Source organism: Amphritea japonica ATCC BAA-1530, assembly GCF_016592435.1.
Taxonomy (GTDB): Bacteria; Pseudomonadota; Gammaproteobacteria; order Pseudomonadales; family Balneatricaceae; genus Amphritea; species Amphritea japonica.
This window is the reverse complement of the sequence record NZ_AP014545.1, coordinates 1,613,354-1,670,506: the sequence shown is the minus strand read 5'-3', so window position 1 is coordinate 1,670,506 and position 57,153 is coordinate 1,613,354. Positions and strand designations below refer to the sequence as shown.

General features: G+C 48.6%; 58 protein-coding genes and 1 tRNA gene (2 of these 59 only partly in view). 28 read left to right on the top strand and 31 right to left on the bottom strand.

Annotation, left to right across the window (positions count from 1 at the left end):
• The 7 genes from gloB to AMJAP_RS07625 form a co-directional block, all read left to right on the top strand.
• Window positions 1–381: the 3' end of a hydroxyacylglutathione hydrolase gene (gloB, locus tag AMJAP_RS07655; protein ID WP_019621672.1), read on the top strand. Its footprint begins 393 nt before the window's first position; 381 of the gene's 774 nt are visible here — the last part of the coding sequence; its start codon lies off the left edge, out of view; the stop codon is at window positions 379–381.
• Window positions 382–491: 110 nt separating this feature from the next.
• Entirely contained in the window at window positions 492–2,075 is a 1,584-nt protein-coding gene (locus AMJAP_RS07650; protein ID WP_019621671.1) for a lytic transglycosylase, read from the top strand.
• A gap of 25 nt (window positions 2,076–2,100) precedes the next feature.
• Entirely contained in the window at window positions 2,101–2,349 is a 249-nt protein-coding gene (locus AMJAP_RS07645; protein WP_019621670.1) for a hypothetical protein, read from the top strand.
• Window positions 2,350–2,428: 79 nt separating this feature from the next.
• Complete coding sequence (locus AMJAP_RS07640; protein ID WP_019621669.1) at window positions 2,429–4,249, top strand: extracellular solute-binding protein; 1,821 nt, start codon at window positions 2,429–2,431, stop codon at window positions 4,247–4,249.
• Window positions 4,250–4,254: 5 nt separating this feature from the next.
• Complete coding sequence (locus AMJAP_RS07635; protein ID WP_019621668.1) at window positions 4,255–5,355, top strand: microcin C ABC transporter permease YejB; 1,101 nt, start codon at window positions 4,255–4,257, stop codon at window positions 5,353–5,355.
• A 5-nt stretch (window positions 5,356–5,360) separates the two neighbouring features.
• On the top strand, window positions 5,361–6,413 hold the full coding sequence (locus tag AMJAP_RS07630) for an ABC transporter permease (protein WP_019621667.1): 1,053 nt from the start codon (window positions 5,361–5,363) through the stop codon (window positions 6,411–6,413).
• Complete coding sequence (locus AMJAP_RS07625; RefSeq protein ID WP_019621666.1) at window positions 6,406–8,019, top strand: ABC transporter ATP-binding protein; 1,614 nt, start codon at window positions 6,406–6,408, stop codon at window positions 8,017–8,019. Before AMJAP_RS07630 ends, AMJAP_RS07625 begins: the two co-directional genes overlap by 8 nt.
• 83 nt (window positions 8,020–8,102) lie before the next feature.
• On the opposite strand, the gene AMJAP_RS07620 is transcribed toward AMJAP_RS07625, so the two are convergent.
• Together AMJAP_RS07620 and AMJAP_RS07615 are read right to left on the bottom strand one after the other, a co-directional pair.
• Complete coding sequence (locus AMJAP_RS07620) at window positions 8,103–8,483, bottom strand: hypothetical protein (protein WP_156815182.1); 381 nt, start codon at window positions 8,481–8,483, stop codon at window positions 8,103–8,105.
• A gap of 213 nt (window positions 8,484–8,696) precedes the next feature.
• Window positions 8,697–9,278: a MarR family winged helix-turn-helix transcriptional regulator gene (locus tag AMJAP_RS07615; protein ID WP_019621663.1), complete on the bottom strand. Its 582-nt coding sequence runs from the start codon at window positions 9,276–9,278 to the stop codon at window positions 8,697–8,699.
• Window positions 9,279–9,372: 94 nt separating this feature from the next.
• On the opposite strand from AMJAP_RS07615, the gene AMJAP_RS07610 reads away from it, so the two are divergent.
• A complete protein-coding gene (locus AMJAP_RS07610) occupies window positions 9,373–10,140 on the top strand; it encodes a hypothetical protein (protein ID WP_019621662.1) in 768 nt (255 codons plus the stop codon).
• A 51-nt stretch (window positions 10,141–10,191) separates the two neighbouring features.
• The gene (locus AMJAP_RS07605; protein ID WP_019621661.1) at window positions 10,192–10,686 is read left to right on the top strand and encodes a peroxiredoxin family protein; all 495 of its coding nucleotides are present in this window, start codon (window positions 10,192–10,194) and stop codon (window positions 10,684–10,686) included.
• A gap of 104 nt (window positions 10,687–10,790) precedes the next feature.
• On the opposite strand, the gene AMJAP_RS07600 is transcribed toward AMJAP_RS07605, so the two are convergent.
• The 6 genes from AMJAP_RS07600 to nfuA form a co-directional block, all read right to left on the bottom strand.
• Window positions 10,791–11,312 (bottom strand): OsmC family protein, encoded by a 522-nt coding sequence (locus tag AMJAP_RS07600; RefSeq protein ID WP_019621660.1) that lies wholly within the window; start codon window positions 11,310–11,312, stop codon window positions 10,791–10,793.
• A 259-nt stretch (window positions 11,313–11,571) separates the two neighbouring features.
• The gene (locus AMJAP_RS07595) at window positions 11,572–13,452 is read right to left on the bottom strand and encodes a SurA N-terminal domain-containing protein (protein WP_019621659.1); all 1,881 of its coding nucleotides are present in this window, start codon (window positions 13,450–13,452) and stop codon (window positions 11,572–11,574) included.
• 148 nt (window positions 13,453–13,600) lie between these two features.
• A tRNA-Asp gene (locus AMJAP_RS07590) sits at window positions 13,601–13,677 on the bottom strand.
• Window positions 13,678–13,716: 39 nt separating this feature from the next.
• The gene (locus tag AMJAP_RS07585; protein ID WP_026340111.1) at window positions 13,717–13,992 is read right to left on the bottom strand and encodes an HU family DNA-binding protein; all 276 of its coding nucleotides are present in this window, start codon (window positions 13,990–13,992) and stop codon (window positions 13,717–13,719) included.
• 133 nt (window positions 13,993–14,125) lie between these two features.
• Window positions 14,126–16,555, bottom strand: a complete 2,430-nt coding sequence (gene lon / locus AMJAP_RS07580) for an endopeptidase La (RefSeq protein ID WP_019621657.1) — start codon at window positions 16,553–16,555, stop codon at window positions 14,126–14,128.
• 350 nt (window positions 16,556–16,905) lie between these two features.
• Complete coding sequence (nfuA, locus tag AMJAP_RS07575; RefSeq protein WP_019621656.1) at window positions 16,906–17,499, bottom strand: Fe-S biogenesis protein NfuA; 594 nt, start codon at window positions 17,497–17,499, stop codon at window positions 16,906–16,908.
• Window positions 17,500–17,888: 389 nt separating this feature from the next.
• Between nfuA and AMJAP_RS07570 the strand changes: the two genes are divergently transcribed.
• On the top strand, window positions 17,889–19,058 hold the full coding sequence (locus tag AMJAP_RS07570; protein ID WP_019621655.1) for a cation:proton antiporter domain-containing protein: 1,170 nt from the start codon (window positions 17,889–17,891) through the stop codon (window positions 19,056–19,058).
• Between the two features lie 165 nt (window positions 19,059–19,223).
• Here AMJAP_RS07570 and AMJAP_RS07565 read toward each other — a convergent pair whose 3' ends face one another.
• On the bottom strand, window positions 19,224–20,207 hold the full coding sequence (locus AMJAP_RS07565; RefSeq protein ID WP_019621654.1) for a glycosyl transferase family protein: 984 nt from the start codon (window positions 20,205–20,207) through the stop codon (window positions 19,224–19,226).
• A 192-nt stretch (window positions 20,208–20,399) separates the two neighbouring features.
• On the opposite strand from AMJAP_RS07565, the gene rlmD reads away from it, so the two are divergent.
• Both rlmD and AMJAP_RS07555 read left to right on the top strand, forming a co-directional pair.
• Window positions 20,400–21,794 (top strand): 23S rRNA (uracil(1939)-C(5))-methyltransferase RlmD, encoded by a 1,395-nt coding sequence (rlmD, locus tag AMJAP_RS07560; protein WP_019621653.1) that lies wholly within the window; start codon window positions 20,400–20,402, stop codon window positions 21,792–21,794.
• A 1-nt stretch (window position 21,795) separates the two neighbouring features.
• Window positions 21,796–22,434 (top strand): RluA family pseudouridine synthase, encoded by a 639-nt coding sequence (locus tag AMJAP_RS07555; RefSeq protein ID WP_019621652.1) that lies wholly within the window; start codon window positions 21,796–21,798, stop codon window positions 22,432–22,434.
• Window positions 22,435–22,449: 15 nt separating this feature from the next.
• Here the strand turns inward: AMJAP_RS07555 and AMJAP_RS07550 are convergent, their stop codons facing one another.
• The 3 genes from AMJAP_RS07550 to dapA all read right to left on the bottom strand — a co-directional run bounded on the left by AMJAP_RS07550 (window position 22,450) and on the right by dapA (window position 25,855).
• Window positions 22,450–23,403 (bottom strand): 2-hydroxyacid dehydrogenase, encoded by a 954-nt coding sequence (locus AMJAP_RS07550; protein ID WP_019621651.1) that lies wholly within the window; start codon window positions 23,401–23,403, stop codon window positions 22,450–22,452.
• A gap of 175 nt (window positions 23,404–23,578) precedes the next feature.
• Window positions 23,579–24,961: an outer membrane protein assembly factor BamC gene (gene bamC, locus AMJAP_RS07545; protein ID WP_019621650.1), complete on the bottom strand. Its 1,383-nt coding sequence runs from the start codon at window positions 24,959–24,961 to the stop codon at window positions 23,579–23,581.
• An 18-nt stretch (window positions 24,962–24,979) separates the two neighbouring features.
• Window positions 24,980–25,855, bottom strand: coding sequence for a 4-hydroxy-tetrahydrodipicolinate synthase (gene dapA / locus AMJAP_RS07540; RefSeq protein WP_019621649.1), 876 nt, complete (start codon window positions 25,853–25,855; stop codon window positions 24,980–24,982).
• A 226-nt stretch (window positions 25,856–26,081) separates the two neighbouring features.
• Here dapA and AMJAP_RS07535 point away from each other — a divergent pair, with 226 nt between their 5' ends.
• Window positions 26,082–26,549 (top strand): peroxiredoxin, encoded by a 468-nt coding sequence (locus tag AMJAP_RS07535; RefSeq protein ID WP_019621648.1) that lies wholly within the window; start codon window positions 26,082–26,084, stop codon window positions 26,547–26,549.
• A gap of 47 nt (window positions 26,550–26,596) precedes the next feature.
• Here the strand turns inward: AMJAP_RS07535 and AMJAP_RS07530 are convergent, their stop codons facing one another.
• A complete protein-coding gene (locus AMJAP_RS07530) occupies window positions 26,597–27,676 on the bottom strand; it encodes an AI-2E family transporter (protein ID WP_019621647.1) in 1,080 nt (359 codons plus the stop codon).
• 14 nt (window positions 27,677–27,690) lie between these two features.
• The gene (locus AMJAP_RS07525; RefSeq protein ID WP_019621646.1) at window positions 27,691–27,927 is read right to left on the bottom strand and encodes a sulfurtransferase TusA family protein; all 237 of its coding nucleotides are present in this window, start codon (window positions 27,925–27,927) and stop codon (window positions 27,691–27,693) included.
• 122 nt (window positions 27,928–28,049) lie between these two features.
• On the opposite strand from AMJAP_RS07525, the gene AMJAP_RS07520 reads away from it, so the two are divergent.
• On the top strand, window positions 28,050–29,480 hold the full coding sequence (locus tag AMJAP_RS07520; RefSeq protein WP_019621645.1) for a M48 family metalloprotease: 1,431 nt from the start codon (window positions 28,050–28,052) through the stop codon (window positions 29,478–29,480).
• Window positions 29,481–29,550: 70 nt separating this feature from the next.
• On the opposite strand, the gene AMJAP_RS07515 is transcribed toward AMJAP_RS07520, so the two are convergent.
• Both AMJAP_RS07515 and AMJAP_RS07510 read right to left on the bottom strand, forming a co-directional pair.
• Window positions 29,551–31,035, bottom strand: coding sequence for an alkaline phosphatase D family protein (locus tag AMJAP_RS07515; protein WP_019621644.1), 1,485 nt, complete (start codon window positions 31,033–31,035; stop codon window positions 29,551–29,553).
• Between the two features lie 183 nt (window positions 31,036–31,218).
• Window positions 31,219–32,853, bottom strand: a complete 1,635-nt coding sequence (locus AMJAP_RS07510) for an acyl-CoA synthetase (RefSeq protein ID WP_019621643.1) — start codon at window positions 32,851–32,853, stop codon at window positions 31,219–31,221.
• Window positions 32,854–33,108: 255 nt separating this feature from the next.
• On the opposite strand from AMJAP_RS07510, the gene AMJAP_RS07505 reads away from it, so the two are divergent.
• Together AMJAP_RS07505 and AMJAP_RS07500 are read left to right on the top strand one after the other, a co-directional pair.
• The gene (locus AMJAP_RS07505) at window positions 33,109–34,623 is read left to right on the top strand and encodes a PAS domain-containing sensor histidine kinase (RefSeq protein ID WP_019621642.1); all 1,515 of its coding nucleotides are present in this window, start codon (window positions 33,109–33,111) and stop codon (window positions 34,621–34,623) included.
• Window positions 34,624–34,635: 12 nt separating this feature from the next.
• Window positions 34,636–35,244 (top strand): response regulator transcription factor, encoded by a 609-nt coding sequence (locus tag AMJAP_RS07500; protein ID WP_019621641.1) that lies wholly within the window; start codon window positions 34,636–34,638, stop codon window positions 35,242–35,244.
• A 41-nt stretch (window positions 35,245–35,285) separates the two neighbouring features.
• Here AMJAP_RS07500 and AMJAP_RS07495 read toward each other — a convergent pair whose 3' ends face one another.
• The 12 genes from AMJAP_RS07495 to AMJAP_RS07440 form a co-directional block, all read right to left on the bottom strand.
• On the bottom strand, window positions 35,286–35,573 hold the full coding sequence (locus AMJAP_RS07495) for a hypothetical protein (RefSeq protein WP_019621640.1): 288 nt from the start codon (window positions 35,571–35,573) through the stop codon (window positions 35,286–35,288).
• 216 nt (window positions 35,574–35,789) lie between these two features.
• The gene (locus tag AMJAP_RS07490; protein WP_156815180.1) at window positions 35,790–35,969 is read right to left on the bottom strand and encodes a hotdog family protein; all 180 of its coding nucleotides are present in this window, start codon (window positions 35,967–35,969) and stop codon (window positions 35,790–35,792) included.
• 68 nt (window positions 35,970–36,037) lie between these two features.
• Entirely contained in the window at window positions 36,038–36,679 is a 642-nt protein-coding gene (locus AMJAP_RS07485) for a papain-like cysteine protease family protein (RefSeq protein ID WP_156815179.1), read from the bottom strand.
• A gap of 464 nt (window positions 36,680–37,143) precedes the next feature.
• Entirely contained in the window at window positions 37,144–37,824 is a 681-nt protein-coding gene (locus AMJAP_RS07480; RefSeq protein ID WP_083935317.1) for an RNA polymerase sigma factor, read from the bottom strand.
• A gap of 13 nt (window positions 37,825–37,837) precedes the next feature.
• Window positions 37,838–38,293 (bottom strand): c-type cytochrome, encoded by a 456-nt coding sequence (locus tag AMJAP_RS07475; protein WP_019621635.1) that lies wholly within the window; start codon window positions 38,291–38,293, stop codon window positions 37,838–37,840.
• Window positions 38,290–38,892 (bottom strand): ferritin-like domain-containing protein, encoded by a 603-nt coding sequence (locus AMJAP_RS07470; protein ID WP_019621634.1) that lies wholly within the window; start codon window positions 38,890–38,892, stop codon window positions 38,290–38,292. The genes AMJAP_RS07475 and AMJAP_RS07470 overlap by 4 nt, the downstream gene beginning before the upstream one ends.
• Before the next feature lie 442 nt (window positions 38,893–39,334).
• On the bottom strand, window positions 39,335–40,138 hold the full coding sequence (locus AMJAP_RS07465) for an alpha/beta fold hydrolase (RefSeq protein WP_019621633.1): 804 nt from the start codon (window positions 40,136–40,138) through the stop codon (window positions 39,335–39,337).
• A 2-nt stretch (window positions 40,139–40,140) separates the two neighbouring features.
• On the bottom strand, window positions 40,141–40,560 hold the full coding sequence (locus tag AMJAP_RS07460; RefSeq protein WP_019621632.1) for a PaaI family thioesterase: 420 nt from the start codon (window positions 40,558–40,560) through the stop codon (window positions 40,141–40,143).
• A 177-nt stretch (window positions 40,561–40,737) separates the two neighbouring features.
• Window positions 40,738–41,199 carry a PaaI family thioesterase gene (locus AMJAP_RS07455; protein WP_236588754.1) on the bottom strand — a complete coding sequence of 154 codons (462 nt, stop codon included), beginning with the start codon at window positions 41,197–41,199 and terminating at the stop codon, window positions 40,738–40,740.
• Window positions 41,200–41,202: 3 nt separating this feature from the next.
• A complete protein-coding gene (locus tag AMJAP_RS07450) occupies window positions 41,203–42,861 on the bottom strand; it encodes an AMP-binding protein (RefSeq protein WP_019621630.1) in 1,659 nt (552 codons plus the stop codon).
• Window positions 42,862–42,984: 123 nt separating this feature from the next.
• Window positions 42,985–44,124, bottom strand: a complete 1,140-nt coding sequence (locus AMJAP_RS07445) for a CaiB/BaiF CoA transferase family protein (RefSeq protein WP_019621629.1) — start codon at window positions 44,122–44,124, stop codon at window positions 42,985–42,987.
• A gap of 9 nt (window positions 44,125–44,133) precedes the next feature.
• Window positions 44,134–45,291: an acyl-CoA dehydrogenase family protein gene (locus AMJAP_RS07440; protein WP_019621628.1), complete on the bottom strand. Its 1,158-nt coding sequence runs from the start codon at window positions 45,289–45,291 to the stop codon at window positions 44,134–44,136.
• Between the two features lie 258 nt (window positions 45,292–45,549).
• Here AMJAP_RS07440 and AMJAP_RS07435 point away from each other — a divergent pair, with 258 nt between their 5' ends.
• From AMJAP_RS07435 to AMJAP_RS07425, 3 genes are all read left to right on the top strand, one after another.
• A complete protein-coding gene (locus AMJAP_RS07435) occupies window positions 45,550–46,059 on the top strand; it encodes a 2-thiouracil desulfurase family protein (protein WP_019621627.1) in 510 nt (169 codons plus the stop codon).
• 110 nt (window positions 46,060–46,169) lie between these two features.
• Entirely contained in the window at window positions 46,170–47,003 is an 834-nt protein-coding gene (locus tag AMJAP_RS07430) for a mechanosensitive ion channel family protein (protein WP_019621626.1), read from the top strand.
• An 8-nt stretch (window positions 47,004–47,011) separates the two neighbouring features.
• The gene (locus tag AMJAP_RS07425) at window positions 47,012–47,458 is read left to right on the top strand and encodes a GFA family protein (RefSeq protein ID WP_019621625.1); all 447 of its coding nucleotides are present in this window, start codon (window positions 47,012–47,014) and stop codon (window positions 47,456–47,458) included.
• Between the two features lie 39 nt (window positions 47,459–47,497).
• On the opposite strand, the gene AMJAP_RS07420 is transcribed toward AMJAP_RS07425, so the two are convergent.
• Entirely contained in the window at window positions 47,498–48,004 is a 507-nt protein-coding gene (locus tag AMJAP_RS07420; RefSeq protein ID WP_019621624.1) for a DUF3087 family protein, read from the bottom strand.
• A gap of 113 nt (window positions 48,005–48,117) precedes the next feature.
• Between AMJAP_RS07420 and AMJAP_RS07415 the strand changes: the two genes are divergently transcribed.
• The 5 genes from AMJAP_RS07415 (at window position 48,118) to AMJAP_RS07395 (ending at window position 53,128) form a co-directional block, all read left to right on the top strand.
• A complete protein-coding gene (locus tag AMJAP_RS07415) occupies window positions 48,118–49,551 on the top strand; it encodes a hypothetical protein (protein ID WP_019621623.1) in 1,434 nt (477 codons plus the stop codon).
• 102 nt (window positions 49,552–49,653) lie between these two features.
• Window positions 49,654–51,375: a proline--tRNA ligase gene (locus AMJAP_RS07410; RefSeq protein ID WP_019621622.1), complete on the top strand. Its 1,722-nt coding sequence runs from the start codon at window positions 49,654–49,656 to the stop codon at window positions 51,373–51,375.
• 72 nt (window positions 51,376–51,447) lie between these two features.
• Window positions 51,448–52,176: a PhnD/SsuA/transferrin family substrate-binding protein gene (locus AMJAP_RS07405; RefSeq protein ID WP_019621621.1), complete on the top strand. Its 729-nt coding sequence runs from the start codon at window positions 51,448–51,450 to the stop codon at window positions 52,174–52,176.
• A 79-nt stretch (window positions 52,177–52,255) separates the two neighbouring features.
• Window positions 52,256–52,564, top strand: coding sequence for an antibiotic biosynthesis monooxygenase family protein (locus AMJAP_RS07400; RefSeq protein WP_019621620.1), 309 nt, complete (start codon window positions 52,256–52,258; stop codon window positions 52,562–52,564).
• Window positions 52,565–52,573: 9 nt separating this feature from the next.
• Window positions 52,574–53,128 (top strand): lytic transglycosylase domain-containing protein, encoded by a 555-nt coding sequence (locus tag AMJAP_RS07395; protein ID WP_019621619.1) that lies wholly within the window; start codon window positions 52,574–52,576, stop codon window positions 53,126–53,128.
• Between the two features lie 3 nt (window positions 53,129–53,131).
• Here the strand turns inward: AMJAP_RS07395 and AMJAP_RS07390 are convergent, their stop codons facing one another.
• Together AMJAP_RS07390 and AMJAP_RS07385 are read right to left on the bottom strand one after the other, a co-directional pair.
• Window positions 53,132–53,404: an acylphosphatase gene (locus AMJAP_RS07390; RefSeq protein WP_019621618.1), complete on the bottom strand. Its 273-nt coding sequence runs from the start codon at window positions 53,402–53,404 to the stop codon at window positions 53,132–53,134.
• The gene (locus tag AMJAP_RS07385) at window positions 53,404–54,693 is read right to left on the bottom strand and encodes a virulence factor BrkB family protein (RefSeq protein WP_019621617.1); all 1,290 of its coding nucleotides are present in this window, start codon (window positions 54,691–54,693) and stop codon (window positions 53,404–53,406) included. Before AMJAP_RS07385 ends, AMJAP_RS07390 begins: the two co-directional genes overlap by 1 nt.
• Before the next feature lie 123 nt (window positions 54,694–54,816).
• Here AMJAP_RS07385 and arsC point away from each other — a divergent pair, with 123 nt between their 5' ends.
• The 4 genes in view from arsC to AMJAP_RS07365 are tightly spaced (at most 18 nt apart) and all read left to right on the top strand, a layout consistent with a single transcriptional unit that may run on beyond the window.
• Window positions 54,817–55,164 (top strand): arsenate reductase (glutaredoxin), encoded by a 348-nt coding sequence (gene arsC, locus AMJAP_RS07380; RefSeq protein WP_019621616.1) that lies wholly within the window; start codon window positions 54,817–54,819, stop codon window positions 55,162–55,164.
• On the top strand, window positions 55,165–55,761 hold the full coding sequence (gene wrbA, locus AMJAP_RS07375) for an NAD(P)H:quinone oxidoreductase (RefSeq protein WP_019621615.1): 597 nt from the start codon (window positions 55,165–55,167) through the stop codon (window positions 55,759–55,761).
• 18 nt (window positions 55,762–55,779) lie between these two features.
• Window positions 55,780–56,166 (top strand): DUF2069 domain-containing protein, encoded by a 387-nt coding sequence (locus tag AMJAP_RS07370; RefSeq protein ID WP_019621614.1) that lies wholly within the window; start codon window positions 55,780–55,782, stop codon window positions 56,164–56,166.
• Between the two features lie 3 nt (window positions 56,167–56,169).
• Window positions 56,170–57,153, top strand: the 5' portion of a protein-coding gene (locus tag AMJAP_RS07365) for a SufS family cysteine desulfurase (RefSeq protein ID WP_019621613.1). It continues 711 nt past the right edge of the window; 984 of the gene's 1,695 nt are visible here — the first part of the coding sequence; it begins with the start codon at window positions 56,170–56,172; its stop codon lies beyond the right edge, outside the window.

Genomic DNA, 57,153 nt, shown 5'->3' with positions numbered 1-57,153 from the left:
ACCCTTTTCCTGGCTGGCTGCGGCCGCCTTTTTGAAGGAACGGCTGAACAGATGCACAAAGCGATGGAATACTTTCGCAGCCTGCCCGATACCACTGAGATCTACTGCACCCATGAGTACTCGCTTGCGAATCTCGCCTTTGCCGCAGCTGTCGAACCGGCTAATCCTGCTATTAACGCAGCAACCACTCAGTGTAATCAGCTACGTCAGGCCGGCAAGCCAACACTGCCCACCGATATCGCCACTGAGAAACAGATCAATCCATTTCTTCGCTACGATGAAGCCTCAGTAAAGCAAGCAGCAGAGCAATTTTCTAACGCAACTTTAGCGTCAGAAGTGGCTGTATTTAGCGCCATTCGTGAATGGAAAAATTCATTCTGAATCAGCAGTCAGATCAGCATCTAAGCGATTAAAGCAGATCTACAGTTGACCCCCTCAAAACCGCCCCATAGAATGCTGACTTTTAAATAGTCTACGGGGCGTCTTCGTCAATGCAGTTGGTTAGAAAAATAGTTGTACTTACCACTGCCGGTCTGCTCCTCGCCGGTTGTCAGAATAATCCTTTAATCGGTCAGCAGACACTGACGCCATCCACTCCCACTTCCACAACGGTTGCGGATATATCTGCGCCTTCGGGTAAGACAAAAACGACAGAGGTTTCACCCGCTGCAACCGATATGTGGCAGCTCACCCGTAAACATCTGCAACTTAATCTGGATAATGACAAACCACGCCTGCAAAGCCAATTCAAATGGTTTGCTAAACATCCTGAATATATGCAGCGTGTAACCACACGGGCCAGCCGTTATTACCACTACATTCTCAGTGAGGTTATCAAGCGTGACATGCCCGCTGAAATTGCCCTGCTACCTATCGTTGAAAGCGCCTACGATCCCTTTGCATATTCCCATGGACGTGCGGCAGGTGCATGGCAATTCATCCCGGGGACAGCAAAGCATTTCGGTCTTAAATCCAGCTGGTGGTACGATGGCCGTCGCGATATTGTTGCCTCCACTGACGCAGCCCTGACCTACCTACAGCAGCTTCACAAACGCTTTGGTGACTGGGAACTGGCTCTGGCCGCCTATAATTGCGGCGGCGGCAATGTATCAAAAGCGATCCGCAAGAATAAAAAGAAGGGCCTGGCCACAGACTTCTGGTCGCTGGATCTCCCTAAAGAGACCCGCGCCTATGTACCTAAACTACTGGCCATCTCTCGGCTGATCCGTGATGCTGAACAGCTCAACATCCCCCTTGCACCTATTGCGAACACCCCAGCCTTTGAACTCGTTGAACTGGATAGTCAGATCGATCTGGCACAAGCGGCTGAACTGGGAAACATCACCACCCAGGAACTCTATCAGTTCAACCCGGGCTTTAATCGCTGGGCCACCGATCCTGACGGCCCTCACCACCTGCTAATTCCAGTAGCGAACGTTGATCAGTTTCGTGCCGGTCTGGCTGAACTACCGGCCAATCAGCGGGTTAACTGGGCGCGCTACAAAATCCGTAGCGGCGACACCGTCAGTACTATTGCCCGGCAATATAAAACCACCAGCGCTGTTATACGCAATGCTAACAAGCTGCAGGGTAACAATATCCGCGCAGGACAATATTTGCTGATACCCAGCGCTAAGCATCAATCCAGTGATTACGTGCTAAGCCAAAGCCAGCGTTTTAATCGCAAGCAAAACCAACTGGCTCAAAGCAACCGCACTAAGACCAGCTACAAAGTTAAGTCCGGTGACAGCTTTTGGAAGATCGCAAATCACCACGACATCAGCGTTCGTCAGCTGGCTTCCTGGAATCAGATGGCACCTGGCGATCCGTTACGCGCTGGCCAGACACTGACTATATGGAAATCTCCCTCTAATCAGGGATTGAGTCGCAGTGATGCGCAGCTTATACGCCGTATCGGCTATTCTGTACGCAATGGCGACTCGCTTTATACCATCGCGGGGCGCTTCAGCGTATCAATCGATGATATTAAGCGCTGGAACAAACTAGGCAATAGTAAGTATTTGCAGCCTGGACAAAAACTCACTCTTTACGTTGATATAACCAAGGCAAAGTAAGCCCGCTTTATAACGGAGTACATTCATGGACGCACTCAGTATTGGCATCATCGTTTTTGCAACGGCCACCGCGCTGCTTTTCAAGTTCGTGCTATACCGGAAAATTACTCACTGGATGGACCAGGACCTTATAAAAGGGTTAGCGGGGGGCAACCAGGAGAAACTTCACTACCTCAACGAACAACTACTGCAGATGAAAGTAGATAAAGTACAGCGCAAGCTACAACACCAACAGCTGACCGAACGGGCCACAGAATTTGAACAAAACCGCTAATCCGCACTCATATAACTAGCTATAAGCGAATCCCCCTGTTATAAATTAACAGGTTATCAATCTGGCTGGATAATTACGGATGAATTTCAAACAGTTATCTAAGCAGGTATCAACGCTCTGCCTGTTATCTGCAACTCTGATCTGCACACTCACCTCCCCTGCATACGCCGCTACACCGCTACACGGCATCTCTATGCATGGTGATCTTAAGTATCCATCAGGATTTGAGCATTTCGACTATGTAAACCCTCAAGCACCGAAGGGCGGCACCGTTACTCAGGCAGCCATAGGTACTTTTGACAGCTTCAATCCTTTTATCATTAAAGGCGCAGCAGCAGATGGCATAGGCCTGATCTATGACTCACTGTTAACGCGAGCTCAGGATGAAGCCTTTTCACTCTACGGACTGCTAGCTGAATCACTTGAAGTAGCAGAGGACCGTAGCTGGATCATCTTTAATCTGAACCCCAAAGCTCGCTTTAGTGACGGCCAGCCGGTTACCGCCGAAGACGTGGCATACAGCTTTAAACTCCTGCGGGAGCAAGGCTCGCCCTTCTATCAAGCTTATTATCGTGAAATTGAAAAAATCGAAGCCCTATCTTCAACCCAGGTTAAGTTCAGTTTTAGTTCGACCGAGAATCGTGAACTCGCGCTTATCGTTGGTGAAGTGAGTATCCTGCCTAAGCACTATTGGGAAAAACATGATTTTACCAAACCCGGTTTAGAGGTCCCTATAGGCTCCGGTCCTTACCTGATAGACAGTTTCGATGCCGGCCGCACCATCAGCTATCGACGTAACCCTGATTATTGGGGCGCCGAGCTTGCGGTCAGCAAAGGGCGCTATAATTTCAATAGCATTAGCTATGATTATTACAAAGATGGCACTGTCGCTCTGGAAGCCTTTAAAGGTGGGGAATATGATTTCCGGGAAGAAAACTCCTCCAAGCGTTGGGCGACGGGTTACACCGGTGCCGTATTCGATGAAGGCAAGATCATCACCCAAAATCTGGCTCATGAAAACCCCACCGGAATGCAGGCCTTCATCCTCAACACCCGTAAGCCCTACTTCTCTGATAGTCGGGTCCGTGCGGCATTGGCCTACGCCTTCGATTTTGAATGGACCAACAAGAACATCTTCTTTGATGCCTACACCCGCACCCATAGCTTTTTCTCCAACTCAGAGATGGCCGCTACCGCACTGCCATCTGAAGCAGAACTAAGCATTCTAGAGCCTGTTAAAGACCAGGTGCCATCGGAAGTATTCACTCAAGTTTACCGCGCACCTACCACCAATGGAGACGGCAAAACCCGTAGCCAGCTTCGCACCGCGCTACGTCTTTTAAAAAGCGCTGGCTGGGAACTAAAAAATGGCTTGTTATTGAACAAGGATGGCCAACAAATGGTCTTTGAGATTCTGCTGGTCTCACCCGCTTTTGAACGTGTGGTAGCGCCGTTTAGCCGTAACCTTGAGCGCATGGGTATCAAACCCTCTATGCGGGTTATCGACGCCTCTCAGTACATCAACCGTATTCGAAGTTTTGATTTTGACATCATCGTCAGTGGATTCGGCCAATCAAGTTCTCCGGGCAATGAGCAACGGGAATACTGGCACTCATCCACCGCCGATCAGCCCGGCAGCCGTAATACTATCGGCATCAAAAACCCGGCTATCGATTACCTGATAGACCAAATCATTCAGGCGCCAGACCGGGAACAGTTAGTCTTGCGCACCCGCGCTCTCGACCGCGTATTACAATGGAATCACTATGTCATCCCGCAGTTTCATACCAGTAGTTACCGGGTAGCCTACTGGAACAAGCTAGACTTCCCAGCAATACGTCCGACCCACTCACTGGGATTTGATACCTGGTGGGTTAAGCCAGAACAGCCGGGGCAATAACCGCTATGGCAGCTTATATCCTGCGGCGACTACTGCTGATCATTCCGACGCTGTTGGGCATTCTGACGATCAATTTCCTGATTATTCAAGCCGCACCCGGTGGCCCGGTAGAACAGACCATTGCCAATCTGCAAGGATTGAATACCAGCGCTACAGCCCGGTTTGACGGTTCTTCTCAGTCAGATCTGAGCAGTGCCGCTGAGAGCAGCAATAGTAACAGCAGCGGTTATCGTGGTGGTCGTGGCCTTGACCCACTGCTGGTAAAACAGATCGAAAAACAATACGGTTTCGATAAGCCCGCCCACGAGCGCTTTATCCAGATGTTAAAAAACTATCTGGTCTTCGATTTTGGCGAAAGCCTTTTCAGCGGTAAAAAAGTCACCGATCTGATTATCGAAAAGATACCGGTATCGATCTCTCTTGGACTCTGGACAACCCTGATCACTTACCTGATAGCGGTCCCCCTGGGCATCAAGAAAGCGGTTAGAGATGGCACGCCTTTTGATGTCTGGACCAGCTCAATTATCATCATCGGTTATGCCATACCCAATTTCCTCTTTGCCATCCTACTGATAGTTGTATTCGCCGGCGGCACCTACTTTGATTGGTTCCCGTTGCGAGGACTAACCTCGCCAAATTTTGATGAGCTGAGCACCTGGGGCCAGATCAAAGACTATTTCTGGCATATCACCCTGCCGGTACTGGTATCTGTTATCGGTAGCTTCGCAACACTCTCCATGCTGACCAAAAACTCTTTTCTCGATGAAATTAACAAACAATACGTAGTAACCGCCCGTGCAAAAGGACTAACCGAAAGCCAGGTACTTTATGGCCACGTATTCCGTAACGCTATGTTGCTGATTATTGCCGGTATGCCAGCCGCCCTCATCGGTATTTTCTTTACCGGCTCGATGCTGATCGAAGTCATCTTCTCATTGGATGGCATCGGACTGCTTGGCTACGAAGCGGTCATTAAACGCGACTACCCAGTGATATTCGGTACCCTCTATATCTTTACTCTCATCGGCCTGTTGTTAAAGCTGGTGAGCGATCTGACCTATGTCGCCGTCGACCCTCGCATCGATTTTGAAAGCAGGGAGAACTGAGCGGTATGTTAAAACAGGTCAACCCAAAACAGATGAGCCCCATCAACCAGCGCAGGCTACAGAATTTTCGTAATAATCGCCGAGGCTATTGGTCGCTCTGGCTATTCCTCGCGCTGTTTCTTTTCAGTCTGTTTGCCGAATTTCTTGCTAATGACAAACCACTGGTGGTTCGCTACGACAATACCTTCTACTTCCCGGTTGCCGTAGATTATTCAGAACTCGCCTTCGGCGGGGAGTTCGATACATTCGCTGACTACAAAGACCCCTACATTCAGGATCTGATTACCGACAAGCAGGGCTGGATACTCTGGCCGCCTATCCGTTTCAGCTATCGCACCATCAATCAGGACTTACCAGTCCCCGCCCCCTCTCCGCCTAGCAGTGACAATTTACTAGGCACCGACGATCAGGGCCGGGATGTACTGGCGCGGGTAATTTATGGGTTCAGGGTTTCAGTACTGTTTGCCATCACATTGACACTGATAAGCTCAGTGATCGGCGTCGCGGCAGGCGCCGTACAGGGCTATTACGGAGGCAAAGTTGATCTGTTCTTTCAGCGCTTCATAGAAATATGGTCCGGTATGCCGGTCCTTTTTCTGCTGATCATCCTCGCCAGTATCGTCCAGCCAAACTTCTGGTGGTTATTAGGTATCATGCTGCTGTTTTCCTGGATGCAGTTAGTTGATGTGGTACGCGCCGAATTTCTCCGAGGGCGTAATCTTGAATATGTCCGTGCAGCCCGGGCTTTAGGGCTCAGTAATCGGTTGATTATGTTCCGCCATATACTGCCCAATGCGATGGTCGCCACCCTCACATTTATGCCCTTTATTTTTAACGGCTCACTGGTAACCCTGACCGCTCTTGATTTTCTCGGTTTCGGTCTGCCGCCCGGCTCGGCATCACTAGGAGAACTAGTGGCTCAGGGTAAAGCGAACCTGCATGCCCCCTGGCTTGGCCTGACCGCCTTCGCTGCTCTTTCAATTATGTTAACGCTGCTAATATTTATCGGCGAAGCAGTACGGGATGCTTTTGATCCAAGGAAAGTAATGAATGACTGACGCCCTCCTTTCCGTTCGTAATCTCTCTGTACGCTTCGGCCAAAACAGCCAGACTGTTGATGCAGTGAAACAGGTCAGCTTTGATATACACAAAGGTAAAACCCTGGCGTTAGTCGGTGAGTCTGGTTCAGGGAAGTCTGTAACAGCGATGTCGATTCTTAAACTGCTTCCCTACCCAAAGGCGAGCCACCCTGAAGGCCAGATACTCTACAAGGGAGAAGACCTGCTGCAAAACAGTGAAGCGGAGATGCGCTCACTGCGAGGAGACCGCATCAGTGTGATTTTTCAGGAACCGATGACCTCCCTGAATCCGCTCCACAATATTGCCAAACAGATTGGCGAGACCTTGCTGCTCCATAAAGGCCTGACAGGCCAGCAGGCCCTTCAGAGAACGATTGAACTGCTCGGGCTTGTTGGCATCAAAGATCCGGAGAAGCGCCTGAAGAGCTACCCTCATGAACTATCAGGCGGGCAGCGTCAGCGGGTCATGATCGCCATGGCGCTGGCAAATGATCCAGAACTACTGATCGCTGATGAACCCACAACCGCACTGGATGTGACTATTCAGGAGCAAATTCTTGAGTTACTGCAATCACTGCAACAGAAAATGGGAATGGCTGTCCTGTTAATTACCCATGATTTGAATATTGTGCGCCGCTACAGCGATGATGTGTGCGTCATGTATCAGGGAACTATCGTTGAACGTAACAACACTACACAGCTATTTGCCAATCCGCAGCACCCATACACCCTCAAGCTACTCAATGCTGAACCTTCAGGGCAACCACAACCGGTAACCTTAAATAACTCCCCCCTGCTCGAAACCCAAGACCTGAAAGTCTGGTTTCCGATTAAAAAAGGGCTCTTAAAACGCACCGTTGACCATATTAAAGCGGTTAACCCCGCTAACATTCGCCTGAGTCCTGGTCGGACACTGGGAGTGGTGGGAGAAAGTGGATCCGGAAAAACAACGCTGGGCCTGGCCATTCTGCGCCTGATCAATTCAGAGGGTGGGATAAAATTTGCAGGGAAGGAGATCGATCAGCTAAATCAGCAGGAGATAAAACCCCTGCGTCGTAAAATGCAGATCGTTTTTCAGGATCCATATGGTAGCCTTAGCCCCCGCATGTCTGTGGCTGAGTGCATCAGTGAAGGGCTGGAAATTCATAATACAGGCCAGCCGATTGAGCGAGAACAGATGATTATTGACGTTCTCAAAGAGGTAGGACTGGATCCTGATGACCGGCACCGCTACCCCCATGAATTCTCCGGTGGCCAGCGACAGCGCATCGCCATCGCCCGGGCCGTCATCTTAAAACCGGAACTAATCATCCTAGACGAGCCTACATCAGCATTAGACAGAACAGTGCAGGCACAAATCATCGACCTGTTACGAGAACTGCAGCAACGCTATAAGCTAACTTATATCTTTATCAGTCATGACCTGGCTGTAGTCAAAGCCCTGAGCCACGATCTCGTGGTAATGCAGCATGGCGATATAATCGAGCAGGGAGACGCAGCTCAGATTTTCAGCAACCCAGCTCAGGCATATACACAGCGACTATTACGAGCCGCCTTTGCCGAGGACTCATCCAATAGAGTATAAACTCTCATATAGAAGCGCCCTCTGAAAGAGTATGCAATATACATACTTGTGCGATAACCTCTATTCGGCTTCACTTACTCTAATCAGGGTGCAGCAGGCGAAAGTGGCGGCGGTAGCACCGCTGCCGGGTCAACCGGAATCTTCACGCCCGTATTAGCATCATAGGGAAAGCCTGTCGGAATTATATGTATACCACCCGGACACTTTATCAGTGCAGCAAGACCCAAAACCATACCCTCTCCCGCCGCTCCGTAACCTCCCACAGACACCGCTGTGCAACCAACAGTCTGTGTACGGTTAATGGCTAACTGCAGCTCCTGAGCAGCCTCAGCCCCGGTAGCCATCGATTCACCGATGATGACAAAGCTATTTCCCCCACTCGTTCGGCTTTGGTGATGCTGGCACCCCGAAATGAGAATGATGGCTGGTACGAGTAAAGCTAAACATATTGACCTGGTTTTCATAAAGACCTCCTGCGGCAATAAGTTTGTTTTCTGCATCATCTATAAAATAAAACGCTTAAACCGCCTGGATTAATCCGTTATATAAACGATGAAGATTGCCTATCTGTGATCTGTGAACCTGTCACACGAATATGAGTATAGTATTAAAACAGCTGTTTGAAGATTACAGAAGAGACCGAAAGCGGTTTGTTGGGAAGAAATTACTTTGGGTGACTACTCTGTCCCCTCTAGTTGCCGAGGCTGGTGCTCACGACAAATAAGCTGGATATCCATTTTAGTCAACGGCTCTTTCGTCAGCCCACAGAAATAGTCATCTTCTGCAGACTTTATATTGTGACGACAGCTGTCACATTGCCCAAATGACTTGAAGTTATTGGCCTGCTGTACCGTTCTCAGCAAGGTGCCTAACGTTGAATTAATTGAAACGAGATCCTTATTACCCAATACATCACCGGCTACCTCAAGCAATGGAGAGGGTAAAACGGCCTTAATCAACTGACGCCCCTCTGTAGTCACAGCCATGTGCGCAACACGCTTATCACAGCAATCAGGCGTTTTTACTATCAGACCTTTCTTTTCAAGCACCTTGAGCGTTTGTGATACAGAGCCCTTAGTTTGACCCAGGTATTCGGTCACACTCATCGGCGTATCCGAATATCGATTGCAGATAGATAAATAATGCAAAGCATCAAACTGCACCGGTTGCAGGCCATATTCAAGCAACAAACTACGGTTTTCACTGCGCAGCAAGCTCGCCAGGCGCTCCAGTAACTGTTGTGTAATGATCGTATTCATACGCAAATAGTATCGAATCGAAACAATCTTGACAAGCAGAATTCTCTGTGCAATGCTTTATAGTATTGAGTCGATACTATAAAGGAAGGCAATTATGAAAACATTCAACTTATTACTCACCGGAACGCTGCTTACAACATGCATAAGCCTCCAGGCAAACACCGAAGACTCACACTCAGGGGGAATTAAAGCGGTAGAAGATACGACCGGAAAAACACTGCCTGCGTTTGATATTGTCCACGCCAGAGTTAGCACTCTAAACAATATTGCCACTTTTCAAATGAGCGTTACTGCAAAAGCCGGCTCTAGCAAACCCACCCCCACCGGAGAACTGGCCGGAAGTAGTGCCTTCTCTTATGTCTGGCCAACCAGCCTCAACAGCGCCCTGGTCGGTTTCGAAGACAATGCCGGCATACTCGCACTTGCGGTTACCGCCCATCCGGACTTCGATGATACGCCTTTATACGATGAAAATGCCGATAACAACCCGAATAACGATGGCAATATATGGCACAGCCACTGGGTGGTCCTGGAACCTAATGAACAATGTGGCAAAGGGGCTTTAGGGGTTGTCGATATACCTGAAGGCAGCTATCCAACCTTACCTAAAACATGGCCAGGCCTGCCCATTCTTTTAGACAGCCCGGGATGGGATCCCATATTTAATGGCGCCACCATTGAAGTTAAAGTCGCTTTCAACTCTGCTGATTCGATAGATTCCGCTAGCTATGATGGTGTCACTGCCGGGTTACGAGTTAACCAAAGTGTCCATGCTCCCTTGCTATGCGTAGTCGATGTGAAAGATATTGCCTCAGGGGACTTAAGCCTGCCGGGCAAAGTACATCAGTTACCCGGTGAATAAATATCCATGACTACCACGGCATCATGCCTGAAAGCGCACAGAGGCTAAGTTATGACACAGACAGAACAGGAAGGTATGGCACCCGCATTAGAAATCTCAGCATGGATCAATACAACCCCGCTGATCTTATCTGAGCTACGAGGCAAGGTTGTCATTATTCATGCATTCCAAATGCTATGCCCCGGCTGTGTCACTCATGGAATTCCACAAGCCAGTGCTATACACGAACTATATAAAAACGAAGATGTACAAGTGATCGGGCTGCACAGCGTTTTTGAGCACCATAAAGTGATGACCAAAGAGGCATTAAGCGTATTTATTGGTGAGTATGGAATCCGCTTTCCCATCGCCATAGACAGACCATCTGAACCCAGTTCTATTCCAACAACAATGGCTCTTTATCAGATGAGGGGGACACCAACACTAATCATGCTGGATAAACAGGGATATCTGCGATTGAATCATTTTGGCCACATGAGTGATCTGCAAGTCGGTAGCTGTATCGGTCGGTTATTGGCTGAAAACAATGAAGCCTTACCACTGTGATGTTGATTTAGTACCCTGTCATGCAACCCTCGAACAACGTGCGGCTGCACATCACTCACGACAGGACCGAGCAGTGCTGTCTCTGTTTACTCCTCGCCCGTTTTCTACATGAAAGTGGTGGTAACAGGCGGTGGGGATTTTAACGTTTGCTGAACAACACAACACTCTTTTGCAGCAACCTGGAGTCTCTCTAGCTGCTTTAATGGAGTGCCCTCCTTCACTTTCATCTTCACCTCACAAGTCATAGCCTGAAACCCAACCGGGACCGCTCTATCCATCGCCAAAGCCCCTCTAACATCTGCTGTAGCAGTAACTCGAACCTCTAATTCAAGAAGTTCTATCTCCATCAAGTTTGCCACCATACGAATAGCTGAATCCTGACAAGCCGCAAGCGCGGCACATAACAGATCCCCTGGCGTTGGAGCATCATGCTGACCTCCGACTGCCGCATGGACCCCAACGGGCACTGAGACGCCGCAACCATCCATAGGATCAACTCTGGAATGAAAAGGATCCGAGGCAACCTCACCCGATGTCCTAGCATGATCAATAACCATAGCTAAATCTGGGTGCCGCTGATATTGCTCCTTAAGGGGTTTCTGTGCTTCGTATACCTTTGATTGCATGGTGTGCCTCCATTGATCCACGACCTAACACCGCCATATGAGACACCAGAATATGGAGTTAACGAAGCGCTCTAAGCCTTACAGCTTCATGGCAATGTTAAAGCTTAAACCGGGGAATTCGACAAGATGACATTAACTATTACTACTCAAGTGGCCATAGTGATTATTCAGTGTAGTCTTAAAATTCACTGCGAACCTAAATCCAGACAATAAAAAAGGCTGCATAAGCAGCCTTTGTGTCATCATTTACCCGTGACTATCAAAGCTTTTCAATCTCAGCTGCACTCTTACGTGCTTCTGTCATCGCTTGATAATCGAACTGACCAGCACGCTGTCCCAGAACAGCACGCATCCCTTTGCGCTCGTCTGCAGTGATCTCAGACAGATCTGGTGTACTAACAGCGGTAACAGCAACAATCGCCTTAGCACCATTCTGCAATGTGATCAGCGAATAAGATGCTCCGCTCTCTGGCTTTGGCATTTTAAAAGCGGTAGTCATCACTTCAAATGACTGACTACGATCAGCACGTGTCACCGCCTCTGCAACCGCCCATTCAGCCCCATTAATAGCAACGCGCTCACCGCCTTGTTTCAGTTTCTCAAGTTCGGCTTCCAGTGATGCTTGTAGCGCTTCTCCGGCCTTTTCTACAACCAGCACTTCAGTGATCTGCTCGCTGACTTCCTCTTCGCTCAACTGTCGAGGGCGGATATGCTCTTTAACCCGCAGCACCAGAGTACGACCAGAATCCAGCTCAATCGGATCACTGTTCAGACCATCACGGATCAACTCTTCATTGAAAGCAGTTCTAATAACACGAGCATTAGCGGTAATATCATCATTGCCGCCGGCCGATCCGAAGGCAGGAGCCTCGATGATAGTCAACTGCAGCTCTTCGGCCGGCTCTTGCAAGTCGCCGGCAGAAAATGACAGATCCGTCAGCTGGCCTACTTTCTCGACATACAGCTGCTCAACTTTATTATCCATTTGCTCAGCAATTAGTTGATCTTTCACGTCGTCAAACACCGGCGCTTCAGATGCCGTTAATTCAGTCAGTGTGATCAAGTGATAGCCAAATGAGGTACGTACAGGCTCTGACACTTCACCGACGTTAAGGGCGTAAACAGCCGACTCAAACGGCCCATCCAGCAGCCCCTGCTGGTAAACCCCCAGATCTCCGCCCATTGGCGCGGAACCAGGGTCATCAGACTCACTCTCTGCCAGTGCCGCAAAGGCCTCACCCGAAGCAAGACGCTCTGCTAGTTTCTCTGCTTTCGCCAGTGCCGCAGCATCATCAACCTGATCAGAAACCTCAATCATAATATGCGATACAGTCCGCTGTTCAGCAGATTCAAATGAAGCCAGTACCTGATCGAATTGCGACTGCAGTTCAGCATCATCTACTGTCACTTGTTTCAGCAGATCAGTTTTATTGATCAGCAGATACTCGATTACTACCTGTTCATCCGTCATAAATTCTGACTGATGATCAGCATAATAAGCGCTCAGATCTTCAGCTGTCAGAGAGACTCCCTGCTTGTAATCGTCCAGGGCTACTTGCACATAAGCAAGATCGCGGGTTTCACGATCCAGGCTGATAATACGCTCAGCTTCCTGCTCCAGTGAGAACCCAGACAACAGATAACCGGAACGCTCGTAGCCTATCAGGCTCTCTTTGCGCAACAGCTCCTTATACATCATGGGTGTCAGGCCAGCATTTCGCAGAACTGCAGCATACTGGTCACGGTTAAACTGACCTTCGACCTGAAAGTCCGAAGTATTAATAATCATCTGGTCCAGTGCCTGATCGGCAATCGCCATATCCTGGCTGACTGCAGACTGCACCAGAACTTCCTGTTGAATCAGGTTATCCAGCGTTGCTTTACGAATCAGATTATCATCCAGCAAAGTCGGATCAGCATTTTCACCCATCTGAGCTAAAAGCTGTCTACGCTGAAGGTCAGCGCCCTGAAGCAGATCTCGTTCACTTATTTCGACGCCATTTACAGTCGCCGGCGCATTGGAACCGCCCGTCAGACTGACCAGGGATTCAACCCCGAACAGTGCAAAGGTAACAGCGATAAGACCAACAATGATCTTCGCAACAATCCCTTTAGAGTTATCTCGGATATTCTGAAGCATATTGCCTCTGGGCCTCTAAGCTAGTGTACAAATAGAAAAAAAGCGCACCCCAGTCAGGATGCGCCTTTTATATGTTTGGCAATACGACGCAGTATAAGCACTAATCGCTTCCCTGAGCTTCAGCTGACTAATCAGCAGATCTCACATTTGGCGGAACGGACGGGACTCGAACCCGCGACCCCCTGCGTGACAGGCAGGTATTCTAACCAACTGAACTACCGCTCCAGGTGCCAGCGATCCTTACGGATCAGGCGCTAGCGAATCTTACTTATTTACAGAGTCTTTCAGAGCCTTACCAGGCTTGAAAGTAGGCAGAGTCGCCGCAGCGATCTGAATTGGCTGCCCAGTCTGAGGGTTACGACCTGTGCGCGCAGCACGTTCTTTAACACCAAAAGTACCAAAACCTACCAGTGCTACAGAATCACCACTTTGAAGAGCACCAGAGATAGACTCTAGAGTAGCGTCAAGTGCGCGGCCTGCAGCAGCCTTTGGAATGTCAGCAGAAGCTGCAATTGCGTCGATCAGTTCAGATTTATTCACATTGTTCCCCTTATATGAATCATTTTTATATATATATTCTGTGCCCATGCCCAGCAAGTAGTCCGGACAATTTATACCAAGCCTGCAAATCAGGTGTCAAGCGGCTTACAGCCTGATTTGTCACTATTTTGTGTTAATGCGGTTTTATTTGCCCCCGCTCACTTTTTGCTTGCTTTTTCTTTTCAGAAAAGGTTGCTTTTTGCTCTTCTGTAAGCGGTTCCGGACTATATTTCAACGCAATTTGCAAGACCTCATCAATCCATTTAACTGGGCAAATCTTCAAATCTGCTTTGATGTTGTCAGGAATTTCTTTCAAATCACGCTTGTTTTCGTCCGGAATAATAACCGTTTTAATTCCACCCCGATGAGCAGCCAGAAGCTTCTCTTTCAGTCCTCCAATTGGTAAAACCTGCCCTCGCAAGGTGATTTCACCAGTCATCGCCACATCAGACCGGACCGGAATATTGGTCAGCACAGATACTAATGCAGTACACATTCCAATACCAGCACTTGGTCCATCTTTTGGCGTTGCACCTTCGGGTACGTGGATATGAATATCACTTTCTTCATGGAAATCCGGGTTAATACCCAACGACTCAGAACGGCTTCGCACAACCGTCAGTGCCGCCTGAATCGACTCCTGCATCACATCACCCAGTGAGCCAGTTCGAACCTGACGCCCTTTACCTGGTACCACTGCCGATTCAATGGTCAGAATATCACCGCCCACCGACGTCCACGCCAGGCCAGTAACATGACCAATACGATCCTGCTCTTCAGCCATTCCAAAACTACACTTATGTACGCCGGAATAATGTTCAAGGTTCTCACTATTAGCGATAATAGACGCGTTCTTATCACCGCTCAGCGCGATCTCTTTGATCACTTTACGACAGATTTTCGCGATCTCACGCTCCAGCCCACGCACCCCTGCTTCACGGGTGTAATAACGAATCAGATCCGTTACCGCTTCATCTTCAATCGTCAGCTCATTCTTTTTCAGACCGTTGGTCTTAAGCTGCTTAGGAATCAGGTATTTCCGTGCAATATTAAGCTTTTCATCTTCGGTATAACCCGGGATGCGAATGATCTCCATCCGATCCAGTAACGGACCCGGAATATCCATAGAGTTAGAGGTACAGACAAACATCACATCTGAAAGATCAAAGTCGACTTCCAGATAGTGATCATTGAAGGTTCCATTTTGCTCTGGGTCCAACACCTCTAAGAGCGCGGACGCCGGATCGCCACGCTGATCCATGCCCATTTTGTCAATTTCATCTAACAGGAACAGTGGGTTTTTAACCCCTACTTTGGACATCTTCTGAATCAGCTTACCCGGCATAGAACCGATATAGGTACGTCGATGACCGCGAATCTCCGCTTCATCTCTGACACCACCCAACGCCATACGTACGTATTTACGGTTAGTTGCCCGCGCAATAGACTGTCCCAGAGACGTTTTACCCACACCCGGAGGCCCTACCAGACACAAGATAGGTCCTTTAAGTTTACGCACCCGCTTCTGTACAGCTAAATACTCAAGAATACGATCTTTAACCTCTTCCAGACCGTAATGATCCTCATTGAGGATCGCTTCAGCACGGTTCATATCATGACGTACTTTAGAACGTTTAGACCATGGGACTTGCAACATCCAGTCGATATAACCCCGCACAACAGCCGCTTCTGCTGACATCGGAGACATCATTTTCAGCTTATTGTATTCATTCAGGGTTTTATCTAATGCTTCCTGCGGCATACCGGCTTCATCAATGCGCTTCTTCAGCTCTTCGATATCCGTTGTACCATTTTCATCCAGATCGCCCAGCTCTTTCTGAATCGCTTTCATCTGCTCATTCAGATAGTACTCACGCTGGCTTTTCTCCATCTGTTTTTTAACCCGGCCACGAATCCGCTTTTCAACTTCAACCAGGTCGATCTCTGATTCCATCAACGCCATCAGATGTTCCAGACGCTGCTTGTCATCCAGCATTTCCAGAATTTTCTGTTTTTCATCCAGCTTCAGCGACATGTGCGCCGCGATAGTATCAGCCAAACGGCCAATTTCATCGATTGAACCCAACGAAGTGAGCACTTCTGCAGGAATCTTTTTATTAACCTGTACAAAGCGCTCAAACTGATCCAGCGCTGTGCGTTTATAGATCTCTGATTCGCCCTCCGACACCTCATCAATAGCTAAAGCTGAGATATCCGCAGTAAAGAATTCTTCAGTTTCATGCAGCGTATCAATATGCGCACGGTAGTCGCCTTCAACCAGCACTTTGACCGTACCATCGGGTAGTTTCAGCATCTGTAAGATACTGGCAACGGTGCCGATAGAGAACAGATCCTCTCCTACAGGCTCATCATCTGACGCATTTTTCTGAGCGATCAGAAGAATCTCTTTATCCTGAAGCATTGCCGCTTCCAGGGCTTGAATAGACTTTTCGCGGCCAACAAAAAGTGGGATCACCATATGTGGATAGATAACTACATCACGCAGTGGTAAAACCGGCAATGTGCTGGAAGTGATCTCTTTTTCATTCTCGAGTGGTGCCATAACGGACCTTACTCCTTATTCGGAAGAAACTGCAGAATACTGCAGATACAGACTTGTGCGGTATATCGCTTTTACTGATAGATGGGGCTGGTGCCAAAAAAAACAACCACACCTACATAAAAGTCATATAAAAAAGTAGCAATAACGATCAACTAAGGCATCGACTTAGCTATTCATACTGACACGACCTGACTTAACAGAGCCTTGCTGACCTTATATCAGGTCATTCTATGCGGAACAACGTACTAAAATGGTGGATCAAGACTTGTGCTTTATAAAAACAAGCACCCCGGCTCTATAACGAAATCAAAAAAGCCCGGACAAAGCCGGGCTTAACATACAAAAAACGACTATTTATAGTAGGCATTTTCCCGAACGGAATGATCGGTTACATCACGCACTCCAACCAGACCTTGTATCCGTTCTACCAGCGTTTTCTCTACGCCGTCTTTTAGCGTCATATCAACAGCACTACATCCCTGACAACCTCCGCCAAACTGTAATACGGCGATATGACCAGCTTCCTCTTCTACCAGCTCAACCAACTTGACCTCACCACCGTGAGACGACAACCCTGGATTGATATCGGAATAAAGAATGTAATTAATTTGTTCGTCCATCGGACTATCGTCAGATACTTTTGGCACTTTGGCATTGGGCGCCTTGATGGTTAACTGCCCACCCATACGATCAGTAGCAAAATCAACTGTCGCTTCTTCAAGATAAGGCAAGCTGTTTTTTTCAAAGAAGAATTTAACCTTCTCTTTCTGCATAACGGCATCGTCTTCAACAACTTCATCAGGACGGCAATAAGCCAGACATGTCTCCGCATAGGCGGTACCCGGCTGAGTTACAAACATCCGAACCGCAATGCCCTCTACATCCTGCTTTTCAAGCAGTTCGGCCAGATAATTGTCAGCTGATTCGGTAATAGTAATATTCATCAAAATTCCTGTTAAATCACTCTCGCATTATGTTGCTCAGGATACACTTATTCTAATCCCGAGTAAATTGATCAGTTATTACACACCACTTCGATTCTCTCAACCTCTAATTTCCTGCTGAAAATACTTTATGATGAAAACAACAATCTTCTAATTAACTTAAACTATAAAACGTAACCTGCTGATTTTATTAAAATAAATCATCAAAAAAACCATAAAAAAACACAACCTTCCGCCCACATACAATATGCTACTCCGTTATGATTGAGTCTTTTCCCGCGATCAATTCCTGCCAATTATTTTACTCTGAAAATATCTCGGGTTCATATCCGCATACAGATTCTGTAGACTGGAGTGACGATCAGAATTGACAGGACTTTCAAATATTTATGCTACAACAGAGCCTGGTTTTCTCTTTTTTCCTAATCTTTACCGGAGCCGCCGTCCTGGCATCTGTGGCGCTCTATACACGCCAACCACTCCTGGTTGCTTATATTGTACTTGGAGCCGTTCTCGGCCCTTACGGCTATAGCCTGATTCAAGATACCGCCCTGCTTTCCGATATATCTCACGTAGGCATCATATTCCTATTGTTCCTACTAGGCCTGGATATGCAGCCCAGCCACTTGGTACATATGCTCAAAAAAGCCACGCTAGTCGCTATATTCAGCGCGATCATCTTTATGGCCATCGGCTATATCGTCGGTATTTCCTTTGGTTACACCCGGACAGAAGCGATTATTATCGGTGTAGCATTGATGTTTTCCAGCACCATTATCGGCATCAAACTGCTACCTACCACCGTTCTACATCACAAACATACGGGTGAGCTGGTAGTCGGTCTATTACTGTTACAGGATGTCATCGCCATTCTTGTGCTATTGTTTCTTAACAGCGGCGACAACGGTGCAGATCAGATTACCACCTTCCTGAAAACAGTTGTCGCCCTGCCCCTCATTATTGGCGGTTCGCTGATATTTGTCCGCTATATATTGTTGCCACTGATCCAGAAATTCGATCGTTTTCACGAATATATTTTCCTGGTAGCGATTGGCTGGTGCCTGGGCCTTGCAGAACTGGCCCATGTAGTAGGACTTTCTGCAGAGATCGGTGCATTTATTGCGGGTGTCAGTCTCGCCACCAGCCCAATAGCTCAGTACATCGCCACCAGCCTGAAACCTCTACGGGACTTTTTCCTAATCCTGTTCTTCTTCTCTATCGGCGCCAGCTTCAACCTGGCCCTGCTTGGACAGATCATAGTCCCCGCCATCATACTTGCCGTACTGGTACTGGTCTTGAAACCCATAGTGTTCCGCTTTCTGTTACAAAGCATCAGCGAAAGTAACTCTCTCGCCTGGGAAGTAGGCTTCCGTTTGGGACAGATCAGTGAATTTTCACTACTCATAGCCTATATGGCTACAGGCGCGGCAATGATCGGCGAAGAAGCCTCCCACGTCATCCAGGCTACCGCCATTCTGACGTTCTTACTCTCGACCTATGTGGTGATCTTCAACTATCCTAATCCGATAGCGGTGTCGGATAAGTTAAGACGGGATTAGAGCAGCCCACCCCACCGCCAGACGCAACTTCGACGCTTGCTAGAACGGATCCTTCGGCTCCTGCTAGGAGCTAAAAAAGCAGAATGAGCTACCGGCACCGCGCGTCTAACAAGCGGCTCGGCCGCGTCTGAATACTAGCAAGCTGCATAGCGGCGTCTAGCCACTTCAGTATTTATCTTTATCCCTTTCCTGCCACATCGTCTGTGCAAGCTTATAACAACCTTTGTCGCTATCCGCTTTATTCAGTAATTTCAACAATAGTGCCAGAGTTGAAATAACCGCGCCCTCACCATACTCATGAGTGATTTGACCACGCCACAGGCCGAGTAGATCCGCTGTATCCAGCTCTTGTTTTACCAGCCGACGAGGAAAATATCGCTCCCATTGGGAGACACTATAATCACTACCGCGAGTCCATTGCAGATCACACTCGGTATCAGGTTTTATCTCAGCTTCACCGCCATCACCTTTGATAGTCAGACCGTTTTCAACCCCTAGCAATTGCGCCGTTTTTTGATGCATTGGCCCGTATGCAGGATGGAATACACCGTCTACCGTATGACTGGCACGCAATGGATTAATCAGGCGACACAAAGTATGCACCGGTGAACGCAAACCCAATACCGGTCGCAAGTTGATGATACGCCCCATCTCTGCACTCAGCGTTTCTATCGACATAAAGGCGAACTGGGAAGTATCCAGTGATTCGGCAACCTGCCCCCAATCGGAACAGGCACTAATACCAAACAATGAAAGACAATCTTCAGTATAAATTCGTTCAGGAGTGTGACCACGGGCTCCGTGCATAAAGACCCGAACACCATTTTCAGCCAACAACAGGGAGGTTAAAATAAACCAGGGTAACTGCCGTTTCTTGCCCGCATATGTTGACCAATCCAGATCTACCTGGAGCCCTTCCGGGGCACAGCATCGTCCCCGTACCGCCTCAATAAAACCGGCCAGCTCCTCTGGAGACTCTTCCTTCACGCGCAGCAGCATGAGAAAAGCCCCCAGCTGCTCGGGCTCAACCAGACCATCAATAATCATCTGCATCGCCTCTCTGGCCTCTGACTGGCTCAATGAGCGCGAGCCTTGTTTACCTTTACCAAGAATTCGAACAAAAGGCGCAAACGGATGTTCCAGTGACATAACAAGTAACTCTGACCAATAAATTGAAGTAAAGCCAAGTTTATACCTTGAATAGCAATCGAATGAAGTCCTTATATCGATAAAGCGACTATTATCAGGCTTTTCTTTAACAACTCGGAAGAGATCGATAACTTAGCAGGATGCTTTAACAGGCCGGCACTGGTAGAATCCGCGCTTCGTCAGGAGAAGCCCATGAAACAGAAGCATTCCCATTATCGAGTTCAGCTCCCAGTCCGAACTTCAGAGCAGCCGTTACCTGAAGAACCGGTAGAGCTGACTATAGAATCCCTCAGCTTTGACGGCCAGGGTGTAGCGCACTATCAGGGAAAAGCGGCCTTTATCACCAACGCCCTTCCAGGGGAGCAGGTTCTCGCCCGGCTGACAGAAGAGAAAACCAAGTTTTATAGCGGTCATACTGACACCATACTCACCGCTGACAGCCATCGAATAGACCCCGCCTGCCCTCATTACCATCAGTGCGGCGGCTGTGATCTGCAACACCTGGACAGTGAACGTCAGCTGGAACTAAAGCAGACGCAGGCACTTGATCAGCTTAAACGCATCGGTCAGTGCAAACCGGCAAACATCATCACACCTCTGGCCGCAAACAACTGGAGCTATCGCCGTAGTGCGCGCATCGGCATCAACCAATTGTCGAATGACGAACCTATTATCGGGTTTCGCCGCCGGGGCAGCCATTTGCTGACGCAGATTGATAGCTGTGCAGTGATGGATAAGCGTGTGAGCGACATCTTCAGCAAAGTACGGTACGCGTTAACAGATACCGGTGATATTAAGCACATCACTCAACTCGACGTTGATCTAGGTGACGAGGGAGGCTATCTCTCACTACGGCTTAAGAAGGAACTAAACGATCAGCATCTGGAAATTTTTAACCACCTTGCTGCGCATTACGGTTTAAGCTTGCAGTTACAGCTGATCGGCACAGATCACTATACCACCCCAGCTCAGCTCGCCAGCTATAGATTAAACCAGCAGGAACTCCAGTTTCGTCCCGATGATTTTATTCAGGTAAACGCTGAGATTAACCAGCAGATGGTCGACAAGGCCTGCGAGCTATTAGACCTCAGCCCGGAAGACAACATCCTCGAGTTATTCTGTGGATTGGGGAATTTCTCGTTGCCTCTGGCTCAATCCGGAGCCAGCGTTACCGGCATCGAAGGCAACCTGACGATGGTACAACAAGCCGAGTTAAATGCCCGACACAACAGCGTAGACAACTGCCGTTTCTTTTGTGCCAACCTGGCAGAGAAACTCGCTGGTTTGCAGTGGTTTAAAGGCAGCTATAACAAAGTCCTTCTTGACCCGCCCCGTTCAGGTGCCGCTAAGCTTATTCCCCAGATCACTAAACAACGACCCGAGCTTATTCTCTATATCTCTTGTAATCCCGGCTCACTGGCACGTGACAGTAAATTGCTTAAGGATGAAGGCTACAAGCTGCAAGACTTTCTAGTCATGGATATGTTCCCCCAGACTCATCACATAGAATCGATGGCGCTGTTTGTCCGAGGCAAAAAGAAGAGTCAGAAAAAGAAGCTATTTTCCGGCAAGGGTATAAGCCGCTGAGATGATACCGACGATTAACGAGAAGGACATTCTCTTCGCCGACGCAGCAATAGTTGTCATCAACAAAGCAGCTGATCTGTTGTCGGTTCCTGGACTTGGAGAAGAAAAACAAGATTGTGTCTGGCGCAGGGTCCAGCAGCGCTTCGCTACAGCTAAAACCGTTCACCGCCTCGACTATGCCACGTCCGGCGTCATGGTACTGGCACTAACCGCTGAAAGCCATCGCCACATTAGCATCCAGTTCCAGGAGCGACAAACAGATAAGGTCTATCAGGCTGTAGTGGCAGGCAAACCTGATGCCGAGTCAGGCCTGGTCGATCAGCCTCTGCGTTGCGATTGGGACAACCGCCCCCTGCAGATTATCGATCATCAACAAGGCAAATCAGCACAGACTCACTGGCAGGTTATTGAAGCGTTAGATAATGCCTCGAGACTGGAGCTAAAACCGATTACCGGCCGCTCACATCAGTTGCGGGTGCATATGCAGCACCTGGGACACCCAATATTAGGTGATCGCTTCTACGCTTCATCGGAACAAGTTGCCCGCTCTCCTCGACTACTACTTCATGCCCAAAGCCTGAGCTTCAACCATCCGGTTAGCGGGGAGAGGTTAAGTTTTACGACAGCAACTCCTTTTTAAGACAGCCTTCCGCCATTAATTGACCCACCTGATCGACTCGCCCTTTTTCAAACCCTCAACTGTCTCTACCATCTGATCAACAATCCGCTGACGGGCCTGAATACTCCCCCAAGCGCTGTGAGGGGTAATAATCAGATTGGGTATATCATCCGCCAGCAATGGATTACCGTTTATCGGGGGTTCCTCAGTCAACACATCGGTGGCCGCACCAGCTAATTTACCCCTACGCAGCGCGTCGGCCAGGTCAGTTTCATTAACCACACCGCCCCGGGCCGCATTTATAATGAAAGCACTGGGTTTCATCTGAGCAATAGCAGCGGCATCAATCAGGTCCCGGGTCTGTTCCGTCAAAGGACAATGCAAGCTCAACACATCGACCTGAGGCAACAACACCTCCATCGCCAACCGGCCTCCCACTGTTTCACCCCCGGCCCGTTGAGCAATCACTACATCCATTCCAAACGCACCGGCCAATTGTGCAACACCCGACCCAAGATTGCCGTACCCGACAATACCCAGCGTTTTACCCCGTAATTCCTGAATAGGGTAATCAAGCAGACAGAACTGATTAGCACTGGCCCACTGGCCGTCACGGGCAGCCCGGTTGTATTGAATAAGGTTAGTATGCAACGCCAGCATCAGAGTCATTACGTGCTGCGCAACCGAATCTGTACCGTAAGCCTGGCAATTAGAGACACTGATACCCAGTTCGGAAGCAGCCACCAGATCAACATTATTTGTACCGGTCGCAGCAATACAAATATGCTTCAGCTTGCTGGCTGCCGCTAAGACAGCCCGATCAAGCAGTACCTTATTAACAATCACCACCTTGGCGTCTTGAATTCTTGCAGACACCTCAGATGGTGCGGTCGCCGGATAGCCGGCGAAATCAGTAAACAGCGCGTCAAGTGCTGCCAGATTAAGGTCATTGCAATCGAGGCTTTGAAGGTCTAGAAATACGGCTTTCATAACTTTGCTCCACTGTGCGACGATGAGCGGATCGAAAAATTGCTCAATTCAAAAATTCCATAAAAAAAGAGGCCTGCAATTCAGAAGGCCTCTTTTGTTTAATTATCAGACACGCTGGATCAGGAATAATTCCCTACCCGTATGTTTCTGATATCTACTCAGATGTAGCTCAACATCAGAGTTGCTCTTTAATTTCCCATAAGATCTCGTCAGCAACCACAACTGGTGCTGACAAACTTTCCTGATTTTTCACCGAAAGGAAAACGCCATTAGCGGTGCGATTCATATGCAACTGATACTGTCCTGAATGCTCGTATTGCCCTGAAGACTCATTATACGCTCCATCCTGGTCGTCACCAAAGACATAGATAACTTCACCTGCAAACCAGATTTTGAAACCTTTACCATCGGTTTTGCTTGCTTGCTCTTCAATACTGTACTGTTCTACTTCGCTCTCGTCTTCTGGCTCTTCAGTCACAACCTCTTTAGAGCTATATACAGGCCCTTCAGCTTCTTTACTGCCAAAGCCTAACGCCTTACCAAAAGAGCCAGAGCTCAATGTCAGCGCCTTACGATCAGAGTTCAGCCACTCAAAGAAACCCATTTTTTCAGTATCTTCAAATGCAGTTGAGGTGGTGTACGTCATATAGATAACACCCATCTGCTGATCCCGGGTGCCAACATCCAGTGACGTTCTATCAATCGCAGCATTAACCTGATTCCAGGCCTGATCCACAGGCACTGTGATTTTGAGGGCTGGGAAGCCCTTAGAATCGCGACCCATCTGTGGTCGACTCTTCTGCTGACGCTTCATTGCCACCAAGCTATGAGTATTCTCATTAGTGCCGGATTTGCTCAAATAACGCAACATCTCAAACATCATGTCGGTTTTATAGCCCACATTTTCCGCATCATCAGACCAGTTAACCACCTGACTTTTATCGTCTTGGGGGACTCGTATATGCTGCATAGCAATAGTGGTTCGGTTGAAGTCATCAGCAACCGGGCGCAAAGACACCCGAAGCTTATCGCTAACAGCGCCTTCAATATCCTGGAACGTTAGTCGCTTAATCATACTATCGATAAAGCTAAGATCTTCACCTTCGGTATCGATCCAGGCAGTCTCCATCATTCCCTCTTTAGGAGCGGACTTTGCCAGACCAACATTATTAAAGCGCCAAAAATCTTGTAACTGAACCCAGACATCTGCAATCGGCTCATCAACAATCAAAACTTTGTCGCTGCCCTGTCGCTTCAGGTTAACCGTGTCCGTACCAGAATCAGCATAGAAAAAATCCGGACGGGGAACAGTAAAATCACCTCTGCGTTGAGAGGCCGTCTGCCCAGCGGTAGGAATATTAAGGCGGTCCTGCGTCAATTTTGAACGGGCCTGAATCGCGGGAGGCAGTTCAAGTCGTTTGGTTACCTCAGCCTGCTCATAGTCCTGGCTGCGATCGTTAATAATTCCATTCTCACCGTAGATCGGATTAGAATATGAACCACATCCGGCAACACTCAACACTGCAGCTGCCAAAGGCAGCAAAGTGATTATTCTCATTATGCTCGTCCGTTAGTTTCAAATAATTTCGCAGGTTTTTAACGCATCACGTACCTGAGAGTGATACGGCTCTGCCAGAACGGTCAGCGGCAGGCGAATGCCCTGCCCCATCATTCCCATTTCTGCCATCGCCCACTTCACCGGAATCGGATTCGCCTCAACAAACATAGCGTTATGCAGTGTTAACAAAGAAGTCTGAATAGCCCGGGCAGCTTCAGCCTCACCGGCAATCGCCAGACGGCATAGCTCGCCCATTTGAGCCGGCGCGACATTAGCGGTTACCGAGATATTACCATCCCCCCCTAACAGCATCAGCTCAACAGCGGTACCATCATCACCCGAATAGATAGCAAACTCTTTTGGCGCGGACTCGATAAGCGCTTTAGCCCTGACCAGATCTCCAGTCGCCTCTTTAATACCAACAATGTTTGGCACAGACGCTAAACGAAGCACGGTCTCAGGCAACATATCGCAAGCGGTCCGCCCAGGAACATTGTATAGGATCTGTGGAATATCCACTGCTTCAGCAATGGCTTTAAAGTGCTGATACAAACCTTCCTGAGTTGGCTTGTTGTAATATGGCGTCACCAGCAGGCAGGCATCAACACCCACTTCTTTGGCTGCTGCCGTCAGTTCAATTGCTTCCCGGGTAGAGTTTGCACCGGTACCAGCAATCACTGGGATAGCGCCACTCACACGCTCCACAACCCGTTTGATAACCTGGCAATGCTCATCACAGTTTAGCGTTGCGGATTCGCCGGTAGTACCGACGGCGACAATTGAATCCGTGCCCTTTTCCAGATGAAAATCTACCACTTTATCCAGCGCGTCCCAATCGACCTCGCCGTTAGATGTCATCGGGGTAACAAGAGCAACAATGCTGCCAGTAATCATCATGGTCTCCATAAAGAGGTGTACAGTTCGGCCTATGGTACTTGCCTGCGTTTACCGGCTCAACCCATTTAAGCTCAATAACATAGCGCAGTCTGAATATTCAAAAAACCGAGCACTAAGGGGCTGCCAAAACTGTTTAATCTGTTATCGTATAAAAAGCGTATCATTCTAACTGATCTCGGTCAGATAAGCGTAGTTTTTAAGACAGATTTTTTAAGGATATAACATGAGTCAGCCAATTATTGATCAAGCAGTAACCGACTTTACCGCTGCGGCCACCAGTGAAACCTCTGTAACCTTGTCTGAACTGAAAGGTTCTAACATTGTTATCTACTTCTACCCGAAAGACAGCACCCCCGGCTGCACCACCGAAGGACAGGATTTCCGCGATCTATTTACCCAGTTTCAGGACGCCAGCACTATCATTTTTGGTGTCTCCCGCGACGGTATGCGAGCCCATGAAAACTTCAAAGCCAAACAGTCTTTTCCCTTCGAGTTAATCAGCGACCCGGATGAGACATTGTGTAAGCTGTTTGATGTTATCAAGTTAAAAAAGCTCTATGGAAAAGAGCATATGGGAATTGAACGCAGCACTTTCCTGATCGATGCAGATGGCGTACTTCGAAAAGAGTGGCGCAAGGTCAAAGTGAAGGGACATGTGGCTGAAGTACTGGAGACGGTCCAGTCACTTTAAACTAAATAAATCCTATAAAAAAAGCCGGCATGTGCCGGCTTTTTTCGTTAATCAGTTTCGGGCCCTGCCTGAATAAACGAATGGCTTTTCGGCCAGGCATTCAAGATTGCCTTAATCAGAGTCGCCAGTGGAATGGCAAAGAAGACACCCCAGAACCCCCAGACACTTCCGAACACCAATACTGCGATAATGATTGATACCGGGTGAAGGTTAACTGCCTCAGAAAACAACAACGGCACCAGCACGTTACCATCCAGCGCCTGAATAATGCCGTAGGCAAGCATCAGGTACCAAAACTCATTAGTCCAACCCCACTGAAAAAAGCCGATCAGAGCAACCGGCAGTGTAACCAGCGCAGCACCAATATAGGGAATTAATACCGACAGACCCACAATAATACCCAGTAGTGCCGCATAGTTTATACCGAGTAACGCGAATGCCAGATAAGTCACCGAACCTACGATAACAATCTCAATTACCTTACCACGCACATAATTCGCTATCTGTTGATCCATTTCGGCCCACACCTGGCTCAGCATCTCTTTTTTCCGGGGAAGGAAAGAAACCCACCAGTTCACCAGACTACTGCCGTCTTTCAGGAAGAAAAACACCAAAATAGGCACCAGTACGACATAAATGAGTAGCGCGACTAAACCGGCAATAGAATTCAACGAATAGGTCACGACCAACTGACCCAACTGGCTCAGCTCAGCGGTGGCGAGGTCAATAATCTGCGTAATCAACTGTTCAGAGAAAACATCTGGGTATTGTTGAGGTAACAGTAATAAGACAGATTTTGCCTGGGCAACCATTCGTGGCAATTCGTTAAACAAATTGATCGATTGCTTCCAGACCAGCGGCATAATAAACAGCATTAATGAAAGCAAAATACCCACAAACAGAGTAAATACCATCAGCACCGAGGCAAAATGAGGCACATTACGCTTTCTCAACCACTCGATCATTCCCTGCATCAGAAACGCCAGAATGATACTTGTAAATACAGGTGTCAGTGTCTGGCCCAAATAAAGTATGACACCCAACGCAGCGGCCAACAGCACCAGTAACAGCATTACCTCTTCATTAGAAAAGTAATTATCGATCCATTTGCTGAAAATTTTTCTCACGCTCTGCTCCCTTGTTAGCCGCGCTGAATAATGTAGGTATACTGACCATCATTGCTGAACGATTCCAGCATCTTATGGTCTGATTGGTCAACAAATGCCTTAAAATCCCGTTGAGAACCGGCATCAGTGGCCACCACTCTGAGGACCTTACCCGGCGCTAGCTTATGCAACACCTGTTTCGCTTTCAAAAGCGGCAGAGGGCAGCTTAGTCCACAGGTGTCGAGTTGTTCATCCCAGCGGGGCTCAGTCATGGAATTTTTTCCAGATACAGGTACGAGGCCAGCAATATATACCAAAAGCCGGGCTAATATAATGCACAATTATGATTAACCCGACCTTACCACCAGAGAAAATGAGCATAAGGATCATAAACTTGCGCACTGGACTTTCACCCTATCTATTAGCCGGCTTGCTGACCCTAAGCCCGCTTTGCGCTATTAAAGCTACCGAGCTACCCGTTATTGCCAACAGTTCCGCCACCATATCATTGGAGCAGGAGTATCAACTGGGGCGTACCTGGGCGCGTTTATTACGTGGCCGGGCACCCGAATATAGCGACCCTCTGGTCGTCAATTATCTGGAGGGACTGTTGTGGCAACTGGCAGCAAACAGTCAGTTACAGGACCACCGTCTTGACCTGATCGTACTGGATAATCCAACCCTGAACGCCTTTGCTGTGCCCGGCGGTGTAGTCGGCATCAACTCAGGTTTATTGCTTGGCGCCAAAGATGAGCAGGAGCTGGCATCGGTCATCGCTCACGAGCTAGCCCACCTATCCCAACGTCATTATGCCCAACAACTAGAAGAGAGCCGGCGTAACACTCCGCTGATATTGGCAGGTATTCTTGCCAGTATTGTGCTGGCTACTGCGGATACCCAGGCAGGTATGGCGGGTATCAGCTCTTCCATGGCAGCGGGTCAGCAAGCTGGGCTTAATTTCAGCCGTCGCAATGAACAGGAAGCCGACCGCATCGGCATGCTTAACCTGGTAAACTCCGGTTTCGATCCCTTTGCAATGCCACGTATGTTTTCCCGCATCCAGCGCTCGAGCCGTTTTCTGGGCCAGAAACCTCCGGAATTTTTACTAACCCACCCGGTGACTGAATCACGTATTGCAGACGCTCAGAACCGCGCAAGCCAGCTGCCACCTCCGGCGTACAAACCCCAGCGGTACGATTTTCAGTTACTCAAAAAACGGATCGAAGTTTTCTATGCCAGCGACCAGCAACAACTAATAAAAAGCTATCGTGAAAGCGCAGCAGATGACGCGTTAAGCAGCTATGGTCTGGCTATGGCGCTGATCAAATCAGGCCAGTATATACAAGCACAGACCACTTTGGAGAACCTGCCAGCTAAGCTTCGTCAGCACCTTTACATTCGGCTTACCAGCGCCGAACTAGCCCTGGCAAGTGGTAACGTAAAACAAGCGATACAACAATTGAACGGCCTTAACGATGTGTATCCTGACAGTTACCCGGTCAGTCAGCTGTATGCTAAAGCGCTGGCCGCTGATAACCAGTTCAAAAAAGCGGCCAGCGTTCTCACCAGGCTAAGCCAGCAGCAGCCAAATAATAGCTATATCTGGTACGAACTGTCTGAAATACGTGGTCAGGCAGGCGATACACTAGGGGTTCACGAAGCCCGCACCGAGTATTTTCTTCTTACCGGCAACACCACTAAAGCCCTGCGACAGATTGAGTTTGCTCTGCGCGAGAAAAATCTAAGCCACAGTGATATAGCGCGGCTTGAAGAACGCCAGCGGGAAGCGGAATCTATAAGGGATGAGATCAAGAATGCCTTTTAAGCAGTCTGATTACGACGCTAGTTAGGCCGCACACTTGAGCTGTCAGATGACAGCTCTGTCGCTCAAAGCATCACTGAATAGGGAAGTAAGGTTTATCTTTTCCCTCACTTTCCCAGTTCACCCAAAGCTTATGATCACTGCCTACTTTCAAGGTGACGTAGTTACGACAACGAATATATTTATCCGAAGCAAACGGGCTCAGCATCGAAATCTGAATATCCCGGTTTTCATCCAGATACTCGTCCCGGTCATTAGTTACAGCCATGATACCGATCCATTGAAGTTTACTGGGGGCTGGATGAACAATACCCGAGGAAACGACCTGATGAATCTTACAGCTTCGGGCCTTATCATTGATCACGCCGATGCAACCCAGATGTACGTCTCCTGACAAAATGACGGTTTTACTCTCGCTATTCACATCGGCACGGCGTTTAGCACTATCCAGCAATCGATGGATCAATCTCGCCCTCTCCCCCTGATGCTCCTTTGAACGCCAATGGTCCTTTAGGTCGTCGGTCAGCTCTTCCTCCCATGGCGTCGCATCAAGCACCCCCTCCGCAAAGGTAAAATCACGATACACAACCGGCACGGCAGAGAGTACTAACAGATGCCCGTCTTCATCCAGGTTATCCAGATAACGGTTAAGCAACGGCCACTGTGCATCACCACTCATCACCTGCTTCAAAGAGCGTTCGGTACGGTTATCCAGTGTCAGAATATGATAGTTACGAAATCTGAACGCTGACGCATAATGCTCTGCATCCTGTTTCAGGAGTGCTGTATTCTCCCGGGAGCGAACCTGAAACAACTCAAAATACCGCTTAGCTGTTTTAAAAATCAACTGAAAAACATCACAGCTCTGTAGCGCTTTGGGGAAGCTTCCCCAGCCATCGAAAATATCATGATCATCCCACATCATCACCGAAGGAACCGAGGCTAGCATCAGACTCATCTGCTCATTACTCCAGCGATCCTGATAGAGGCGATCATAAAAACGATCTACCTGTGCCTGTAGTGTTTTTGAGGCTTTACGTGCAATCTTCTTTTTGTAGGATAGATCGTTCCACTTTCTCAGTTCGGCGACTTCGGTCCAGAGGCTATCAGCGTATAACTGATCACCGCCCATTAGCATGATCGAGACAGCCTCAGTCAGGTGCGCTTTCGCCATCTTCTTCCACAACCGAAAAGGCTTCTGAGTTTTATGCATCAGATCAAGTGAGGAAAAACCGTTACAGGAGGTATAAACAATCTTCGGTTCTTCGCGTCGCCCAGGTGAATAAAGTTGCCAATGGTCACGGCCATTTCGGCAACAAGCCAGCTCACCTGCAATTAAAATCTGATAAGTGATCGTTTTTCCATCCTCGGCCACCGGTAAATCGATACTAACGCGCCACACCCTGGACGACGGCGTATCACCAATCTGCTGACATGCCACGACTCGACCATCGAAGTTAACTTCAGTTTCAACAATACCCGGCTCAGTGGAAAAGCACAGTGTATACCGGGTGTCTGACTCTACTCCCAATACTGGCCCTAGTTTCAGTTTATTCATAAGAAGATCTCCCTGTCCTTATATGAGCATGAAAAGGTTCAATAACCCGAAGCGTTGCAATCCCAGGCTAACGCTCAGGATAGATGAGTCTGCGCAGATAAAACAAAAAAAGAGGCCAAAAGGCCTCTTTTAAATATTTATCAAATTAAAAATTTTGCTCTCTTACCGTTCATCCACGCATCATTACGCTGACGAATTTGCTTTATCACGTAAAACAAATTTCTGAATTTTACCGGTAGAGGTTTTAGGCAACGCACCAAAAACAACTTTTTTTGGTGCTTTAAAATTGGCCATGTTTTCCCGGCAGAAATCGATAATTTCCTGTTCGGTGACTTCAACTCCATCTTTCAGACTGACGAATGCACAGGGCACTTCTCCCCATTTATCATCATCGCAAGCAACCACAGCCGCTTCCATAACATTTCGGTTACGATACAGAACATCTTCCACTTCAATGGAGGAAATGTTTTCTCCGCCTGAGATGATAATGTCCTTAGAGCGATCTTTAATGTCGATGTAGCCATCCGGATGCCACACCGCCAGATCACCAGAATGGAACCAGCCACCCTCAAAGCTTTCCTCAGTCGTTGTTGGGTTCTTCAGATAACCCTTCATAACCAGATTACCCCGCATGAAAATCTCCCCCATAGTCTCGCCATCCTGAGGCACTGGCTCCATCGTCACCGGATCAGCGACCATCAAACCATCAAGCATCGGCGCTCGGACACCCTGACGGGATTTCAGCCGGGCAATCTCTTCATCACTGCGATCGTTCCATTCCTGATGCCATTCACAAACAACCGATGGACCATAGGTCTCTGTCAGGCCATACACATGGGTTACACTGAAGCCCATCCCTTCCATGCCTTGAATAACTGCTGCAGGTGGCGCAGCACCTGCCGTCATCACTTTCACAGCATGGTTGATACCTGCTTTCATCTCTTCCGGTGCATTATTCAGCATATTCAGGACAATAGGAGCCCCGCAGAAGTGATTCACCTTCTCATCTTTGATCGCTGCATAAATGTCGTCGGCCCGTACATGGCGCAGACATACACTCACGCCAGCAGACGCTGCCAGACTCCAGGGAAAACACCAGCCATTACAATGGAACATCGGCAAGGTCCAGAGATATACCGGATGCTGACCCATGTTCCATGAAACGATGTTACTCATTGCGTTAAGGTAAGCCCCTCGATGGTGATACACCACCCCTTTAGGATTACCCGTTGTGCCTGAGGTGTAGTTAAGACTGATTGCGTCCCACTCATCGCCCGGCATCTGCCAGTTAAACTCAGAATCACCCTTACCGATAAAAGCCTCATAATCTGAGCTACCGATTAATTCACCGCCCTCGTAGTAAGGATCATCAATATCAATAACCAGTGGCCGGTGTGGAATCATTTTCAGTGCTTTACTGATCACCTCTGAAAATTCCCGGTCCACAATCACAACTTTGGCTTCCGCGTGCTGCAAAATAAAAGCGATCGCTTCAGCATCCAGACGCACATTCAATGCATTCAACACCGCACCGCACATCGGCACGCCAAAATGCGCTTCGAACAGTTCAGGCAGGTTTGGTGCCATCACTGCGACTGTATCACCCTTACCTATTCCATTCTGGCTCAATGCGCTGGCCAGCTGGCGGCAACGTGTATAGGTTTCAGACCAGCTACGTTTAGTTTGCTGGTGAATGACCGCCGTATGATTAGGAAAAACAGACGCGGAACGTTCAATAAAAGTTAGAGGACTCAGCGCAGAGAAATTCGCCGCGTTTTTTTCCAGCCCGAACTGATAGGGATTCGAGTGTGTTGACATAGTTGTTGGCCCTGAAAATTGCCACGCCTGGATTTAACCGAAAACCGTAGCATTGTTGTTCTTACTTTTAGCGCTTTCATCAGTCATTTGAATTTAAAGAATTCAAATGAACAGCTCATAGCTAACACCGACATAAGGGTTTACACTTATTGCATCAATTATGATACGTAATTACCCTGATTTAACAAGCTAGTCTTAAGTCAAATGCTCTCAGGGACCGCCCCTGAATAGAGATTCCCTGATCAGTGAGATTCAATGAGTATAGAACAAGATCTTAAAGCGATCAGTGATATGGATGAGGGAGAGCGCTCCCGTTTCCTGGTAGAACAATCTACCGACATGATCTCCCGCCATACCCCTACAACCGAGTGGACCTTTCTCGATGTCAGCCCGGCGGTTGAACGGATGCTCGGCTATACCGTCGATGAAATGATCGGTACAGCAGGCTACGACCTGTTTCATCCGGAAGATGCCGACAACCTGATAAAACGTTCTGACTCAGTACGTTACCGTAAAGGGATGTACACCAATGTTTACCGTTATAAACACAAAAACGGTCACTATATCTGGCTCGAAACCACCAGCCGTACCTTAAGAGATACCGAAGGCAAACCCATTGAAGTGGTTTGTGTCTCTCGTGATGTGACCGAGCAAACGCTGGCACAGCAGGCCACTCGCCGTCTGGCCCGAGTGGTTGAAGCGTCTTCCGACATGATTATGTTCTGTAACCATAAAACGATGCAGCTCACCTATATGAACGAGGCAACCTACATCACGCTGGGCACAGAAAAAGAGAACCCTGTCGTGTTCTATCTGGAGCAAATGTTCGAACCCAAAACATTCGCATCTCTGGTACAGGATGCGCTGAATCACGCAGCCTCTCATGGCACCTGGTATGGCAGCATTCAGATGCAACTGCCCTCCGGGAGAGACCGCACAGCAGAGATACGGGAAGTTATTGCTCATCGGAATCTAAACGATGATATGCAAGTAGAGTATTACTCTATTATCGGCCGGGATATCACCCTCCGCCGGAAAGCTGAAGACGAAATGAAACGTAACCAGCTGGAAATGGCCCACATTGCCCGGCTACTCTCGGTGGGTGAAATGGCATCAGGACTGGCCCATGAGATAAATCAGCCACTGGCTGCCATTCTCAATTACTGCCGCGGCTCGATGCGACGTATTGAAGAAGGACGTATATCCTCGGTCGACGAGATAGGTAAGTCGATGGAGCTGATTACCCGACAGGCCAAACGGGCTGCAGAAATTGTTAAACGGATGCGTAGTTTCGTTAAGAAAACAGAATACCAGCGCATGGAATTCTCCCTCAACGAGAGTTGCAGGGAGATTGCCGAATTCCTCAAGCAGGAAGCATTGGACCACAACACCTCATTCGAATTTGAGCTGGAAGGCGGCGAACAGTTAATCGTGGCCGATAAAATTCAGATCGAGCAGGTACTGGTCAATCTGATCCGTAACGCGATAGAAGCCTATAACGACTGTGAAAAAAATCATCGACCCGTTATCATCAGCACTCGCAAAGCAAAAGATTATGTCTATATCTCAGTGGCAGATCATGCCGATGGCATCAGCGCTGAGGTATTAGCGAAACTGTTTGAACCCTTCTTTACGTCCAAATCCACAGGGCTTGGCATGGGGCTATCAATCTCCCGCACCATTATCGAGGCCCATGGTGGGCAATTATGGGCAGAAAGTGATGATCAAACAGGCACCCAGTTTCATATAAAGATTCCTGCAAAGGGATAGGATCTAAGATAAATGAGTAGATACAACGGTACCGTTTTCATTGTTGATGACGATGATGACTTTCGAGATTCCATGCAGTGGTTGTTGGAAAGTGATGACCTGCCCGTCGAGAGTTTCTCCTCTGCCCGGGATTTCCTGAGCAATTATAAGGGCGACAAAGGCTGTATGTTACTGGATGTACGGATGCCTGAAATAAACGGACTCGCGTTGCAACAGATTATGCTGGAACGAGAGATCAACCTACCCATCATCGTGCTCAGTGGCCACGGGGATATTCCTATGGCCGTCACCGCGATGAAAAACGGTGCCATCGATTTCCTCGAAAAGCCCTTTGATGATGAAGTCCTGATCCCGCTGGTACAGAACGCGTTGAAAAAAGCCGATGTGATGTTTGCCGATCAGCAACAGCAAGAGCAGATAATCAAACGCTACGAAGACTTAAGCCGTCGAGAACGGGAAGTCATGACCCTGGTAGTATCAGGAAAATCCAATCGTGAAATTGCTGAAGAGCTGGGCATCAGTCCGAAAACCGTTGAGGTTCACCGCTCCAGAGTAATGAGTAAAATGCACGCAGAAAGCCTGCCAGATCTGGTCAATCAGGCCGCTCAGTTAGAAAACTGAGCGGTTGTTGACATAGGTTAAGCAAGAACCTCCGGCGTGTTTTAAAACCACTGTTCAATTCTTATGATGCCATTCCAGACCTTTCCCAACAGGGAAGGAAAAAAGCGCGGTATAAATAGAGAAACAAAGGCGAAACAAGCCAGGATTAGCCAGAAGCCTGTTGCACCAATGAACGCTCCGCCTGGCCCCCACAGGGCTAACTGCTTGTTTGTCGCAAACCACAATAGTGCAGCTGTTGGCACTGCAAACAATGCAGCTGCTAACTGGCCCATTAGGAAACTAATCAACGGGCCTTCCGGCTTCTCATTCCTTTGACAGCGTCTGCTCATTTGATCTCCATATAACGTTAACGCCAAACACAGAATAGCACCGTATCCATCTTCTCTATCAATCAATAATCCACTGTACAGACATAGCTGACGCTAGCTTAGCGCCATCCTTATCTTCAGCCATAGCTTCAAAAAACAGTTGTCGTTTCTTTTTCTCAATAAACCGTGCTGTCACATAGATATAGCCAAGATCTGGCGTGATAACCTTCCCATATTTTATTTCCATATAGCGGGTAAAATTAGGGGGGTGAAACCAGCATACTCAGTGGACCACTGAGTATTATCCACAATTGCCGATACGACACCACCCTGCATAGTGCCGTAGGGATTCAACTGCTCGGTTAGGATGGGAAACCTATTGATCAGTACCTTATTCTCGGCGTCATTACTAATCACCTCTCCCTGCATTGCGTCAAACACAGGAGGTGGAAAATTAGTTTCGTCGGTTCGCCTATATACGTTTGCTAAAGCCTTTCAACATAAACTTGTGTCATGAACATTAACCTTGACTGAAACTCGTTCCAGGAGAGTTTCTGCCTTGATGGACTACCAGGCCACGGATCACGTAAAACAACTCCGTTTAAGATCGGATTATTAAATTGGTCTACTGAGTAATAAACGGCTGTAAGAACTACAGCGTGACCAATACCTCCATTAGGATTTCGAAGACCAACTATTAAAGGCCACTTATTTGCCAATGCTTGCACAAGCTCTCTACCTGAAGATGTATATGGTTTTGCATAAATAGAGGAGCTACGGCCTCTATTATCGGGAGCCCATCCTGTTAATGCGTTCAGAATTTGATTGGAGTTTGCAGGCTGGTCGATTTGACCGCCATAGATTTTTTGGACTACTTGCTCTTGAGAAACATAGAGCCCATGGTAATTAAGAACCATTTGAATAGAGGCTGCCCAACACCAATTAGCCTGCCGCTGCCTCCCATTTTTATTTGGTGATGCAAAATAGTCAAACTCACCCGACTGAATTCCAGCAACAAATAGATTTTGCTGAAGCTGATAAATATCTGCATTAGATATAGCGCTGTGAGCCATAATAAAGCTCATAGCTAAGATACGCATTAGTCCTTTCAATTTCATTTTTTCCATTTCTTGGTACTTAACCCAAGCCACGTAAAGGACTAATAAAATTGATTTTTTAGCAGCCCTTGCCCGCTACGCGATCTTTATTGTTTTAAATATTTCATGTCAACGCCACAACTGCCACAAAAAAATGAAATATAAATGATTATCCCCCTCTTACATCTGCATGAATAATTTTTCCTCAGGAATAAAAACGAGTAGTTAACACGAAATATACTTCCCCTCTGTGTGACTGGCTTAGCAGCGGATTAAGCAAGGACTGTTTGTGGGTGTGTTAAGGCCACTTATTTTTAATAAATGGCGCAGCGCCGTTTCTAAGCGAAACACCCAGGGAAGTCGCTGCGCCCGCGCCCGCCCGGCAGGCCGGGCTGTGATATTGGATTTATTACAAAAATGAATGAACGGTGTAAATTGAAGCCATAAAAAGAGCCAGCGTAACTGGATAGACCCAATCACTCTGCCCCCTTTGTTTACCGTTGATTGATCCGTGCTAAGACGTTGCTGACAACTGCATCACAATGCTCACCCGCAAACTCAAACACATCAAGGCCTGCTGCTTGAATATGTAGTTCTAACTGTTGGCGAAGCTTCTTTTTCGCTCTGGAATATCGTTTTTTAACGACATCAATTTCCAGATCAAGCGAGATCGCTGTTTCCTGCGTTGTTAATTGCTGTACACCCCGCATCACAAACACACTGGCATAACCATCAGGTAACTGATCAATAGCTTGCTCAATTATTGTCGTCAATTGCCCTTGCGCCAAAATCTCAGAAGGCCCCTCTTTATTTAAAGAGAGTGGTTCATGATCCTGAATGGAACAGATATCGACAAGTTTATTTCTACGTATTCGCATAAGCGCCTCGTTGCGTACGATACGAGACAACCAGCCCACAAACCCATCGGGCCCGGAAAACTGCGCTAGTTTTTCATAGGCAACAACATAGCTGTCCTGAAGAATATCCATCGCATCGGAGTCGTTTTTACACAGGCTACGCGACAAACGAAACAGTCTTTGGTTATAGCGCCTCATTATTGGCTCAAAGGCCGCTGAATTACCCGACCGGACACGAGTTATTAATTCTAAATCCGACTCGGAGAAATATTCTGCATGTAGCCTATTCGATGCTAATGCCTGTATTGAATAATCCATATAGATCCTATCTTCATTCACAATCTTTATGCTCTGGCGCCAATGTGACCAGATAGTCAATCAACTGCGTTCTGACACTGGCATCAGGGATGCCCGCGAAAGTCATCGAGGTTCCAGGCACCATTTTAGTTGGTGCCTCAAGAAACAGGTCGAGAGCTTGCCGATTCCAACGTAGAGATGATGCTTTTAAGGCCTCACTGTACTGGTAACCTTCCTGACTACCGGCCTGCCGACCGAACACACCACAGTGCATAGGGCCGGTGCGGTTGTAACCGGGAGAATGGCAACCCAAACACATTGCATAGTGAGCCTTTCCAGCCTGTACTGATATGGTTGTCTGCACCTCTGAAAGCGGCCTGGAAAGAGGCTTTGAAAGCAGGCCCAGTGCCTGCTCTTCCGCGAGTATGCCGCTATTCCATATACTCAATATACAACATACAAATACCGGCAGCACACGGCGATATATCATGAAAAGAATGCACCCGGCACTGGATCAAGCCCTAGCACCTGCCTTAATACCGCCCAATGCATGGCTTCATCCGCAAGGATACTGGCTGCGGCTTTAGATAATTCTCGCTGCTCAAACAGCGGTATTGCCCCGGCATAGGCGCTGACAGCTCCCCGCTCCAAACTAGCCGCAAATGTTAAAACATCAGTTTCTGATTTAAGTTTTTCAACTGGAAATTCATACTTCGCCAGCGGGTCTACCGCCTCAGCACCTAATGACTTAATCGCTTGGGTCAGGGCATCGATGTGTTCTTTATGATGGCCTTGAAACTGTACTGCGACATTCAATACTGGCGTTGATAACAAGCCACTTTCCGCACCCAATTGATAGGCTGCTACAGCTTCATGCTCCGCAGCGATCGCTGTATTGATAATTTGAATATCAATCATTGTTTGCTTATCTGATGCACTCGCCACTTTAGCGTTAAGACCTGACAACATAGCGAGGCTCATCGCCGAGAGTGTTAACTGCCCTCCCGAACGAAAAAAACTTCGGCGACTGGGAACTTCTAGCGTAGTAGCAGATGACGTTTGAACTTGCTGTGACAATAATTTTGACATAAGGCTCTCCATTACGACTAAAAAGATTAGGTATACCCATAAAGATGCGTCGCGAAGGAAAAGGTGACAAAAACTTTTAATTTTTTACTCTTTGCTGTTGGGTTGGCAGAGATGAAGCATCGTCACGTACAGTCCGACGATGTTATTTAGAGGGGATGTGGAATTTTTCAGATGCTACCAAGCGCCATCATAGTACTCCCCATCATATGTATTTGTTGGCAGACTGTATGACAGATCGATTTTATGTAGTGACTGCTGCTGATGAGACAGAAGAACACTACGATGATATCAAAGTGCTCTTCAGGATAAGTATTTTAGTTGGAATGCCCCCCATCAACTTATAGACAATCCTTTAAGGTTAGGTCATATCAGTGCTCAGATATCAGCACGGACTAATGCATATCAACACAGTCAGATCTCAATGCCCCATCGAATAACGAGCTTATAAATCCAAAGATTCAATAAACGCCTGCATCGCTGCCAGCGTCGCAGCGGATGCCTGAAGATGCGGTACATGACCACAGCCGGGAAGAAAAAGCGCGTCTGCTTTCTCGCCAATGCCACTGACAATATCTTCAACCTGTGCCACTTCCCCATACTGATCATCAGCACCCTGAATAATCAGTGCCGGACAGGTTATCTGATTCAGATAGCCGGTCAGATCTAAAGGCTGAAATCGATCTCGCAGCCAGGTTTCACTCCAGGCCCGAAATATCAGATCGGTACGCTCACCGTGATAGCGGGCCAGCCGCTCAGGCAACTCAGTGGTTTTATACAACTCAACCGCTTCGACAATACCGGCGGTGGTTAACGCATCAATACGAATATGCGCCGCTTCAGTAATAATAGCGACAATCCGATCCGTCAGACAGGCTGCGCCTACCAGTGCAATCGAGCCTCCATCGCTGTGGCCGACCAGAATAACCTGCTTCAGCCCCGCAGCATCCAGGACCGGCTGGAGCCAGTATTTTCCCTCTTCCTCCAGATAATCATCCGGGCGTGGTAGTGTAATCGGTGATGAGCGTCCATACCCCCGGCGCTCATAGACCAACAGATCCAACCCGGTCGCTTCCGCCAGCTGTTGCGGAAAGTTTTTCCACATACCGATATGCCCTAACGCCTCATGCAGCAATACCAGCGTTGGTTTGTCTTTAGCTGTATTGTCAGCATGACAACCGTGCAAGCCGAATATCTCAGTACCATCCGCCAGGGTAAACAGGCGTTCCTGCCACTCAATAGACGCCATCGTTAACGCTCCACGGGAATTGAATAAGTTAATGTGGTGTGTGCGACTATCTCTTCGCAACCCTCTGACCGAATCCACACTTCTCCGACCGCCAGTCGCTTACCGACTTTCATCAGATTACAACGGGCTACCAGATCCCGCCCGGATTCAGGCTTATTCATGAAGTTGATATTCAGATTAGTCGTCACCGCCAACGGAACCAGACCAATCTGCCCCAACAATGCGGCATACATACAAACATCGGCCAAGGCCATCATTGACGGTCCTGAAACCGTACCACCGGGGCGCAGATGTTCATCATCTACCGGTAGCCTCATCTCCGCCCAGGCATCGCCCATGCCAGTTAAGACACCAAACTTTTCACCCTGGGGAAAATGTTCGTTCAAGAAAACGTTCATCTCCTCAACTGTTATGACAGGCATAGAAAACTCCGTAATTTTTTATTATTTGTCTTACTGTCAGTGATATTTCTATCAGGCTATATGAGACAAGCTGCTAACCCGTCGCTGACGTCTTAGCAGGGTCTTTCAATACTGTTTTTTTAAGAGACGAGAGATCATGGCAGTGTTGAGAGGCACACTGTATGTCAATTTAAAGCATCAACGCTTATCAACCACCGCCAGGGTAACGGTCGCTTTTGAGACCAGCTCAGCTTTCTCTCCCGCGAGACAAAAGAGTTCTGACTCTGCAATGATCAGTTGCCTACCCGGCTTAAGCACCCACGAACGGCAGTACAACTGTTCACCTTTGGCCGCCCTGAGCAGATTTACTTTAAACTCAGCGGTTAAAATTATCTGCCCTTCGGACAGCAACGTGGCCGCCGCTGTGCCTGCTGTATGATCTGCCAGCGTGGCCTGCACGCCGGCATGGACGTAACCATCCTGTTGCAGGTGTTGTGCCTGCAACAGCACCCTTGATTCACAGCGCCCCGCTTCAAACGAGACAAGTTCAAAATCCAGGTGGCGCACAAAAGGTGCCTGATAGAAAACCCGTTCTACCTCTTCGGCGAAGTCAGGATTTCGTATCTGATACCCAACGGGGGTTGACGGCAGATCAGGCACCACTTATGCCAACCCATCCGTCTCATCTTTAGCTTTATTGCGCAGAATAAAGCGTTGAATCTTACCACTTGGCGTCTTTGGCAGTTCCTCCATAAACTCTATTTCACGGGGGAACGCATGGGTCGATAGCCGATTACGTACATGGGTTTTTAATTCAGCGGCCAGCTCATCACTTGGCTCATATTGTGACTTCAGCACCACGTAAGCTTTGATAATCGCACCCCGTTCAAGATCCGGTTTACCGATTACACCACTTTCAGCTACAGCATCATGCTCCAACAATGTACTTTCAACATCCGATGGCCCAACCCGATAACCCGCCGTGGTGATAATATCGTCATCCCGGCCGTTAAATGAGTGGCTGCCATCGCCGTGGCTGACCACTACATCACCGGTCAGATAATACTTACCCCGGAACGGATTCTTTTCACCCCAGGTGTACCCCGGAAAGAAGAACAGTGGTGATTTTTCCATATCTACTGCCAACTCACCGATCTCGCCTTCGCCCAGCTCATTCAGGTCATTATCCAGCGTGACAATCCGATGCCCTGGCATAGAGAAGCCCATGGAACCGACCCGCACAATTCGCTGCTCAAGCTCATGGTGATTACAAGCGGTCATACCGGTTTCAGTCTGACCGTAGTGATCCATTACCGGGCAGCCTAAGCGACGTTCAACCCAGCCAATCACCTCCGGATTCAGTGATTCACCAGCACTGCTGGCCAGCCGCAGGTTAAAGCTGTCATCCCCTTCAAGAATGTGGTCATTCGCCATCAGCAAACGATACGCGGTCGGTGCTGCAGCCAGGTTGGTTATTTTATACTTACGCAACATGCCATAAGTAGTTTCCGGCGTAAAAGCGTTCTCATTGAAGTGAGTGGTGTTGCCCAGCAGCAATGGGCCGACCACTGCGTAATAAAGGCCATAAGCCCAGCCTGGATCGGCTACATTCCAGTAGCTATCTTCAGGCAGCAATCCCACCGCATAACGCATGTAAACATAGAATGACAACAAGGCACGGGCTGGTACTGCAACCCCTTTAGCTTTACCTACGGTACCCGAGGTAAACATCTGCAGGAACGGATCATCAGCGCCGATTTTTACCGGTTCAAAATCACTGCTTTGAGCGGCTAATTCGGCTTCAAAATCAGGCAGATCAGCATATTTAGCATCCGCTATACCACGATTAAACAACAGCACCGGCGGGCAACCATTGACACTGTCCAGCTTGGATACATTATCCGGATCGGTCACCAGTAACTTAGTCTCGGCCTGGGTGACACGATATTCGATAGCCCCGGCACCAAATGCGGTAAACAGCGGCTGGTATACAGCGCCTGCTTTGAGCGTACCCAGCACTACTACCAGCAATTCGGGGGTTCTCGGCATCAGACAGGCAACTCGATCACCCTTACCGATACCTTTGCTCTTCAGTAGATTGGCAAATTGAGCCGCGCGCTGCTGCATCTCGGCAAATGTATGACTGGAGGCTTCCCGGGTAACCCCTTCATAGTTAAGCGCAACCCGATCAGGATTCTCTGCCCAGCGATCACAGATCTCTTCACAGACGTTAAAACCCTCTTTGAGACTACCTACCAGCTTTTCCTCTATCAGGGCTGGTGTAAAAGAGTCATAAAAATCCTGATAATTAGAAATAGTCATTATTAGCCTCTTATCTTGTTTATTCAGGCCCAGCAGGGTTTTCCAGCTGCTGGTACTTAAAATTAACTCACAACTATCGAACAAATACGGTCAATAGTTCTTGCAAACGGGTGCTGTAACTCATCAATCAAACAAACCCGCTAAACGAAGTTTCTCTATCTCTGAGGCGTTATAGTTCAACCCCTCCATTACTTTTTCAGTCTGCTCGCCACAGCGGGGCGCAGGCCTTATTGTTTCTTGGGCAAACCCTAATGCAGAAGCGATCTGCTGTTCTCCACTCGGCTGCGTGACAATCATATTGCGCGCGGCAAACTGTGGATGAGATGCAGCTTCAGATACCGTCAGTACCGGTTCAACACAGATATCCAGGTCGGCCAGCTGGTCGCACCAGTTGGCTAAATCCTGCCGCCTGAATTTCTGCTGTAGCAGGGTTTTAAACTGAGCCGTTTCCAGAGGGGGTTGGTCCGGTATATTCAGCGCATTCGCCAAACCCTTGCGAAACTGGGGTTCCAGGCTTCCGACAGCTATATACCTGTCATCGGCGGTACGGTAGTAATCGTAAAAACTACCGCCATTGAGAAAATTGCTTTCGGGTGTGGGATCTGCCCCGCCATTCAAAGCGCCGGGGGCCATTAACGCCTGCATTGCCAGAGTATTATCGGCCATAGAGATATCGATATAACAACCCTCACCCGTCGAGTGACGCCCAATAACGGCTGCCAGAATGGAGATCACTGCAGGATGGGAGCCTGCGGCAACATCGGCAACCTGCAGTCCCATCGGCGCAGGACCTGCGTCCATACGTCCCATATGACTGGCAGCACCGGATAACGCTAAATAATTCAGATCATGCCCGGCTTTATCACGATAGGGACCGGTCTGACCGTACCCCGTTAGTGAACAGTAGATAAGCGCCGGATTAGCCGCTTTCAACGTATCGTAATCCAGCCCTAAACGAGCCATGACACCTGGCCTGAATTGCTCAATCAAAATATCGTATTCAGCAACCAGTTTCGCAATCAGTTTACTTGCCTCCGGGTGCTTAAGATTAAGTGCAATCGAGTCTTTACCGCGATTAAGATAACTAAAAGCGGCAGACTGTCCATCAACCTGGGGTGTCATATTACGCACCAGATCAGGTCGGGACGCTGATTCAACCCGTAACACCTCAGCCCCGAGATCGGCTAGCAACATCGTTGCATAAGGCCCCGGCAACAAGGTCGACAGGTCAAGTATTTTTAATCCCTTAAGCGGTAAGTTCACTGTCACACCTCAGCCTGCAGCCTGTAGAATTTCACGAGCAATGATCAGGCGCTGCACCTCACTGGTGCCTTCATATATTGAAGTAATCCGCACATCCCGTGTCATGCGTTCCAGGGGGTATTCCTGCATATAGCCATAGCCGCCCAATAACTGCAGCGCGGAATAACAGGCCTGATTCGCTTTTTCGCTGGCAAACAGCTTTGCCATGGAGGCTTCTTTTGCATAACTCAGGCCGCGTTCTTTCCGATCCGCCGCACTCATCAATAACAACCTGGCGGCTTCTAATTCAGTCATTCGGTCAGCCATCATCCATTGCAAGCCCTGAAAGTCTGCTATCGGCTTACCAAACTGCTTCCGCTCTTTGGTGTAGGCAACGGCGTATTCCATAGCGGCCAGGCCAATTCCCAATGCAAGAGAACCAATACCGATACGTCCACCTGCCAGTTCAGTAACCGCGATACGGAAACCTTCATTCAGGTTACCCAAAATCGCAGAATCCGGAATCTCGCAGGCGTCAAAGTGAACTTCGTTAGTCGCAGATCCGTGCTGGCCCATCTTCTTTTCAGCAGGCCCAATCGTAATGCCATCCGCATCTGCGGGTACCAGGAAACACGTGATACCCTTGCCTTTTCTGGCCTCTGCATCAGTGACGGCCCAAACCACAAAAACCCCGGCAAACTCTGCGCTTGTGATCCACTGTTTAGTTCCTGATATGGCCCAACCAGTATCAGTTTTGATTGCTTTAGTGCGCATGGAAGCAGGATCTGATCCCGCTCCGGCTTCAGTCAGGCAAAAACTACCGCTGAGATATTCGCCGCTGCAAATTTTTGGCAGATACTGCTGCTTTTGTTCGTCACTACCCACTACTTGTATGACTTCAGCAACCATGTTCGTTACCGACATGGTAACTGCCGTCGATGCACAGGCTTTAGCAACCTCGGTCACAGCCAGACTAAAGGCAACGGAACCGGCTTCAGTGCCACCATAATCAGCATCGATATTCAGGCCCATAAATCCAAGCTCTGCCAGTTGCTGGCAGTGACCTCTGAGAATACTTCGATCTTTAGTCTGATCCAGTGCTTCTGCCTGCGGTGCCAATTCGTTTTCTGCAAATCGTTTCGCGGCATCCTGAATCATCTGCTGCTCTTCAGTGAAACTCAGATCCATTGGGTATTCCTGTTCTTATTATTTATGACCTCACAGAACCACCCAGGCGCTATAAGGGTATTCCCCTAAGTATATACCCAGAACAACCCCCGCCGTAAACAGAAAACTGAAGTTTTTTTCATACGCCAAATACCGATCTGTGCATATTTCTCCTGCCTTAGATCATATAATCGTCATATTCGTGCTTTAGTTTTATTGCTCTATGCCTCATAGCTGTTAGAATCCGCGCCGACACTTAATATCTGAACAAACTGAATTATGAATAAAAAAAATAAAATACTGATCAGTGCGTGTCTACTAGGGAACAAGGTCCGTTTTGATGGTAAGGACAACCTAATAGATAACGATTTAATACACCGTTTAAACAGACAAGGACGCCTTGTATCTGTCTGCCCTGAAATTGAGGGAGGCTTACCGATTCCCCGCCCGCCTGCTGAAATCCAGGATAAATTTCCGCTGCGCATCACCGGCATTAACGGTGAAGACGTTACCCCACAATTTTTAGCTGGGGCAGAACGAGCCATCGAGATTGCTGAGCGAGAAAACTGTTGCTGTGCACTGTTAAAATCCCGCAGCCCCTCCTGTGGTAACCTTGAAGTCTATGATGGTAATTTTACCGGTACAATCAAAGCTGGTTCCGGTGCTACTGCCGATGAACTTATGCGTAATGGACTTCCGGTATACAATGAAAGGCAGCTCGATCAATTCATCGAATTCATTGAGTTGCTGGACAGTAGTGAACCTGAGTTAGGTCTCCGCGCCAGCTAAGGAAGCCAGGATCAAGTCCCTGGGTTAATCAAATGGACTGTGCATAGCTTTCCCACCATTTGCTGCCCGGCGCTGTATTGCCGGTGCACCGGAGTCAGGAGACGCCCCCCATGATTCAGGAAGAACTTGCCACACTGACCCACTTTTACGGTCTGATCATCGATTTCTTTGTCAACTATAGCTTTCAGGTAATCGGGGCGGTGATCATTTTGATCATCGGCCTTATTGTCGCCCGCTGGGTAGGAAGACTCACGCTACGCCTCTGCCTGCGCCACAACGTAGATGTCACCCTAAGCAACTTCATCAGCAGTACTATCAAACTCTTACTGATAACGATGGTTGCCGTGATCTGTTTAGGTAAGTTTGGCATTAGCGTTGCCCCTTTTATAGCGGCGATCGGTGCAATCTCTCTAAGTATAGGTCTCGCGCTTCAAGGGGTTTTTTCAAATTACGGAGCAGGCTTTACCATCATCATTACCCGCCCCTTTGTCGTGGGCAATACTATTCGTTGTAACGACGTGTGCGGTGTCGTTGAAGAGATTCACCTGGCTTATACTCAGCTTTCAACTGAAGATGGTGAAGTTGTCACCATCCCCAACAAACATATTGTCGGCGAAGTACTGATTAACAGTTTTGAAAATACTATCGTTGAGGCATCTATCGGTATCAGCTACGCAGCCGATCCGGATAAAGCAATCGAGCTGATCAAAGCATTACTGGAATCTAACAGCGCTGTGGTTCAAACGACGGCACCACAGGTCGGCATTGCCGATTTTGGCGACTCCTCGGTGAATATTGCCTACCGTTACTGGGTACCTTCAAAGCAGCTGTTTGAGATACAATTTCAGGTAAATAGCGCAATCTATAGTGCGTTCCGCGAAACGGGCATTGAGATACCATTCCCTCAACGCGAAGTAACCCTTAAGACAGTTTTACAAGAATAGGAGCGGTTATGAACGATACGACTCTTGATAACAACCAGCAGGAAGAGGCTATTCAGGGTAGCTGTCTCTGCGGTGCAGTTACCTATCAATACACCGGCGAACCTAAAGGCTTCCAATACTGTCACTGCTCACGTTGCCAAAAGGTCAGCGGCAGCGCACACGGCTCAATTATGTTCGTTAAGCCCGAGCAATTCAGCTGGCTCAGCGGCGAAGCTCTGGTTCATCGTTTTGAAGTACCCGAAGCAAAGTTCTATGCCTCCTGCTTCTGTAGCAATTGCGGCTCCTCTCTTCCCTGGGAAGTAAAAGGTGCTAATAATATCGCCATCCCTGCAGGTACATTAGATAAAGACCCCGGCATCAAACCCCGCCGTAATATTTTCTATGATTCAAAAGCCAGCTGGTTCGAATCCAGTGGTGACCTGAAGTGTTTCTCTGAAGGTCCGGAACGCAAATAAAAAAGGCCCCTCAGGGCCTTTTTTAATATCAACCGCGTATCAATACTTATCCAGCATCTCCGGCTTAAAATCATCGGTACTGATTGAAAAGCCATGCTCATCGATCACCTTCTGAAGCTCCCGCATCGATTTATGCAGATCTTCCATAGTGATCGTATTATTATCCAGGTTGTATAACTGTTCAGAGCCATTATAACTCCAGTTCATGATGACCATCGCATCCCGATCGCCCGTCTCAATCGAGGCCTTAACCTTTTTCTGTTTGCGATAGATCCGGTTCAGCATCTGCTTAAGATCCCATACGTAGATCACTTCATACATAAATTCATGATCTCTGTTACGACGCAGCAGAGAGACAATTACAATACCCCCAACGACAACGCCAGCCAGATTGAGCCAGAAATTACTACCGTCAGCATTACCGACCAATTGGATCAAGATTGTCGATACTGATAAAGCGATCACCATGAGCACAATCACAATGCCGATCATGATCTGCTTATAATGTTTAGCGTACCGCTCTTTATTAATCTTTTTCAGCTGCATATCTGTATACCGGAATAAATGAATGGCGCGATTATAGTCGCTACGAGGTGTGGCTCCAAGGTAACAGATCAACTATCTTGTAAGCGCCATAAAAATATCCGATGAGAAGCCTGATGTATCGTTTTACATTAATCCTGCTAGCGGCCCTGATTGCGACCGGGTGCAGCTATAATCGACAACCGGAACTGCCAGAAAGCCAGCTGTCTGGCGACAATTGCGTTGCGGCACTACAGGAGATGCAGCAACTCAGTCTAAGCTATACCGGTTTCCAGCAAGGCGAACAGGTGGACGGCGCTCCCTGGTTGCGCAGCAACCGTTTAGTTGACTACTTCATCCGTCAGAATGAACTTTCTGAACCACAGCTGGCTGACCTGCTTAATTATATGTCGCTGCAGGCAATCAACGGGCTAACACTGGAGTTCCAGCTTCTCCCGGCAGCACAGCAACAGCAATGGCAGCGTCAATATAAGATCACAGACCCCGGCCACTACATCGACCGTTGCAGCCGACAGCTGGTTCAGCAACAAATAGGTATGCCACATCAATCCCTACGTTTCCTGCAACAGCAGTCGACAGATGATGACTATCAGTCGCTTGCCAGAATATTGGGATTATATCCGCTGACCGCTCTACTCTTTAAACAGGGCGTCATCCAGGAACACCACTGGCTATCCCGGCAACCGGAAGCACTGCAACACAGTACATGGACTATCTATGGACCGCAGATCACCCAGACAAAGACACCGGATCTGCAAAAACTGCCGGTAAACAGCCTGGGAATTCCAACCCTTAACACAACCCAGCGACAGGCACTCATTGAGTACCATGCACCACTATGGCAGCTTCCGGATACCCTCCCGGTAAATATTCCGGGGCAACCCTACTGGGACGCCAATACGCTCAAGGTTGATCAGCAACCGGTCAGCTTCAACTACATCAGCCACGGCGTTCATCATAACCAGACAACCCTGCAACTAAATTACCTGATCTGGTTTCCGGAACGCGCACCTGAAGGTCGCTTTGACCTGCTCGCTGGCCAGCATGATGCGGTACTGTTTCGCGTTCACCTGACACAGTCCGGGAAGTTATTGGCCTATGACAGTATTCATCTATGCGGTTGCTGGTACAGCCTCATTCTGCCCCGAACAGAAGACTTTCAGGAAAAAGGTAAGCTCTACCGGGAACCCACCTTTGTACAACGTACCGAACCCGGTCGGCAACTTATCTCCCTGACGTCTAACAGTCATCTGTTAATCGCCAGCCAGAAGGCTGACACAGCATTGTCGCTACAACACCAATACCAGTTACGCCCGTTCAGTGATCTGCTGCAACTAAACTCAGGCTCCATCCGCCGCTCAGCATTTAACCGGCAAGGGTTTGTAGCAGGCTCAGAGCGCCCCGAGCGCTGGTTCTTCTGGCCTATGGGAATCCGTAACCCAGGCGCACTGAGACGCCCCGGTGATCATGCGATCCGCTTTGTTGGCAAGCTTCATTTTGATGCCCCTCTGATTTTAGAAAAGCTCGGTGTTGGCAAAGAAGCGGACTGATTTAAACTGATTTCCTATTTTCCCTCTCTGCCCCTTGTTCAAAAGGCTGACCCCACCTAAAATGCTCTGTCTTTAAAGTTCAGAATATCAGGTAAAAAATCTATGCGCGCCAGTCAATTTCTGATTGCAACACTGAAAGAAACACCATCCGATGCGGAAGTTATCAGCCATCAGCTGATGCTACGTTCTGGCATGGTCCGTAAAGTCGCTTCCGGGCTGTATAACTGGTTACCCGCTGGCCTGCGTACCTTGCGTAAAGTAGAACGGATTGTTCGTGAAGAGATGGATAAGTCCGGTGCCCAGGAAGTATTGATGCCGGCGATCCAGCCTGCCGAACTGTGGCAGGAATCTGGTCGTTGGGAAAAGTATGGCCCTGAGCTGCTACGGGTACATGATCGCCATAACCGAGAATTCTGTGTCGGCCCGACCCATGAAGAAGTTATCACTGACTTGGTGCGCAATGAGATTCAGAGCTATAAACAGCTGCCTGCGAATTTCTATCAGATTCAGACTAAATTCCGTGATGAGGTTCGTCCGCGCTTCGGAATCATGCGCTCTCGCGAATTCATTATGAAGGACGCCTATTCCTTCCACAGCAATATGGATTCGTTGCAGCAGACTTATGATCTGATGCACCAGACGTATTGTAATATTTTTGACCGTATCGGCCTGGATTACCGTCCGGTGTTAGCCGATAACGGTTCGATTGGCGGCAACTCATCTCACGAGTTTCATGTACTCGCCGCTTCCGGTGAAGATGATATCGCGTTCTCAGACAGCAGTGATTACGCTGCCAATATTGAAAAAGCTGAAGCGGTCGCGCCTGTCAGTGAACGCTCAGCCCCAACCGCTGAGATGGCTCTGGTTGATACGCCAAACGCAAAAACCATTGCGCAACTGGTTGAGCAACACGATCTTGCCATCGAAAAAACCATTAAGACCCTGTTTGTTAAAGCCTCAGAAGCCTGCGAAGCTGAGTTTATAGCGCTGCTGGTACGTGGTGATCATGATCTTAATGAACTGAAAGCCGAAAAACTTGAACAGGTTGCGGAACCACTGGAAATGGCCGATGAAGAGGCTATCAAAGCACTGATCGGCGCTGGCCCAGGCTCACTTGGTCCGGTTAATTTGCCAATTCCCTGTATCGTTGATCGTACCGTTGCACTGATGTCTGATTTTGGTGCTGGCGCCAACATCGAAGGCAAACACTATTTCGGTATTAACTGGGAACGTGATGTTGCACTACCTGAGATTGCGGATATTCGTAATGTCGTTGAAGGCGACCCAAGCCCATGCGGCAACGGCACACTCAGCATCAAACGCGGCATCGAAGTGGGCCATATTTTCCAGCTAGGCCAACAATACGCTAAGGCGTTAAACGCCACTGTATTAGATGAGAACGGTAAAGCGGTTGTCATGGAGATGGGGTGTTATGGTATCGGTGTAACCCGGGTTGTGGCCTCTGCGATAGAGCAAAACTACGATGACCGGGGTATTATCTGGCCTGAATCAATCGCGCCATTCAGCATCGCTCTGATTGCCCTCAAATATGAGAAATCGGACGCCGTTCGCGAGCAAGCGGATAAGCTTTACAAAGAACTAACAGCGGCAGGGTATGAAGTCATCCTGGATGACCGTCCTAAAGTTGGCCCTGGCGCTAAAATGGCCGATATGGAGTTGATGGGAATACCCCATCGTATCGTCATCTCAGACCGGGGCATTGAAGCAGGCACGCTGGAATATAAAGGTCGCAGGGATCCTGAAAAACAGGAGATCGCCATCGCTGAGCTGAACGACTTCATCGGCAAAACAGTAAACCAATAAAATTAAAAGCAGGCCTCAGGCCTGCTTTTTTTTGTTTTAATTCACCCTGACCTTCCAACCAGACCGGACGTTATGGAAAAGATTCGACTGCTGATTCCTCCCAGTGATACCGCGCGTGATTCAGAACGCTGGTATGAATTCGCTATCTATCTGAGCAAACGTTCCGGGCTGTCTGTTAGCCCTATCATCAGCGCAACGACTGAAGAATACCAGGATCAAATACCCTCTGCAGATCTTGTCTATTGTGCCCCGGAACAGATCCCAAAGTTGATCAGAGATCACCGTTTCTCCCCTCTTATGCAGCCCACAGGAGTATTTGAAGAAGTTGCGATTGTCTCTGGCCCCGGGGCCAATCAGCATAACTTGCAAGGCATCGACGGCGAGATTCTGGGTGGGATTAAAGGCAGTTTCGCCAACCGATTAGGGCTAACTACGCTAACACAGAGACAGATTCATCCTGCTGCGATGGAATATAAAGACAACTGGCTTCAATTGCTCAAAGCAGTGCAACAGGGTGATCTTCCTTACGCACTGTTAAGCAAAAGCTTCATCGATCAGCTTTCAGCATTAAGCCTTACATCCGTGAACCTCCTGGCCCGTAGTAATCTGCAGAAAGCCTTTCCCCTGCTGATGTATGCCCCACCGCTCAAATCCCAGACAGCGGAATTGCGACAGATTTTACAGGCGATGATTGACGAACCTAAAGCACAGCCAATTCTGGAAAAACTAAAAAATCAGGGCTGGCAAAAACCCTCAGAGCCAAGCATCATAACGATGGTTAAACTACTGCGCGGAAAGTAGCCTCATCTGAGCGAACTTTAAACAATAAGCGTTAGTCGATCTGGGTTAAGCTTTCAGATCAGAAAGGAGCTATATAACAATGTACATCGCAATGAACCGCTTTCACATTAAGCTGGGCCATGAACAGACCTTCATTGAGATCTGGCAAAACCGGGACAGTCATCTGGCGCAGGTTCCCGGCTTTATCTCCTTTAACCTGCTACAAGGCGCAACCAATGACGAATTCACGCTGATGTCATCCCATGCCGTTTGGCAGGACAAGGCCGCCTTTGACGCCTGGCTGAATTCAGATGCCTTTCGTAAAGCCCATGCCAATGCGGGCAAAAGCTCTAACAAAGAGATCTATATGGGCCCTCCCCGGTTTGAAGGTTTTGAAACAGTTATCTAGGACATTAAAATGCGCTTAACTCTCTCGTTGCTGATCCTGCTGTTTTCATTACCGCTGTTCGCTGCCGCTCAGGAAGTTGATCCGGAGCTACGGGAAGCCCTGAAACAGGCGTTTGCACAAAGCAGTAGTTTTGAAGACCGGTTCGCCGCAGAAGTCTGGCTAACGGATATGTCGGGGCGGACACACCGCTATGTAACCAATGATCTTGAGCGGATTGAAATTCTCCGCACCGTTCATGCAGAAGCTGAGCGGGTTGAGCTGCCCGTATCGCTGATACTCGGGCTGATCCATACTGAGAGCCTGTTTAACCGCTTTGCTGTCTCGGTCGTAGGTGCACAGGGGTTGATGCAGATTATGCCGTTCTGGAAAAAAGAGATCGGTCGTGACGATGACAACCTCACCAACATTCAAACCAATATTCGTTACGGCTCAACCATTCTTAAACACTATATCAAACGTTCAAAAGGGAACCTGACAGAAGCATTAGCCCGCTACAACGGCAGTTACGGAAAAGTTTGGTACCCGGAAAAGGTCTACCGTAACCAGCGGCGCTATCAAAACTAGAGATTAGATAATCACAAAGCCATCAAACTCTTCAGTGTTTTCAAGCCGCTCGCTTTTCACCTCAGCGACGGTCGCCAGTTTAGGCCCGATACTGAGCCAGGCTTCAAGTTGCAACAAACCATGTTCATTACCTTTCGCCATCAGCTCAACCCGTCCGTCATCAAGATTACGCACCCAACCATTCAAGCCATGCGCCACGGCCGTTTCTACCGTTGACTGACGAAACCAGACTCCCTGCACACGGCCACTGACAAAAGCATGCAAACACTGCATCATTAAGACTCCTCTCGCTTATTCCCACTATCATTCTGATCTCCCGGGACCGCCTGTTCTGCCCCCTGGACGATCTTCGAAACAAACAGCGCTTCGAGGGTCAGATCGAGCTGCTGTTGGCGCACCTGGCTCAGACTCTCTAATCGCTGGTCTAACTGTCGTTGCCAGCCAGCCATCGACTCTACCGGCGAAGGCTCTGGCATCGGCCAGGGCAATAATTGATTCAGCTGTTCCAGGGTGAAATTGCCCATATCACGGGCCAGAATATAGCCTCCACGATCAGTTCTACTCATCACTGAAGCGTTGAGCAGAAGCTGGCTGTAACTGTCCCATTCGTTCTGCTCTAACCCTTCCACCTGCTGTAGTAGCTGCCTGTCTGACAAAACCTCACCCTGTTGCTGCGCCTGCCACAGTCGCTGCAACACCGCCACCAGCGTGTGCAGATGGGATAGTAGTTTGCCCCGGCGATGATCACGATAGACCGTCAATGCCCGGCTCAACTCTGCCCCCAACAAAATAATCGTCCAGGAGATAAAGATCCACACAAGAAACAGAGGCACGGCTGCGAATGCGCCATAAATAAGCTCATAGGATGGAAACTGCGTTACAAATAGCGCAAAACCCCGTTTAGCCGTTTCAAACAGAATGGCAACAACCAATCCACCAATAACAGCATTGCGGAGCGGCACCTTACAATTTGGTACGGCAGCATAAAGTAACGTAAAAGCTGAAGCCGACATCACCAGCGGTAAAGCCGACAATAGTCGCGCCCTGCCCACCAGCTCTGTCGCACTGGTAAACAAGGATAGCGAGGCTATATAGGAGCTCACCAGCAACCCAACGCCGATTAATAGCGGACCGAGGCTCAAGACTGCCCAATAGAGAAGAAAGCTGGACATCCCTTTGCGTGGTTCACTAACCCGCCAGATACGGTTAAACGCGCCCTCAATATTTTTCATCATCATAATCGATGTGATAAACAGAAAGACCAGACCCACCGCTGTCAGTTTACTGGCCTGCGCCGCAAAATTTTTCAGATACTCCTGCACGACCGCGCCAGTCGCAGGCACAAAATTATCAAAGATAAGCCCCTGAAGTTGCTCGCCCGCCCCCTGAAACGAAGGAATCGCGGCCAGCATCGCATACGAAACCGTCATCAACGGAACCACGGCAAACAGCGTTGTATAAGTCAGTGCTGAGGCGTTAAGTATCCCCTGATTATGAACAAACTGGCGACCCAGATAGAGAATAAAATTCCATATTCCTCTAAACGAAAGCAGATGATTGCCCATCACGACGGTCCTGTATCTTCGAATTAAATAGATATATTACCCTGCCAGTCTTTTGGCGGGTAGCTAAGCTGTATACAATATCGCACTTACATCATAATCTGTCGCGACTAACAGGGTATTTCTATGTCTGTTGAAATCTATCATAACCCACGCTGTTCCAAATCCCGTACCACGCTTGCTTTACTGGAAGAGCAGAATATCACGCCGGACGTACGGCTCTACCTGGAAAACCCACCAACGGCTGCTGAGCTCACCGAAATCATTACTCAACTGGGCATTTCCCCTCGCGCACTACTGCGCAAGGGCGAAGCGGAATACAAAGAAAATAACTTGGCAGATAGCAGTCTGAGTGATTCTCAGATTATTACATTAATGACCGAGTTCCCCCGGTTGATAGAACGCCCAATTGTTATCACCAACGGCAAAGCCCGTATCGGTCGCCCACCGGAATCTGTACTGGAGATTCTGTAAGTGGCCAGCAGCTATGTTCTGGTACTCTACTACAGCCGCCATGGCGCAACCCGTAGTATGGCAAATCAGATAGCGCGCGGCATCGAACAGAGCGGTACCGAAGCCCGCTTGCGAACGGTTCCGGCCATTTCTGCCAACTGCGAAGCCAGTGAAGAAAGTATCCCTGCCAACGGTGATCTGTACTGCACCGAGCAGGATCTTGCTAACTGCTCAGGACTGGCTTTGGGGAGTCCGACCCGTTTCGGCAATATGGCGGCACCGCTTAAGTATTTTATCGATTCCACCAGCAGCCTCTGGCTCAGTGGTGCATTGATCGATAAGCCGGCCGCCGTATTCAGTTCCAGCTCCAGCCTCCATGGAGGACAGGAAACAACGTTACTGAGTATGATGTTACCTTTACTCCACCACGGTATGGTACTTTGCGGCCTGCCTTACAGTGAAGCGGGACTGATCAGCACCCGCAGCGGCGGAACGCCCTATGGCGCAACTCATGTGGCAGGCCAGGATAGCAACCTGCCACTGGATGACACAGAGTCAAGCCTTTGTCTGGCACAAGGTAAACGCCTTGGCCATCTGGCACATCAATTACAAGCATAAAAAATTCAGGATTTAATAATGCAGGCAACACTCGCAAAAAAAGTCGCTATTAGCCGGGCAGCAACCCTGTTTAGCTATTTCGGTCTGTTATTTCTGCTAACGGCCTGGCACTTAGTGATCGCACCACCCGCAACGGCTAACCCTTATATCATCTGGGCTTTTCAGGCGGTGCCGCTGATGATGTTTTTCCCGGTAATTTTAAATAAGAACCTGCGCGGTCATATCTGGCTCTGCTTTTTCATCACGGTCTACTTTATGCATTCGGTTACTATTGCCATGTCGTCTCACAGCAGCGCTTATCTGGCACTAATAGAAACCCTGCTGGTAACATCACTTTTCACCGGCGCCATGATGTACGCTCGCTGGAAAAGCAAGCTTAATAAACTTGAACAGGGTCAGGCATAGACTGTGGATCAACTTGGCACCATCAGAAAGCAGTTTCCTGCACTACACCAAACGGTAAACGGTCACCCTCTGGTATACCTGGATAATGCGGCCACCAGTCAGAAGCCGGAAGCGGTCATCCGCGCAGTTGAAACCTTTTATCGGACGCAGAATGCTAATGTCCATCGTGGGGCACACCAGCTGAGCGATCAGGCAACCGGCGCCTTTGAGGCTGCCCGGTCGAGCGTTCGTCGTTTCATCAACGCAGCCAGCGATGAAGAAATCATCTGGACGCGGGGTACCACTGAAGGGATCAACCTGATCGCGCAGAGCTACGCCCGACCACTTCTGAAGGCCGGTGATGAAATACTGTTAACCGAATTAGAGCACCACGCCAATATTGTTCCATGGCAGGTGGTTGCCGAGCAGACCGGCGCTAAGATCCGGGTCGTCCCGATCACTGAAAACGGTGACCTCAATCTGCCTGAATTCAGCGCCCTGCTCAGCAACAAAACCCGAATTGTCAGCCTGACACATATCTCCAATGCGCTGGGCACGATCAATCCGGTTGCCGGATTAGTCAGACAGGCCCATGAGGCCGGTGCCGTCGTCGTGATTGATGGCGCTCAGGCAGCTCCCCATCTGGAAATTGACGTTCAGCGGCTGGGCTGTGATTTCTACCTATTTTCTGGCCACAAACTCTTTGCACCCACAGGTATAGGCGTTCTCTACGGACGCAAAGCCTTACTGGAGGCCATGCCACCCTGGCAGGGCGGGGGCGAGATGATAAAAAAAGTCTCTTTCAGCGGCACAACCTACAACAAACTGCCTTTTAAATTTGAAGCAGGCACGCCTAATATTAGTGGCGCTTTGGGTCTGGCCGAAGCAATTCGCTTTCTTAGTAATCTGGACCGTAAAGCCCTGGCACGCCACGAACGGGCACTAATGAGTAAAGCCATTGAGCTTTGTAGCAGCATTCCAGGCTTTACCCGTATCAGCAGCCCAACC

Excerpts from the sequence above, each read along its gene's own strand:
- AMJAP_RS07535 (WP_019621648.1), top strand. The coding sequence starts at position 26,082 with ATGAGTCAGCCAATTATTGATCAAGCAGTAACCGACTTTACCGCTGCG.
- AMJAP_RS07470 (WP_019621634.1), bottom strand. The coding sequence starts at position 38,892 with ATGTCAAAATTATTGTCACAGCAAGTTCAAACGTCATCTGCTACTACG.
- AMJAP_RS07475 (WP_019621635.1), bottom strand. The coding sequence starts at position 38,293 with ATGATATATCGCCGTGTGCTGCCGGTATTTGTATGTTGTATATTGAGT.
- AMJAP_RS07460 (WP_019621632.1), bottom strand. The coding sequence starts at position 40,560 with ATGCCTGTCATAACAGTTGAGGAGATGAACGTTTTCTTGAACGAACAT.
- AMJAP_RS07440 (WP_019621628.1), bottom strand. The coding sequence starts at position 45,291 with ATGGATCTGAGTTTCACTGAAGAGCAGCAGATGATTCAGGATGCCGCG.
- AMJAP_RS07395 (WP_019621619.1), top strand. The coding sequence starts at position 52,574 with ATGCGCTTAACTCTCTCGTTGCTGATCCTGCTGTTTTCATTACCGCTG.
- AMJAP_RS07500 (WP_019621641.1), top strand. The coding sequence starts at position 34,636 with ATGAGTAGATACAACGGTACCGTTTTCATTGTTGATGACGATGATGAC.
- AMJAP_RS07450 (WP_019621630.1), bottom strand. The coding sequence starts at position 42,861 with ATGACTATTTCTAATTATCAGGATTTTTATGACTCTTTTACACCAGCC.
- AMJAP_RS07570 (WP_019621655.1), top strand. The coding sequence starts at position 17,889 with ATGCTACAACAGAGCCTGGTTTTCTCTTTTTTCCTAATCTTTACCGGA.
- AMJAP_RS07410 (WP_019621622.1), top strand. The coding sequence starts at position 49,654 with ATGCGCGCCAGTCAATTTCTGATTGCAACACTGAAAGAAACACCATCC.
- AMJAP_RS07405 (WP_019621621.1), top strand. The coding sequence starts at position 51,448 with ATGGAAAAGATTCGACTGCTGATTCCTCCCAGTGATACCGCGCGTGAT.
- AMJAP_RS07385 (WP_019621617.1), bottom strand. The coding sequence starts at position 54,693 with ATGGGCAATCATCTGCTTTCGTTTAGAGGAATATGGAATTTTATTCTC.
- bamC (WP_019621650.1), bottom strand. The coding sequence starts at position 24,961 with ATGAGAATAATCACTTTGCTGCCTTTGGCAGCTGCAGTGTTGAGTGTT.
- AMJAP_RS07640 (WP_019621669.1), top strand. The coding sequence starts at position 2,429 with ATGAATTTCAAACAGTTATCTAAGCAGGTATCAACGCTCTGCCTGTTA.
- AMJAP_RS07435 (WP_019621627.1), top strand. The coding sequence starts at position 45,550 with ATGAATAAAAAAAATAAAATACTGATCAGTGCGTGTCTACTAGGGAAC.
- AMJAP_RS07525 (WP_019621646.1), bottom strand. The coding sequence starts at position 27,927 with ATGACTGAGCCCCGCTGGGATGAACAACTCGACACCTGTGGACTAAGC.
- AMJAP_RS07415 (WP_019621623.1), top strand. The coding sequence starts at position 48,118 with ATGTATCGTTTTACATTAATCCTGCTAGCGGCCCTGATTGCGACCGGG.
- AMJAP_RS07645 (WP_019621670.1), top strand. The coding sequence starts at position 2,101 with ATGGACGCACTCAGTATTGGCATCATCGTTTTTGCAACGGCCACCGCG.
- rlmD (WP_019621653.1), top strand. The coding sequence starts at position 20,400 with ATGAAACAGAAGCATTCCCATTATCGAGTTCAGCTCCCAGTCCGAACT.
- AMJAP_RS07485 (WP_156815179.1), bottom strand. The coding sequence starts at position 36,679 with ATGGAAAAAATGAAATTGAAAGGACTAATGCGTATCTTAGCTATGAGC.
- AMJAP_RS07465 (WP_019621633.1), bottom strand. The coding sequence starts at position 40,138 with ATGGCGTCTATTGAGTGGCAGGAACGCCTGTTTACCCTGGCGGATGGT.
- AMJAP_RS07600 (WP_019621660.1), bottom strand. The coding sequence starts at position 11,312 with ATGCAATCAAAGGTATACGAAGCACAGAAACCCCTTAAGGAGCAATAT.
- nfuA (WP_019621656.1), bottom strand. The coding sequence starts at position 17,499 with ATGAATATTACTATTACCGAATCAGCTGACAATTATCTGGCCGAACTG.
- AMJAP_RS07610 (WP_019621662.1), top strand. The coding sequence starts at position 9,373 with ATGAAAACATTCAACTTATTACTCACCGGAACGCTGCTTACAACATGC.
- AMJAP_RS07515 (WP_019621644.1), bottom strand. The coding sequence starts at position 31,035 with ATGAATAAACTGAAACTAGGGCCAGTATTGGGAGTAGAGTCAGACACC.
- AMJAP_RS07605 (WP_019621661.1), top strand. The coding sequence starts at position 10,192 with ATGACACAGACAGAACAGGAAGGTATGGCACCCGCATTAGAAATCTCA.
- AMJAP_RS07420 (WP_019621624.1), bottom strand. The coding sequence starts at position 48,004 with ATGCAGCTGAAAAAGATTAATAAAGAGCGGTACGCTAAACATTATAAG.
- AMJAP_RS07620 (WP_156815182.1), bottom strand. The coding sequence starts at position 8,483 with ATGAAAACCAGGTCAATATGTTTAGCTTTACTCGTACCAGCCATCATT.
- AMJAP_RS07495 (WP_019621640.1), bottom strand. The coding sequence starts at position 35,573 with ATGAGCAGACGCTGTCAAAGGAATGAGAAGCCGGAAGGCCCGTTGATT.
- AMJAP_RS07595 (WP_019621659.1), bottom strand. The coding sequence starts at position 13,452 with ATGCTTCAGAATATCCGAGATAACTCTAAAGGGATTGTTGCGAAGATC.
- AMJAP_RS07555 (WP_019621652.1), top strand. The coding sequence starts at position 21,796 with ATGATACCGACGATTAACGAGAAGGACATTCTCTTCGCCGACGCAGCA.
- AMJAP_RS07615 (WP_019621663.1), bottom strand. The coding sequence starts at position 9,278 with ATGAATACGATCATTACACAACAGTTACTGGAGCGCCTGGCGAGCTTG.
- AMJAP_RS07635 (WP_019621668.1), top strand. The coding sequence starts at position 4,255 with ATGGCAGCTTATATCCTGCGGCGACTACTGCTGATCATTCCGACGCTG.
- AMJAP_RS07390 (WP_019621618.1), bottom strand. The coding sequence starts at position 53,404 with ATGATGCAGTGTTTGCATGCTTTTGTCAGTGGCCGTGTGCAGGGAGTC.
- AMJAP_RS07630 (WP_019621667.1), top strand. The coding sequence starts at position 5,361 with ATGTTAAAACAGGTCAACCCAAAACAGATGAGCCCCATCAACCAGCGC.
- AMJAP_RS07625 (WP_019621666.1), top strand. The coding sequence starts at position 6,406 with ATGACTGACGCCCTCCTTTCCGTTCGTAATCTCTCTGTACGCTTCGGC.
- dapA (WP_019621649.1), bottom strand. The coding sequence starts at position 25,855 with ATGATTACTGGCAGCATTGTTGCTCTTGTTACCCCGATGACATCTAAC.
- AMJAP_RS07505 (WP_019621642.1), top strand. The coding sequence starts at position 33,109 with ATGAGTATAGAACAAGATCTTAAAGCGATCAGTGATATGGATGAGGGA.
- AMJAP_RS07550 (WP_019621651.1), bottom strand. The coding sequence starts at position 23,403 with ATGAAAGCCGTATTTCTAGACCTTCAAAGCCTCGATTGCAATGACCTT.
- AMJAP_RS07400 (WP_019621620.1), top strand. The coding sequence starts at position 52,256 with ATGTACATCGCAATGAACCGCTTTCACATTAAGCTGGGCCATGAACAG.
- AMJAP_RS07565 (WP_019621654.1), bottom strand. The coding sequence starts at position 20,207 with ATGTCACTGGAACATCCGTTTGCGCCTTTTGTTCGAATTCTTGGTAAA.
- AMJAP_RS07650 (WP_019621671.1), top strand. The coding sequence starts at position 492 with ATGCAGTTGGTTAGAAAAATAGTTGTACTTACCACTGCCGGTCTGCTC.
- AMJAP_RS07370 (WP_019621614.1), top strand. The coding sequence starts at position 55,780 with ATGCAGGCAACACTCGCAAAAAAAGTCGCTATTAGCCGGGCAGCAACC.
- AMJAP_RS07425 (WP_019621625.1), top strand. The coding sequence starts at position 47,012 with ATGAACGATACGACTCTTGATAACAACCAGCAGGAAGAGGCTATTCAG.
- arsC (WP_019621616.1), top strand. The coding sequence starts at position 54,817 with ATGTCTGTTGAAATCTATCATAACCCACGCTGTTCCAAATCCCGTACC.
- AMJAP_RS07430 (WP_019621626.1), top strand. The coding sequence starts at position 46,170 with ATGATTCAGGAAGAACTTGCCACACTGACCCACTTTTACGGTCTGATC.
- lon (WP_019621657.1), bottom strand. The coding sequence starts at position 16,555 with ATGGCACCACTCGAGAATGAAAAAGAGATCACTTCCAGCACATTGCCG.
- AMJAP_RS07510 (WP_019621643.1), bottom strand. The coding sequence starts at position 32,853 with ATGTCAACACACTCGAATCCCTATCAGTTCGGGCTGGAAAAAAACGCG.
- AMJAP_RS07480 (WP_083935317.1), bottom strand. The coding sequence starts at position 37,824 with ATGGATTATTCAATACAGGCATTAGCATCGAATAGGCTACATGCAGAA.